At 69.3% G+C, this 54,857-nt stretch carries 53 protein-coding genes, 1 tRNA gene and 2 pseudogenes (2 of these 56 running past the window's edge); 28 read left to right on the top strand and 28 right to left on the bottom strand.

All coding sequences use genetic code 11. The annotated features are described in order from the left end of the window. On the bottom strand, positions 1 to 362 hold the 5' end (the start) of the coding sequence (locus U1T56_RS05920; RefSeq protein WP_418158517.1) for an aspartate carbamoyltransferase catalytic subunit. It extends 592 nt beyond the left edge of the window; only the first 362 of its 954 coding nucleotides appear in the window; the start codon lies at positions 360 to 362; its stop codon lies off the left edge, out of view. Between the two features lie 59 nt (positions 363 to 421). After that, positions 422 to 2,677, bottom strand: coding sequence for a fused MFS/spermidine synthase (locus U1T56_RS05915; RefSeq protein ID WP_418158516.1), 2,256 nt, complete (start codon positions 2,675 to 2,677; stop codon positions 422 to 424). A gap of 473 nt (positions 2,678 to 3,150) precedes the next feature. Between U1T56_RS05915 and U1T56_RS05910 the strand changes: the two genes are divergently transcribed. The 4 genes from U1T56_RS05910 (at position 3,151) to U1T56_RS05895 (ending at position 5,987) form a co-directional block, all read left to right on the top strand. Further along, positions 3,151 to 3,846, top strand: coding sequence for a YczE/YyaS/YitT family protein (locus tag U1T56_RS05910; protein WP_418158515.1), 696 nt, complete (start codon positions 3,151 to 3,153; stop codon positions 3,844 to 3,846). 99 nt (positions 3,847 to 3,945) lie between these two features. After that, positions 3,946 to 4,656 carry a helix-hairpin-helix domain-containing protein gene (locus tag U1T56_RS05905; protein ID WP_418158514.1) on the top strand — a complete coding sequence of 237 codons (711 nt, stop codon included), beginning with the start codon at positions 3,946 to 3,948 and terminating at the stop codon, positions 4,654 to 4,656. A 147-nt stretch (positions 4,657 to 4,803) separates the two neighbouring features. Next, positions 4,804 to 5,361, top strand: coding sequence for a holo-ACP synthase (locus U1T56_RS05900; protein WP_418158513.1), 558 nt, complete (start codon positions 4,804 to 4,806; stop codon positions 5,359 to 5,361). Continuing rightward, positions 5,343 to 5,987, top strand: a complete 645-nt coding sequence (locus tag U1T56_RS05895) for a helix-hairpin-helix domain-containing protein (protein ID WP_418158512.1) — start codon at positions 5,343 to 5,345, stop codon at positions 5,985 to 5,987. Before U1T56_RS05900 ends, U1T56_RS05895 begins: the two co-directional genes overlap by 19 nt. Positions 5,988 to 6,033: 46 nt before the next feature. Here U1T56_RS05895 and U1T56_RS05890 read toward each other — a convergent pair whose 3' ends face one another. The 6 genes from U1T56_RS05890 to U1T56_RS05865 are packed head-to-tail and all read right to left on the bottom strand — an operon-like array spanning position 6,034 to position 11,826. Then, complete coding sequence (locus U1T56_RS05890; protein WP_418158511.1) at positions 6,034 to 6,453, bottom strand: SUF system Fe-S cluster assembly protein; 420 nt, start codon at positions 6,451 to 6,453, stop codon at positions 6,034 to 6,036. Then, a complete protein-coding gene (locus U1T56_RS05885) occupies positions 6,450 to 7,697 on the bottom strand; it encodes an aminotransferase class V-fold PLP-dependent enzyme (protein ID WP_418158600.1) in 1,248 nt (415 codons plus the stop codon). The genes U1T56_RS05890 and U1T56_RS05885 overlap by 4 nt, the downstream gene beginning before the upstream one ends. Before the next feature lie 2 nt (positions 7,698 to 7,699). Then, positions 7,700 to 9,043 carry a Fe-S cluster assembly protein SufD gene (gene sufD / locus U1T56_RS05880; RefSeq protein WP_418158510.1) on the bottom strand — a complete coding sequence of 448 codons (1,344 nt, stop codon included), beginning with the start codon at positions 9,041 to 9,043 and terminating at the stop codon, positions 7,700 to 7,702. A gap of 2 nt (positions 9,044 to 9,045) precedes the next feature. After that, a complete protein-coding gene (gene sufC, locus U1T56_RS05875; RefSeq protein WP_418158509.1) occupies positions 9,046 to 9,825 on the bottom strand; it encodes a Fe-S cluster assembly ATPase SufC in 780 nt (259 codons plus the stop codon). A 36-nt stretch (positions 9,826 to 9,861) separates the two neighbouring features. Continuing rightward, the gene (gene sufB / locus U1T56_RS05870) at positions 9,862 to 11,307 is read right to left on the bottom strand and encodes a Fe-S cluster assembly protein SufB (RefSeq protein ID WP_418158508.1); all 1,446 of its coding nucleotides are present in this window, start codon (positions 11,305 to 11,307) and stop codon (positions 9,862 to 9,864) included. 60 nt (positions 11,308 to 11,367) lie between these two features. Beyond that, positions 11,368 to 11,826, bottom strand: coding sequence for an SUF system Fe-S cluster assembly regulator (locus U1T56_RS05865; RefSeq protein ID WP_418158507.1), 459 nt, complete (start codon positions 11,824 to 11,826; stop codon positions 11,368 to 11,370). 223 nt (positions 11,827 to 12,049) lie between these two features. On the opposite strand from U1T56_RS05865, the gene U1T56_RS05860 reads away from it, so the two are divergent. Beyond that, positions 12,050 to 13,276, top strand: coding sequence for a CaiB/BaiF CoA transferase family protein (locus tag U1T56_RS05860; RefSeq protein ID WP_418158506.1), 1,227 nt, complete (start codon positions 12,050 to 12,052; stop codon positions 13,274 to 13,276). A 51-nt stretch (positions 13,277 to 13,327) separates the two neighbouring features. On the opposite strand, the gene U1T56_RS05855 is transcribed toward U1T56_RS05860, so the two are convergent. The 3 genes and pseudogenes from U1T56_RS05855 to U1T56_RS05845 all read right to left on the bottom strand — a co-directional run. After that, positions 13,328 to 13,759: a nucleoside deaminase gene (locus U1T56_RS05855; RefSeq protein WP_418158599.1), complete on the bottom strand. Its 432-nt coding sequence runs from the start codon at positions 13,757 to 13,759 to the stop codon at positions 13,328 to 13,330. Positions 13,760 to 13,782: 23 nt separating this feature from the next. Continuing rightward, positions 13,783 to 14,232 carry a DUF3426 domain-containing protein gene (locus tag U1T56_RS05850; protein ID WP_418158598.1) on the bottom strand — a complete coding sequence of 150 codons (450 nt, stop codon included), beginning with the start codon at positions 14,230 to 14,232 and terminating at the stop codon, positions 13,783 to 13,785. Positions 14,233 to 14,376: 144 nt separating this feature from the next. Continuing rightward, a pseudogene (locus U1T56_RS05845) lies at positions 14,377 to 14,472 on the bottom strand (zinc-ribbon domain-containing protein); the annotation flags it as partial. 116 nt (positions 14,473 to 14,588) lie between these two features. Between U1T56_RS05845 and U1T56_RS05840 the strand changes: the two are divergent. The 6 genes from U1T56_RS05840 to U1T56_RS05815 all read left to right on the top strand — a co-directional run bounded on the left by U1T56_RS05840 (position 14,589) and on the right by U1T56_RS05815 (position 21,244). Further along, entirely contained in the window at positions 14,589 to 15,290 is a 702-nt protein-coding gene (locus tag U1T56_RS05840; protein WP_418158505.1) for a cell division ATP-binding protein FtsE, read from the top strand. Between the two features lie 8 nt (positions 15,291 to 15,298). Continuing rightward, positions 15,299 to 16,177, top strand: a complete 879-nt coding sequence (locus U1T56_RS05835) for a cell division protein FtsX (RefSeq protein WP_418158504.1) — start codon at positions 15,299 to 15,301, stop codon at positions 16,175 to 16,177. Between the two features lie 158 nt (positions 16,178 to 16,335). Next, positions 16,336 to 19,803, top strand: a complete 3,468-nt coding sequence (locus U1T56_RS05830) for an adenylate/guanylate cyclase domain-containing protein (RefSeq protein ID WP_418158503.1) — start codon at positions 16,336 to 16,338, stop codon at positions 19,801 to 19,803. An 83-nt stretch (positions 19,804 to 19,886) separates the two neighbouring features. Further along, complete coding sequence (locus U1T56_RS05825; protein ID WP_418158502.1) at positions 19,887 to 20,630, top strand: lysophospholipid acyltransferase family protein; 744 nt, start codon at positions 19,887 to 19,889, stop codon at positions 20,628 to 20,630. Between the two features lie 73 nt (positions 20,631 to 20,703). Then, positions 20,704 to 20,779 (top strand) — tRNA-Phe (locus U1T56_RS05820). Between the two features lie 264 nt (positions 20,780 to 21,043). After that, positions 21,044 to 21,244, top strand: a complete 201-nt coding sequence (locus U1T56_RS05815) for a hypothetical protein (RefSeq protein ID WP_418158501.1) — start codon at positions 21,044 to 21,046, stop codon at positions 21,242 to 21,244. A gap of 42 nt (positions 21,245 to 21,286) precedes the next feature. Here the strand turns inward: U1T56_RS05815 and U1T56_RS05810 are convergent, their stop codons facing one another. Next, the gene (locus U1T56_RS05810; RefSeq protein ID WP_418158500.1) at positions 21,287 to 23,356 is read right to left on the bottom strand and encodes a DNA phosphorothioation-associated putative methyltransferase; all 2,070 of its coding nucleotides are present in this window, start codon (positions 23,354 to 23,356) and stop codon (positions 21,287 to 21,289) included. A gap of 440 nt (positions 23,357 to 23,796) precedes the next feature. On the opposite strand from U1T56_RS05810, the gene U1T56_RS05805 reads away from it, so the two are divergent. Next, positions 23,797 to 25,581: a hypothetical protein gene (locus U1T56_RS05805; RefSeq protein WP_418158499.1), complete on the top strand. Its 1,785-nt coding sequence runs from the start codon at positions 23,797 to 23,799 to the stop codon at positions 25,579 to 25,581. 378 nt (positions 25,582 to 25,959) lie between these two features. Beyond that, positions 25,960 to 26,654: pseudogene (locus U1T56_RS05800) on the top strand (IS1 family transposase). Here the strand turns inward: U1T56_RS05800 and U1T56_RS05795 are convergent. The 3 genes from U1T56_RS05795 to U1T56_RS05785 are packed head-to-tail and all read right to left on the bottom strand — an operon-like array spanning position 26,649 to position 27,269. After that, the gene (locus U1T56_RS05795) at positions 26,649 to 26,816 is read right to left on the bottom strand and encodes an AAA family ATPase (RefSeq protein WP_418158498.1); all 168 of its coding nucleotides are present in this window, start codon (positions 26,814 to 26,816) and stop codon (positions 26,649 to 26,651) included. The pseudogene U1T56_RS05800 and the gene U1T56_RS05795 sit on opposite strands and share 6 nt — an antisense overlap. Continuing rightward, positions 26,797 to 27,015, bottom strand: a complete 219-nt coding sequence (locus U1T56_RS05790) for a hypothetical protein (RefSeq protein ID WP_418158497.1) — start codon at positions 27,013 to 27,015, stop codon at positions 26,797 to 26,799. Before U1T56_RS05790 ends, U1T56_RS05795 begins: the two co-directional genes overlap by 20 nt. A 2-nt stretch (positions 27,016 to 27,017) precedes the next feature. Further along, complete coding sequence (locus U1T56_RS05785; RefSeq protein WP_418158496.1) at positions 27,018 to 27,269, bottom strand: hypothetical protein; 252 nt, start codon at positions 27,267 to 27,269, stop codon at positions 27,018 to 27,020. 254 nt (positions 27,270 to 27,523) lie between these two features. Between U1T56_RS05785 and U1T56_RS05780 the strand changes: the two genes are divergently transcribed. From U1T56_RS05780 to U1T56_RS05770, 3 genes are all read left to right on the top strand, one after another. Then, a complete protein-coding gene (locus tag U1T56_RS05780; protein ID WP_418158495.1) occupies positions 27,524 to 28,816 on the top strand; it encodes an HNH endonuclease domain-containing protein in 1,293 nt (430 codons plus the stop codon). Between the two features lie 384 nt (positions 28,817 to 29,200). Beyond that, entirely contained in the window at positions 29,201 to 30,445 is a 1,245-nt protein-coding gene (gene hutI / locus U1T56_RS05775) for an imidazolonepropionase (RefSeq protein WP_418158494.1), read from the top strand. 159 nt (positions 30,446 to 30,604) lie between these two features. Further along, on the top strand, positions 30,605 to 31,285 hold the full coding sequence (locus U1T56_RS05770; protein WP_418158493.1) for an NnrU family protein: 681 nt from the start codon (positions 30,605 to 30,607) through the stop codon (positions 31,283 to 31,285). A gap of 16 nt (positions 31,286 to 31,301) precedes the next feature. Here U1T56_RS05770 and U1T56_RS05765 read toward each other — a convergent pair whose 3' ends face one another. Further along, the gene (locus U1T56_RS05765; RefSeq protein WP_418158492.1) at positions 31,302 to 31,475 is read right to left on the bottom strand and encodes a hypothetical protein; all 174 of its coding nucleotides are present in this window, start codon (positions 31,473 to 31,475) and stop codon (positions 31,302 to 31,304) included. A gap of 256 nt (positions 31,476 to 31,731) precedes the next feature. On the opposite strand from U1T56_RS05765, the gene U1T56_RS05760 reads away from it, so the two are divergent. Next, on the top strand, positions 31,732 to 32,793 hold the full coding sequence (locus U1T56_RS05760; RefSeq protein WP_418158491.1) for a DMT family transporter: 1,062 nt from the start codon (positions 31,732 to 31,734) through the stop codon (positions 32,791 to 32,793). Between the two features lie 5 nt (positions 32,794 to 32,798). Here U1T56_RS05760 and U1T56_RS05755 read toward each other — a convergent pair whose 3' ends face one another. Both U1T56_RS05755 and U1T56_RS05750 read right to left on the bottom strand, forming a co-directional pair. Beyond that, complete coding sequence (locus U1T56_RS05755; protein WP_418158490.1) at positions 32,799 to 33,032, bottom strand: hypothetical protein; 234 nt, start codon at positions 33,030 to 33,032, stop codon at positions 32,799 to 32,801. Further along, positions 33,029 to 33,973: a TIM barrel protein gene (locus U1T56_RS05750; RefSeq protein ID WP_418158489.1), complete on the bottom strand. Its 945-nt coding sequence runs from the start codon at positions 33,971 to 33,973 to the stop codon at positions 33,029 to 33,031. Before U1T56_RS05750 ends, U1T56_RS05755 begins: the two co-directional genes overlap by 4 nt. Positions 33,974 to 34,483: 510 nt before the next feature. Between U1T56_RS05750 and U1T56_RS05745 the strand changes: the two genes are divergently transcribed. Together U1T56_RS05745 and U1T56_RS05740 are read left to right on the top strand one after the other, a co-directional pair. After that, positions 34,484 to 35,275 carry an HpcH/HpaI aldolase family protein gene (locus tag U1T56_RS05745; RefSeq protein ID WP_418158488.1) on the top strand — a complete coding sequence of 264 codons (792 nt, stop codon included), beginning with the start codon at positions 34,484 to 34,486 and terminating at the stop codon, positions 35,273 to 35,275. A gap of 27 nt (positions 35,276 to 35,302) precedes the next feature. Then, positions 35,303 to 36,274, top strand: coding sequence for a hydroxyacid dehydrogenase (locus U1T56_RS05740; RefSeq protein ID WP_418158487.1), 972 nt, complete (start codon positions 35,303 to 35,305; stop codon positions 36,272 to 36,274). Between the two features lie 21 nt (positions 36,275 to 36,295). On the opposite strand, the gene U1T56_RS05735 is transcribed toward U1T56_RS05740, so the two are convergent. After that, the gene (locus U1T56_RS05735; protein WP_418158486.1) at positions 36,296 to 37,180 is read right to left on the bottom strand and encodes a zf-HC2 domain-containing protein; all 885 of its coding nucleotides are present in this window, start codon (positions 37,178 to 37,180) and stop codon (positions 36,296 to 36,298) included. A 319-nt stretch (positions 37,181 to 37,499) separates the two neighbouring features. Between U1T56_RS05735 and U1T56_RS05730 the strand changes: the two genes are divergently transcribed. The 5 genes from U1T56_RS05730 to U1T56_RS05710 all read left to right on the top strand — a co-directional run bounded on the left by U1T56_RS05730 (position 37,500) and on the right by U1T56_RS05710 (position 42,313). Continuing rightward, the gene (locus U1T56_RS05730) at positions 37,500 to 39,527 is read left to right on the top strand and encodes an elongation factor G (protein ID WP_418158485.1); all 2,028 of its coding nucleotides are present in this window, start codon (positions 37,500 to 37,502) and stop codon (positions 39,525 to 39,527) included. A gap of 109 nt (positions 39,528 to 39,636) precedes the next feature. Continuing rightward, positions 39,637 to 39,903, top strand: a complete 267-nt coding sequence (locus U1T56_RS05725) for a hypothetical protein (protein WP_418158484.1) — start codon at positions 39,637 to 39,639, stop codon at positions 39,901 to 39,903. A gap of 295 nt (positions 39,904 to 40,198) precedes the next feature. After that, entirely contained in the window at positions 40,199 to 40,885 is a 687-nt protein-coding gene (gene mtgA / locus U1T56_RS05720) for a monofunctional biosynthetic peptidoglycan transglycosylase (RefSeq protein ID WP_418158483.1), read from the top strand. A 62-nt stretch (positions 40,886 to 40,947) separates the two neighbouring features. After that, complete coding sequence (gene cobW / locus U1T56_RS05715) at positions 40,948 to 41,985, top strand: cobalamin biosynthesis protein CobW (protein WP_418158482.1); 1,038 nt, start codon at positions 40,948 to 40,950, stop codon at positions 41,983 to 41,985. Between the two features lie 100 nt (positions 41,986 to 42,085). After that, positions 42,086 to 42,313 (top strand): hypothetical protein, encoded by a 228-nt coding sequence (locus U1T56_RS05710; RefSeq protein ID WP_418158481.1) that lies wholly within the window; start codon positions 42,086 to 42,088, stop codon positions 42,311 to 42,313. Between the two features lie 9 nt (positions 42,314 to 42,322). Here U1T56_RS05710 and panC read toward each other — a convergent pair whose 3' ends face one another. The 3 genes from panC to U1T56_RS05695 all read right to left on the bottom strand — a co-directional run bounded on the left by panC (position 42,323) and on the right by U1T56_RS05695 (position 45,059). After that, positions 42,323 to 43,189, bottom strand: coding sequence for a pantoate--beta-alanine ligase (gene panC / locus U1T56_RS05705; RefSeq protein ID WP_418158480.1), 867 nt, complete (start codon positions 43,187 to 43,189; stop codon positions 42,323 to 42,325). Next, positions 43,186 to 44,040, bottom strand: coding sequence for a 3-methyl-2-oxobutanoate hydroxymethyltransferase (gene panB / locus U1T56_RS05700; protein ID WP_418158479.1), 855 nt, complete (start codon positions 44,038 to 44,040; stop codon positions 43,186 to 43,188). The genes panC and panB overlap by 4 nt, the downstream gene beginning before the upstream one ends. A 74-nt stretch (positions 44,041 to 44,114) precedes the next feature. Then, on the bottom strand, positions 44,115 to 45,059 hold the full coding sequence (locus tag U1T56_RS05695) for a dihydrodipicolinate synthase family protein (RefSeq protein WP_418158478.1): 945 nt from the start codon (positions 45,057 to 45,059) through the stop codon (positions 44,115 to 44,117). 205 nt (positions 45,060 to 45,264) lie between these two features. Here U1T56_RS05695 and U1T56_RS05690 point away from each other — a divergent pair, with 205 nt between their 5' ends. Next, a complete protein-coding gene (locus U1T56_RS05690) occupies positions 45,265 to 48,954 on the top strand; it encodes a bifunctional diguanylate cyclase/phosphodiesterase (RefSeq protein ID WP_418158597.1) in 3,690 nt (1,229 codons plus the stop codon). Here U1T56_RS05690 and U1T56_RS05685 read toward each other — a convergent pair. Then, positions 48,930 to 49,157 carry a hypothetical protein gene (locus tag U1T56_RS05685; protein ID WP_418158477.1) on the bottom strand — a complete coding sequence of 76 codons (228 nt, stop codon included), beginning with the start codon at positions 49,155 to 49,157 and terminating at the stop codon, positions 48,930 to 48,932. The genes U1T56_RS05690 and U1T56_RS05685 overlap by 25 nt on opposite strands. A 122-nt stretch (positions 49,158 to 49,279) precedes the next feature. Between U1T56_RS05685 and gcvA the strand changes: the two genes are divergently transcribed. Next, positions 49,280 to 50,212, top strand: coding sequence for a transcriptional regulator GcvA (gene gcvA / locus U1T56_RS05680; RefSeq protein WP_418158476.1), 933 nt, complete (start codon positions 49,280 to 49,282; stop codon positions 50,210 to 50,212). 51 nt (positions 50,213 to 50,263) lie between these two features. After that, positions 50,264 to 50,872 (top strand): YqgE/AlgH family protein, encoded by a 609-nt coding sequence (locus U1T56_RS05675; RefSeq protein ID WP_418158475.1) that lies wholly within the window; start codon positions 50,264 to 50,266, stop codon positions 50,870 to 50,872. Here the strand turns inward: U1T56_RS05675 and U1T56_RS05670 are convergent. After that, positions 50,869 to 51,159, bottom strand: a complete 291-nt coding sequence (locus U1T56_RS05670; protein WP_418158474.1) for a Dabb family protein — start codon at positions 51,157 to 51,159, stop codon at positions 50,869 to 50,871. The genes U1T56_RS05675 and U1T56_RS05670 overlap by 4 nt on opposite strands. Continuing rightward, on the bottom strand, positions 51,156 to 51,452 hold the full coding sequence (locus U1T56_RS05665; RefSeq protein ID WP_418158473.1) for a hypothetical protein: 297 nt from the start codon (positions 51,450 to 51,452) through the stop codon (positions 51,156 to 51,158). Before U1T56_RS05665 ends, U1T56_RS05670 begins: the two co-directional genes overlap by 4 nt. A 213-nt stretch (positions 51,453 to 51,665) precedes the next feature. On the opposite strand from U1T56_RS05665, the gene U1T56_RS05660 reads away from it, so the two are divergent. After that, positions 51,666 to 52,103, top strand: a complete 438-nt coding sequence (locus tag U1T56_RS05660; RefSeq protein ID WP_418158472.1) for a CBS domain-containing protein — start codon at positions 51,666 to 51,668, stop codon at positions 52,101 to 52,103. A gap of 34 nt (positions 52,104 to 52,137) precedes the next feature. Here the strand turns inward: U1T56_RS05660 and pip are convergent, their stop codons facing one another. The 3 genes from pip to U1T56_RS05645 form a co-directional block, all read right to left on the bottom strand. Beyond that, positions 52,138 to 53,091, bottom strand: a complete 954-nt coding sequence (pip, locus tag U1T56_RS05655; protein ID WP_418158471.1) for a prolyl aminopeptidase — start codon at positions 53,089 to 53,091, stop codon at positions 52,138 to 52,140. Between the two features lie 7 nt (positions 53,092 to 53,098). Then, complete coding sequence (locus tag U1T56_RS05650; protein WP_418158470.1) at positions 53,099 to 54,625, bottom strand: trimethylamine methyltransferase family protein; 1,527 nt, start codon at positions 54,623 to 54,625, stop codon at positions 53,099 to 53,101. 204 nt (positions 54,626 to 54,829) lie between these two features. After that, a protein-coding gene (locus U1T56_RS05645; protein ID WP_418158596.1) for a potassium transporter Kup crosses the window boundary here: on the bottom strand, positions 54,830 to 54,857 show its 3' end. It continues 1,907 nt past the right edge of the window; the window shows 28 of its 1,935 coding nt (coding positions 1,908–1,935); the start codon falls outside the window, past its right edge; its stop codon occupies positions 54,830 to 54,832.

The following is a 54,857-nucleotide window of genomic DNA, read 5'->3' as shown; positions in this document are numbered from 1 at the left end:
GCCACCGCCCCGCTGTCCTGATGGCGCACCACCAGGACGTCGGGGTGCATGGCGTTGAGGGTCATCGCCGTGTCGATCAGCGTCTCGCCCTTCTTCATGGACGAGCTCGCCACCGACATGTTGACGACGTCGGCCCCGAGCCGCTTGCCGGCCAGCTCGAAGCTCGTCTGGGTTCGGGTCGAGCTCTCGAAGAACAGGTTGATCTGAGTCAGGCCTTTCAGGAGCTGCAGCTTCTTGTCGGCCCGGCGGTTGAGGTCCACGAAGCCGTCGGCCCGATCCAGGAGGTCTCGGATCTCGAACGGCTGCAGGCCCTCGATCCCGAGAAGGTGCTTGTGGCGGAAGCCCAGGGGTTCGCTCGACATGGCGCCGGACTTATGCAGCGCCCGGCCGTCGCCCGCAAGGGCGACGGCACCGTGACGCGTCAGGAGGGGGACGCGGGATTGTTGAGGAAGTACTCGTCCTTGGGGAACAGGTCGGTGTTGATGTCGTGGGCCTTGGGCGGCGGATTCTCCGGGCTCCAGCTCTCGACCGGCCGCGAGGACAGCCAGGCGACGAGCTCCTCGGGGTCCCAGCCGCCTTCGTTCAGATGCTCGCGGGTGGGGCTCGCGCGGAGCCTGGCGGCGACCTCGTCGAGCGAGAACGGGAAGGGCTGGTTGCTGCCGATCAGAGCGCCGCCGACACGCACGCCATAAGGGAAGACCTGACGGAACGTGTCGACCACGCGCCCGGTCGCTGCCCATTCGACGGCGATGCCGCCCGGCTTCAGCCGGCTGCGCACCTGCTCGAAGAACTCCCGCGAGAACAGCGCCCCGCTGTGCGCCGCCTTGGGCACGATCGCCTCGGCCAGGATCACGTCGTACAGCTCGGGATCGGTCAGGAGCTTGTGGCGGCCGTCGCCGATCGAGACGCGCACGCGCGGATCGTGGAACAGCCGCGGCACGACCCCGTCGTGAAGCTCGCCGTAGGCGCGCATGACCGAGACCACGGGCCGGACGATTTCGACCACCTCGATCCGCTTCAGCAGCGGGTTGCCCATGCTGGCCCAGAGCGCCCCGCCGCCGCCGTAGCCGATCAGCAGCACCTTCTCGGGGTCGGGATGGACGAGCGAGGCGAGGGTGCCCATGGCACCTTGAACCGAAGCGTAAGGGTTCATCTGGCTCTGCCAGCGCCCGCCGACATAGAGCACCCAGGCATCCCGAGGGACGGTGCCGTCGGCGCGAGCGCCCGGAGCGATGCCTTCGGGCCGGCTGCGGACGACCGCGGTGCCGGTCCGGTCCTCGCCGACGAGCGCCGCCTCGGGAGCGGTACCGTGGATGCGGGCCCACAGGGGGGCGTTGCCGGGAAGGACGGCGATGACGAGCGCCAGAGCGGCGGCGAGCGCCATGGTCGCGTTCCCCGGCAGCTCGCGCAGGAGGAGGAAGGCGAAGACGAGCCCGGCGATCCCGATTACGTGGAGCGTGCCGGACGTGCCGACGAGATGCAGGAGGACGAGGCCGGTGACGAGGGCGCCGGCGGTGTTGCCGAGGATGTTCGCGAGCTGGATCAGGCCGACACGGCGGCCGACCTGGCCGAGATCGTTCTGGACCGCCTTCTGCACGATCGGGAACGACATGCCGAGCAGGAACGCGGGCGGGAACACCAGGATCAGCGTGAGCACGATCCAGGCCAGCGTGCGAACCTCGCCCGCGAGCTTGCCGAAGCTCTTGTAGGCGGTATCGAGGACGAACGCCTGCGGCAGGTCGAGCCAGCTGTTGGCGGCATGAAGCAGCACGATCGCGCCCAGGGCCAGAAGGGCCATCAGTGCCTGCTGTGCCATGAACAGCCGGCGCGGCTCACCCACGCGGGCCACGACCTTGGCGCCCCAGACGATGCCGACGGCATCGGCCAGAAGGAAGATCGCGAGCACGAGTGCGAAGGCGTAGGGGCTCGACTGCATCATGGTGCCGAGCAGCCGGAACCATACGATCTCGAGCGAAATGATGAGGAAGCCCGAGACGAAGACGGCGAGGCTCCAGCCCACGAGCTGCGCGCTGTCGCTCCGGTCCGCTGCCGGCCGGTCCAGCTTCGGCACCGCCACTCCTCCCGGCAGGCGGCCGGATACGACCAGCGCTATGGCGCCCACGCCGAGGCTGATCAGGGCCCCGACCTCGACGGCGCCGTCGAAGCCGAGATTGCCGATCAGGAGGAAGCCCGCGAGCAAGGCGCCCGCGGCCGCCCCCAGCGTGTTGACGCCGTAGAGCCAGCCGATGCGGGCGGATGCGGTCTCGATCCGGTCCACGGCGGCGCGCGCCAGGAAGGGCAGGGACATTCCCATGAGGAGTGTCGGCAGGAACAGGGTCGCCAGCACGACGCAGGCGACCGTGGCGCTCGAGGGATGGAGCGGCACCACGTAGCGGAACAGCACGTCCTCGAGCACGAAGCCGCTCAGGAGCGCGCAGGCGCCGATCCCGACCTCGCACAGGCCGAAGGCTCTGACGGCGCCACGTGCGGAGAGCCGGTCGGCGATCATGGCGCCCACGAGGCTGCCGATGCCGAGGCCGAACAGGAACGAGCCCACCACGAGCGTCGCCGCCACCGCGTCGGAGCCGGCGAAGAGCCCGAGCATCCGCTGCCAGGACGTCTGGTAGACGAGCGCGCTGAAGCCGGAGAGGAAGAAGGCGCCGTGGAGCGGGGCCAACGTCCCGTTCCGGCTGGCGGTCTCCGTGGCCGTTTCTGGCCAGTAAGCGAGACCGCGGGACGACCTGGTGTCGATCATGGGGTCCAGTCGCGTGCATGGTGCCGAAATGAGGCTTGCTACTTTTGCCAGAATTTCGAAATCCCGTCATCCACCTGTGCGGTAATCTGCCCGGTCACAAGGTCGCGCTCATAAGTAGATACTGCTCTGGCGGCGGAGCAGCCATAAGGCGTGTGGAGAAGGCCCGCTCCGACCTGCCTGCGGACGGTTCAGCCGTGCCTCCGGCGACCCTTCGCCACGTGTCCGCCATACTGCAGTACAGCTTGAAGGTGACCGACATGGAAGCTAAGATCGATCTGCGGCTGGCTTCGAAATAAGCCGATCCTCGATCTGCTCCGAGCGGCATGCGCCGGTGCTGCTCCGGGCCGCTCACCGGAACGAAGCCCCCATCTTGGGCACCACCTTCGGAGTTCGCGATGCCGTCTCTCCTCGAGCGCTGGCTCCCCGAGGCCAGACGTTGGACCGCGCTGCAGCTCGGCCTCTATCTGGTCGGTTGCCTCCTGTTCTCGCTCGGCGTCAAGATGTTCATCGACGCCGATCTCGGCACCGATCCCCTGCACGCCATGATCATCGGCATCGTCGATACGGTGCGCCTGCCGTTCATCAAGATCGGCTTCGTCGAAAGCGCCGTCACGATCGGCTTCCTCGTCCTCTGGTCGGTCTGGAACCGGCGCTTCCCGCCGCTGATGACCTTCGTCACCATGGCACTGGTCGGCTACCTGATCGACTTCTGGAACGTGATCGGGCTCGAGCACTGGACGACCGCCTGGCTGGCGCCGATGCCGCTCATGCTCCTCGCCCTGGTCATCGACGCCTATGCCTCGGCTCTCATCATCATGAGCGGCATCGGCATCCGGGTGATGGATCTGGTCGCGATCACCTTCGTCAGGAAGCTGGGCTGGAAGTTCCTGTGGGCGAAGCTCCTGTTCGAGGTCGGCTTCGTCCTGACGGCCTATCTGTTCAACGGGCCGGTCGGCATGGGTACCTTGGGCTTCCTCGCCATCGTCGGCACGCTCATCCCACCCATGATGTGGGCCAGCGAGCGTTATATCGGCCTGCCGAACTACGGCCTCGGCCGCAACACGCACAAGGCCGGCTACGCCGCGGCCTGAGCCGCGGCATCTCCTTGCGACAAACGGCTTGCTGCGTTGCAGCATAGCTTTGTAGGCTGAGCGGGAGGCCGGCATCGGCCGTAGCTGCAGGGGGATATCATGGCTCGGAACGGCAGGATCGACGTCAATACCGCAACCCGAGAGGAGCTCGTCCGGAAGGCCGGGCTCCGGCCGGCGCTCGCCGAGGCGATCCTGAAGCACCGCGAAGCGAAAGGCCCGTTCGCCGGCGTCGACGCGCTGATCGAGGTGCCGGGCATCGGCGCTGCCAAGCTGGAACAGCTCAAGAGCGTGCTCACCGCGGGTGCGGCAGCCCAGGCGGCGCCCGTCGAGCCGATCCCGGAGACGGCGGTGACGGAACCGGCCACGGCTCCGGCCGGAATCGTGGCCGAGGCAGCACCGCTCGAGTCCGTCGTCGCGGACACGATCCAGTCGCTGACGACCACGGCCGCGACAGCGGCCGAGATCGCTGCAGCACCCGTCCTTGCGGCCGCACAGCCGCAGCCGGCTGCAGAACCTGCCACCGAGGTGATGGAAAAGAAGGCCGCGGAGGTGCCGGCGCCGGAGACCAGGGACGACCTCGCGAGTCTCTGGATGCGCTTCGCCGCCGACGAGCTGAACCACGGTGTGGCGGCCTGGAAGAGGCTCACGGTGGCGAAGTCCTGGCAAGAAGCGGTCCGGGTGCAGGCCGATTACTGGCTGGGCAGCCTCGATCGCCTGCTCGACGGCTCGCAGCGCTGCACGCAGCTCGTCGGCAGAATCGCGCGCAGCCTGACGAGCATCGGCGGCACCGGCACCGGGAAGGCTGCCTGATCCGGAAGCCCAACCTCGGGGCCAGAAGTTGACCGGTTGCTCTCGCCTCACGAGCGAGACCGGCCGGCTCCGATCCATCGCTAGGCAGAAGCGGCCGGCTCGCTTAGGATGAGCGACCTGCTCGTTTCGGCTCGGATGATGGAGGTCATGGCTCCGAGGGTGCTCGTGCGTGCGACGGTCGGTGATCACGGAGAGTTCCGCGCCTATCGCCTCGTCGAGCGTGACGAGCTGCTCCTCGAGGTGCTGCGCGAGGCGGACGGGCGAGCCTGGCAGCTCCGGGTGCCGATCGCAGAGCGGGCGTTCGTGATACGGCTGATCGACGAAATCGAGCCCCGGCTCGCCAACCCGAAGCTCCTGGCTTTCGACGCCGACGGCACGGCGATGCTGGGTCAGGCCCCTCTCGGCCCGCACGATCAGCTCGCGGCCGTGGTGCTGGCCGAAGGAGACGAGCGGGTGCTGGCGCTCTGGCGGCGCGAGCGGCTCCGCTCCGGCTGGAGCTGGACCATCGACGTCGCCATCGTGCCGTTCGATCTGGGCCACGAGCTCTGCAGCCTCGTCCGCCAGTCGTTCGCGACTCTCGACGAGGATCCGGAGGGGAACCTCGCCGACAATCGCATGTTGCAGCGCGGTATGGACGATACGGCGCTGCAACATGCGGTGGCCGACAGCCGAGAGGGAGACCAGCCATGGCCAGAGTCGACGTGAACACGGCAAGCCGCGAGCAGCTCATCGAGCAGGTCGGTGTGAGGCCGGAGGTTGCCGACGAGATCCTGAAGCTCCGCGAGAAGCAGGGCAGGATCGCCGACATCGAGGCGCTCAGGGACGTGAAGGGCATCGGCCCTGCCACCCTCGAGCAACTGAGGAGCGCCTTGGCATTCGGCGAGACGGCGGCGAAGAAAGCGGCCAGCGAGGCCGCGGATGTCGCCGCCACTACCGTGCGGGCCGGAGCGGAGACCGCGCGTAGCGCTGCCGATGCGGGTGCGCGCGTGACCTCGATCGGCGTCCGCGACAGCCTGCAGACGGCGCAGAGGGCAATGGAGGCGGCGGGCGAGCTCGAGCGGCGGACCGCACGCGCCGCAACCGACAGCGCCGCCTCGTTCGGCCGGTCGTTCGCCGACCTCGCGAGCGAGCAGATGAACGAGAACCTGCGCGTCGCGATCGAGCTGACGCGAGCCCGGAACCTCGGCCAAGTGGTGGAGATTCAGAGCCGCTACCTGCGCGAGACGCTGGAGCGGCTGATGCGGCTCGGTAGCTGCTATACCGAGATGTACCAGAAGCTGCTCTCGCCGGCCGCTTTCGTGACCCGGAGCCGGGCCGACCGCGCCGCCTGAGCTGCTGCCTCGGTCACGGGGGCGCCGCGGCGCCCCCGTTCCGCCGTCAGTAGATCAGCCCGAGCTCGAGCTGGGCCTCCTCGGTCATCATCGAGGGATGCCAGGGCGGGTCCCAGACGATCTTGACCTCGCAGCCGGTCACACCCTCGACCGCCGATACCTTGTGCTCGACTTCGCCCGGCAGGCTCTCGGCCACCGGGCAGTTGGGCGAGGTCAGGGTCATCTCGATCAGGACCTTGTTGTCGTCCTCGACCTCGATCTTGTAGACGAGCCCGAGCTCGTAGATGTTGACCGGGATCTCGGGGTCGTAGACCGTCTTGAGCGCGTCCACGATCTTGACGCCGAGCGCGTCGACCTCGGCTTCCCGATCGCGGCGTGCCGTCGTCGCCGGATCGTCGGCCAGGATCGCTGCGGCGCGGTTCAGGGCCGCCGTGTCGCCGGCGTTGGAGCTGGCACTATCCATCATCGAAACATCTCCGCGACGCGGTGGAGGCTCCTGACGAAGGCGTCGATGTCCTCCTGCGTGGTGTAAAGGCCGATCGAGGCACGGGCGCTCGCCGCGAGCCCGAACCGCTCGTGCAGCGGCATGGCGCAGTGATGGCCGGTGCGCACGGCGATTCCGTCGAGGTCCAGCATGGTGGCGATGTCCTGGGGGTGAACGCCGTCCATGGCGAAGGTGAGCACGCTGCACTTCTCGGGCGCGGTGCCGATCACCCGCACACCCGGAACCTGGTTGATCGCCCGGGTGGCATAGGCCAGCATCTCGGCTTCGTGCGCGGCAATAGCGTCGAGCCCGAGTCCTTCGACGTAGTCGATCGCGGCCCCCAGCGCCACGATGCCGGCGATGTCGGGCGTGCCGGCCTCGAACTTGAAGGGGATCTCGTTCCAGGTGGAGCCCTTGAAGCTCACGGTCTCGATCATGTCGCCACCGCCCTGGTAGGGCGGCATGGCCTCGAGGTGCTTCGCCTTGGCGTGGAGCACGCCGACACCCGAAGGCCCGTAGAGCTTGTGGCCCGAGAAGACGAGGAAGTCCGCATCCAGCGCCTGCACGTCGACCGGAATGTGCTGCACGGCCTGGGCGGCGTCGATCAGGATCGGCACGCCGCGCCCGTGCGCGATGCGAACGAGCTCGTGAACCGGGTTCACCGTGCCCAGGACGTTCGAGACCCAGACCACGCCGATCATCTTCGTGCGCGGACCGATCCGCTCGATGAACGATTCGAGGATCAGCTCGCCCGCATCGGTGATCGGCGCCGGCACGATCCTGGCGCCGGTCTCGGCCGCCACGAGCTGCCAGGGCACGATGTTGGCGTGGTGCTCCATCTCGGTGACGAGGATCTCGTCGCCGGGCTCGAGCCGGCCGCGTGCGAAGGAGGCTGCCACGAGGTTGATCGCCTCGGTGGCGTTGCGCGTGAAGACGATCTCGCGCCAGTCGGCCGCGTTCAGGAAGCGCTGCACCTTCCGGCGCGCCTCGTCGTGGGCGGATGTCGCGCGCTGGCTGAGGTCGTACACGCCGCGATGGATGTTGGCGTAGTCCTCTTCGTAGAAGCGCTTCAGGGTCTCGATCACCACCCGCGGCTTCTGGGCGCTCGCGGCAGTATCGAGATAGACCAGCGGCCGGCCGTTCATGCGGGTTCCGAGGATCGGGAAATCCCCACGCACCCGCATCACGTCGTAGGCCGGAGCATCCCTGGAGCGCAGAGCCGCCATGGTCACGCGAGGTCTCCCAGCGCCGCGCCGCCCGGCAGGCGCGACAACGCCACGCGCCGGACCTGCCGGCGCACCGTCTCGTCCGAGAAGCGCTCGATCACCTCGGCGGCGAAGGCGAAGGTGAGCAGGCTTTCGGCCGTCTCACGCTCGAGTCCGCGCGAGCGCAGATAGAACAGCGCCACGGGGTCGAGATTGCCCGAGGTGGCGCCGTGGCTGCACTTCACGTCGTCGGCGTAGATCTCGAGCTCGGGCTTGGTGTCGATCTCGGCATCGTCCGAGAGCAGCAGATTGTCGTTCTTCTGGTAGCCGTTCGTCTTCTGCGCGTCCTTGTGGACGATGATCTTGCCGGCGAAGGCGGCGTGCGCCCGATCGGCGATCACACCTTTGTAGAACTGGTCCGAGTGGCTCGCGGGCTTCTCGTGATGGACCCGGATCAGGTTGTCGACGTGCTCCTTGCCGCAGGCGAGATAGAGGCCGTTGAGGAGGCACTCGATGTTGCTGCCGTCGAGCCTCGCTTCCGTCTCGTTGCGGACGAGCCCGCCGCCCAGCGTAGCCACGGTCTGGACCAGCCGCGCCCGGTCGGCGAGACGCACATAGGCCTTGCCGATGTGGCTGGCGCCATCGTTCAGGAGCTCGACCCGGTCCTGCTCGAGCGCCGAATCCGGGCCGAGCTCGATCTGGGTCACGAGGTTGGTGAGGCTCTGCCCTTCGCCCGAGCCGGCATGGGTCTCGATCAGCCGGAGCTTCGCCCCCTTGCCGAGGCGAACCACGTTGCGCGGGTGGGTCATGAAAGGCTCGGGCCGGCCGACGGTCAGGAAGAGAAGCTGCAGAGGCTCCACGACCTCGACCCCGTCGTCGACCTCGATCCATGCCCCGCTCCCGGCGAAGGCGGCATTCAGCGCCGTGAACGAGCGATCGTCCTCGGCGGTCGCGCGCAGGATGGCCGTCACCTTCTCGGGCTCGGCTTCGAGCACCTTGCCGAGGCTCGTGATTCGCAGGCCCGCGGGTAGGCTCTCGATGTGGCAGAGCTCCGGCACGACATGGCCGTTGACGAAGATCATCCGCCGCGCCTTGGGGCCGCCGGCGAGGTAGGGGGCGAGGTCGTCGAGGCGCACCTGGACCTTGGGGGCGAGCCCCATCGGCACGTTCACGACCCGCGCCACGTTGGTGTACTTCCAGGCCTCGACCCGGTTCGTCGGGATGCCCTGCTCCCTGAAGCGGGCGAAGCTCGCCTGCCGCCAGTCGGCGAGGGCGGGGAGCTTCGCCCCCGGCAGGCGCTCGCGGGCTTGCGCGAACGCCGCCTCGAAGGCCGGAACGGGCTCGATCGTGCGACGTGCCACGGCCATGGTTAGGCGGCCCCCGCCGAAGCGCTCTCGTGCGCGAACTCGGGACCGAGGAGCGCACCGTAGCCGCCCTCCTCGAGCTCGAGCGCCAGCTCCTTGCTGCCCGAGCGCTGGATGGCGCCGCGCGCCAGCACGTGCACCCGGTCGGGCACGATGTAGTCGAGGAGCCGCTGGTAGTGGGTGATGACGATCATGCCGCGCGAGGGATCGCGCAGCGCATTGACGCCGTCCGCCACGGTCCGGAGCGCATCGATGTCGAGCCCGGAATCGGTCTCGTCCAGGATGCACAGGCGCGGCTCGAGCATCGCCATCTGCAGGATCTCGTTGCGCTTCTTCTCGCCGCCGGAAAAACCGAAATTGAGGTCGCGCTTCAGGAGCTCGTCCTTCACTCCCATGAGCCGGGCCTTCTCGCGCAGCTTCTTCATGAACTCGGCGGCGCCGATCTCGGGCTGCCCCCTCGCCTTGCGCACGGCGTTCATGGCCTGGCGCAGGAAGTACATGTTGGCCACCCCCGGGATCTCGACCGGGTACTGCATGGCGAGGAACACGCCGGCAGCAGCGCGCTCCTCGGGCTCCATCTCGAGGAGGTCCTGGCCGTCGAAGGTGATGCTGCCCTTCGTCACCTCGTAGCCCTCGCGGCCGGCGAGCACGTAGGCGAGCGTGCTCTTGCCGGAGCCGTTCGGGCCCATGATGGCATGAACCTCGCCCGCACCCACCTCGAGCGAGAGGCCGTTGATGATCTTCTTGCCGTCGACTTCGACGTGCAGATCCTTGATCTCGAGCATATCGATCCGCTTTCCGATCCGAATTCGCTTACGGCCTCAGCCCACGCTGCCCTCGAGCGAGATGCCGAGGAGCTTCCTGGCCTCGACGGCGAACTCCATCGGCAGCTCCTCCATCACCTCGCGGCAGAACCCGTTGACGATCAGCGCCACGGCGTCCTCCTCGGGAATGCCGCGACTCCGGCAGTAGAAGAGCTGGTCGTCGCTGATCTTGCTGGTCGTGGCCTCGTGCTCGCACTTGGCGGTGCGGTTCCTGACCTCGATGTAGGGCACGGTATGCGCCCCGCACCTGTCGCCGATCAGGAGGCTGTCGCACTGCGTGTAGTTGCGCGCCCCCTCGGCGCCACGCATGACCCTGACGAGGCCGCGATAGGTGCTGTCGGAGAGCCCGGCCGAGATGGTCTTGGCGACGATCCGCGAGCGCGTGTTCTTGCCGATGTGGATCATCTTGGTGCCGGTGTCGGCCTGCTGGTGACCATTGGTCACCGCGACCGAGTAGAACTCGCCCACCGAGTCGTCACCCTGGAGGATGCAGGACGGGTACTTCCAGGTGATGGCCGAGCCGGTTTCGACCTGGGTCCAGCTTATCTTCGACTTCCGCCCGCGGCAGGCGCCGCGCTTGGTCACGAAGTTGTAGACGCCGCCCTTGCCCTCCTTGTCGCCGGGATACCAGTTCTGGACGGTCGAGTACTTGATCTCGGCCTCGTCGAGCGCCACGAGTTCGACCACGGCGGCGTGGAGCTGGTTCTCGTCGCGCTGCGGTGCCGTGCAGCCCTCGAGGTAGCTGACGTAAGCGCCCTCGTCGGCGATGATCAGCGTGCGCTCGAACTGGCCGGTACCCGCGGCGTTGATGCGGAAGTAGGTGCTGAGCTCCATCGGACAGCGCACGCCCTTCGGCACGTAGACGAAGCTGCCGTCCGAGAACACGGCCGAATTCAGCGCGGCGAAGAAGTTGTCGCCCTGCGGCACCACCGAGCCGAGATAGCGGCGCACGAGCTCGGGGTGTTCCTGGATCGCCTCCGAGATCGAGCAGAAGATGATCCCGAGCTCCTCCAGCTTCTTCCGGAAGGTGGTCGCGACCGAGACGCTGTCGAACACGTAGTCGACGGCGACACCGGCCAGAATCTCCTGCTCCCGGATCGGAATCCCGAGCTTGTCGTAGGTCTTCCTGATTTCGGGGTCGATCTCGTCGAGCGACTTCGGGCGCTCCTTTTGCACAGGAGCCGCGTAGTAGCTGATCGCCTGATAGTCGATCGGCGGATATTTCGGCTTCTGCCAGGTCGGCTCCTCCATGGTGAGCCAGCGCCGGTAGGCCTCGAGCCGCCACTCGGTCATCCATTCGGGCTCGTTCTTCTTGGCCGAGATCTGACGGACGATGTCCTCGTTCAGGCCTTGGGGGACGCGGTCCTCCTCGACCTCGGTGACGAAGCCGTACTTGTACTCGTTGCCGGTGAACTCGCGGACCTGGTCTAGGGCCGACGCCATGGGCTGAACTCCGTCACGTTCCGTAAGAGGGCCGGGCGATCGTCAAGGCACCGGTCCCCGTCAAAGCCGCGCATCGAGAAGCTGCCGTTCCTCCGGCAGCAGGAAAGCGGCAGGGATGCTGTGCGCCATCTCGGCCAGCGTGACGCCGCTCAGCGCCTCGCGGATGGCGGCGTTGATCCGCTGCCAGTTGGCCCGCGCCGGGCACAAGGAGAGGATGCCGCAATCGTGCTGGCTCGGCTCCATGCAGGAGGTGATCGCGATCGGCCCGTCGAGAGCCTCGATCACCTCGGCCACCGTGATCGCCTCGGCCGGCCGGCTGAGCCCGTAGCCGCCGCGCACGCCGCGATGCGAGACCAGGATCTCGCCGCGGGTGAGCAGCTTCAGGATCTTGCTGGTCATGGGTGCCGGCACGCTCGTGGCCGCCGCCACCTCCGGGGCGGTCTGCTGCCGATCCGGATGGCGCGCGAGATGCGTCGCGATGACGATGCCGTAATCGGCGAGCTTGCTGAGCCTGATCACCGTCTGCCCGATCGCCTGGAAAAAGGACCACTACGGTCCTGATTGCTCACCTTAGATGTCGCCCCACCCAGAGATGTCAAGGCGGCAGATGAAGGAAGAAGGGTTGCATTCGCGCTCGCGCGGATGGCACGGCTTGCCGCCCCTGTGGCGGAGCGCTAAGCATCGTTCCCGGTCTTCCCGGCCGCTTTCGGCGCGGCCGTCGTCTTGCTGGCCGGAGAGCGGCATGATCGGCGCACAGGCCCTGAGCGGCGTTCGGGTTCTGGACCTCACGCGCATCCTGGCCGGGCCCACCTGTACCCAGATCCTGGGCGACCTGGGTGCGGACATCATCAAGATCGAGCGGCCAGGGGTCGGCGACGATACCCGGAAATGGGGTCCGCCCTACGTGGTCGGCAAGGACGGCGAGCCCACGGCCGAGAGCGCCTATTACCTGTGCGCGAACCGTAACAAGCGCTCGGTTGCGATCGACTTCGCACGGCCCGAAGGTCAGGCGCTGGTACGCCGGCTGCTGGCACGGTGCGACGTCCTGGTCGAGAACTTCAAGGTGGGCGACCTCGCCCGCTACGATCTGGGTTACGAGCAGCTCCGGGACGGGTTTCCCGGCCTCGTCTACTGCTCGATCACCGGCTTCGGCCAGACCGGACCTTACGCGCTGCGCGCGGGCTACGACTATCTGGCCCAGGGGCTGGGTGGTATCATGAGCATCACCGGCGAGCCCGATGGCGAGCCCATGAAGGTGGGTGTCGGCATCGCCGACGTGATGTGCGGGATGTACGCGACCGTGGCGATCCTGGCGGCCCTGCGGCATCGGGATGCCACCGGCGAGGGGCAGCATATCGACCTCGCCCTTCTCGACACGCAGGTGGCGTGGCTGATCAACGAGGGGACGAACTACCTGCTCTCCGGGAAGGTGCCGCGCCGGCTCGGCAACGAGCATCCCAACATCGTGCCCTACAAGGTGTTCGAGAGCCGGGACGGCTACGTCATTCTCGCGGTCGGCAACGACGGCCAGTTCCAGAAATGGTGCCGCTTCGCCGGTGCCGAGGATCTCGCCGCCGACCCGCGCTTCGCCACGAACAGCCTGCGCGTCGAGCACCGCCACGAGCTCTATGCGCTGATGCCGACCTATATGCGGGCGAAGACGACACAGGAATGGGTTGACGGGCTCGCGGCACTCGGCGTTCCCTGCAGCCCGGTCAACACCATCGACCAGGTGTTCGAGAACCCGCAGGTCCGGGCGCGCGGCATGCGGGTCGACGTGCCGCACGCTTCGGCCGCTTCCGGCAGCGTGCCCTTGATCGCCAGCCCGATCCGCATGAGCCGCACGCCGCCTGCCTACAGACGGAGCCCGCCGACGTTGGGCGAGCACACCGACGAGGTGCTCGAGGAGCTTCTCGAGCTTTCGGATGTGGAGCGGCAGCGGCTGCGCGCGGCGGGTGTCATCGGCTGAGCCGCCTTCGCCCCCGGCGGGCGGCAGGCTCGGCGCGGGCCGGAACGGCCGTCAGCGCCGTTCCTTGAAGAAGCCGCGCAAGAGCACTGCCGCCTTCCGCTCGCCGATGCCGCCATAGACCTCGGGACGGTGATGGCAGGACGAGCTCGCGAAGATGCGAGGGCCATGATCCACGCCCCCGCCTTTGGGGTCCTCGGCGCCGTAATAGACCCGCCGCAGGCGGGCGAGGCTCGCGGCGAACGCGCACATCGGGCAGGGCTCGAGCGTCACGTAGAGATCGCAGCCGACGAGGCGCGGCGTGCCCATGAGCGCCGCTGCGGCCCGGATCGCCAGGATCTCGGCATGGGCGGTGGGATCGCGCCGCTCCTCGATCCGGTTGCGATCGCGGGCGAGCACCGCCCCGTCGGGTCCGACCACGACGGCACCCACCGGCACCTCGCCGACGGCGGCCGCGGCCTCCGCCTCGGCCAGAGCGAGCGCCATCGGCGTCGGGAGACGGGCGATGGTCAAGAACGGTCCCCGAACGAGACGGTGAAGCTCTCCGCCGCCTGCGGCGGCTCGTCGATCGTGACCTCGAAAGGGGTGGCCGCACCAGGCTCGAGGGTGGTCCGGGGCGGATCGAACCGTGCCGAGCCGATCTCGCGCCGCTCGCCGTCGAGGAGCCCGACGCGGATCGGCGGCACCTCGCTCGGCCGGTCCGCGACGTTCGCGATCTCGCCGCTCACGACGAGCTGCCGCCGGCCCTCCTGGAGCCGTTGCACCGAGCTCAGGTTGCGGAACTCGACCCCGAGCGGCGGCCGAACGGGTATGCCCAAGTGTTGGTAGAACGGCAACGTCGCCGGGAAACGGGCCACGATCTCGTTGCGCCCGATCAGAAGCGCTGCCGCCAGTAGCACGACGAGGGTGAGGACGAGCCAGCCCAGGAACGAGCGCCGCCGTGGCGCCGGTGTGCTCATGGGGGCAGCCGGCAAGGGGGGCGTGCCCGTCGCTTCCCATGAGGAAGCAGGCGGCGGGGCCGCGCTCGGCATTTTCGGTGGGGGGACGCTCGGGGAAGGCGGTGTGGATGCCGATTCGGCTCGAGGGGCTACGAACCAGCGCTGGCCGCAGTTCGAGCAGCGCACCATCCGTCCCTTCTCACCCAGCGACTCGGGCGCGAGCTGGTAGCTGGTCTGGCACCTGGGGCAGGTCACGATCATGGGTGAGGTCGGGTCCTGGCGGCACGGATCATCGCGGCCGAGTTGAACGGGGCTGGACGTAATTTCATGAAAGTGTAGAGTACGACGGGCAGGCAAGGCAGCAGGGGCGCAGTGTCTTGGAGCAGAGCGGTGCGACGATCCTGCAGCTCGAGGGTGTGGGAATGCGCTACGGCGCCACGCCGGCGCTGCACGACATCGACCTTCGCTTGACGGCAGGCAGCTTCCATTTCGTGGTCGGCCCGAGTGGCGCCGGCAAGACCTCCTTGCTCCGCCTCCTCAGCCTGTCGCACCCGCCGGCCGAGGGCAAGCTCGTGCTGTTCGGCCGCGACGTCGCGAAACTCGACCAGGAGGAGCTGGCGGCGGTGCGCCGCCGCATCGGCGTGGTGTTCCAGGACTTGCGGCTCCTCGATCATCTGAGCGCGTTCGACAACGTGGCGCTGCCGTTGCGCATCAACGGTGCGAGCGACGAGCAGATCTCGACCTCGGTTTCGCAGATGCTGACCTGGCTGGGGCTGGGCGACGTGCTGGAGCGGCGGCCGGCCGAGCTCTCCATGGGGCAGCGGCAGCTCGTCGCGGTCGGCCGTGCCGTCATGTGCCGCCCGAGCCTGCTTTTGGCCGACGAGCCGACCAGCAGCATCGACCAGGCGAAGGCGCAGCGCCTGATGCACCTGTTCCTGTCCTTGAGCCGGCTGGGCACGGCCGTCCTGTTCGTGACCCATGCCGAGCAGCTCGTCCGGCGCTACCCGTTCCCCGTGCTCAGCATGAAGGACGGGCGCTTGCGTCCGCCCGTGCCGTCCGTGCTTCCCATGAGCGCTTGAGGCCGGCCATGGTGCGCCTCGTCGATCTCGACCTGCCCATCCAGGACACGCCGGTGAGCCGCTTCCTCGCCTGGATCGCGGGCGGGCTCGTCTTCCTGGCGGTGATCGCCGTCGCCGTGGCCATCGCCGCGGACGGCACGGCACGGCGCCTGGCGCTGGCACCGCAGCTCCTCACGGTGGTGCTGCCGCCCGCGACCGAAGCGACCCCGGCGGACGAGGTGGAGCGGGTCGTCGCGGCCGCGAAGCAGGCGGACGGTGTCGCCTTCGCCCGGGCGGTGCCGGCGGAGGAGCTGAGCGACCTCGTCCGGCCCTGGCTCGGCCCGGATGCCGTCGCTTCCGGCCTGCCGATGCCGCGTCTGGTCGACGTCGCCTTCAATCCGGGCCGCGAGCCCGACCGGAAAGCGCTCGCGAGCAGGCTCGAGGCGTTGGCGTCCGGAGCGACGGTCGAGAATCTGCGCCCCGCGCACGGCGAAGAGCGCGCGCGGGCGCGGACGACGGCCGAGCTCGCGCTCGGCGCCGGCCTGATCGCGGGCGCGGCACTTCTGATCGTGATCGCGGTCGTCACCCGCATGGGCCTCGATCTCCACGAGGAGACGATCGACCTGCTCCGCCTCATGGGCGCACCCGACCGCTACGTCGCCCGGCAGTTCGAGCAGCATGCGCTCGGCAGCGTGCTCCGCGGAGGGCTGCTCGGCTTTGGGGCGGCCGTGCTGACGCTGCTCGGCTGCGAGATCACGCCGGCGGTCCTGCCCGCGCGTCCGCTGCCGACGCTCGGCCTCGCCCCGCTTCACTGGCTCCTGCTCGGCTGCGCGCCGGTGACGGTTGCCCTTCTCGGCGCCCTGGTGGCGCGGGCGACGGCGCGCTGGAGGCTCGCGCGCCTACGTTAGCGTCCATGCTGCTCGCCTGAGATCAGCAGGTAGCGGCGTGCGATGGCGCAGGTCCGTGATGCGGCGCGCGGGTGCCCAGCGATGCCCGATCGGCGCTCGATTTCAGCCGGCGTACGGCTCTGGCGAGGCGTGATTTGGCATGCCTGCTCTCGGGATTCATGGCAAACTTCCGCCCTGAGGCGGTGACGGAGCGCCCGAACGAGGAGGGCAAGGTGGACATCGCGGCCTGGCTTCGAGGTCTCGGCCTGGAGCGCTACGAGCCGGTGTTCCGCGACAACGAGATCGACGCCGCGGTCCTGCCGGAACTCACCGATGAGCACCTCAGGGAGCTGGGCTTGCCGCTCGGCCCGCGGCTCAAGCTCCTGAAGGCAGTGACCGCCCTGCGCGCCGACGCCCGAAGCGATACCGGCACGCCATCCCCGACCGGGGCCGAGCGAGCCGTTGTCGAGGGCAAAGGTCGGAATCCCCCGATTGTCGCCCCACCCGGTGCCGAGCGGCGGCAACTGACGGTGCTGTTCTGCGATCTGGTCGGCTCGACGGAGCTCGCGGGGCGTCTCGACCCGGAGGACCTGCGCGAGGTCATCCGCGTCTATCAGGACGCCTGCGCCGGCGCTATCGTCCGCTTCGAGGGTCATGTCGCCAAGTTCATGGGCGACGGCGTGTTGGCCTATTTCGGCTGGCCCAGGGCGCACGAGGGTGAGGCCGAACGGGCGGTGTGCGCGGGCCTTCAGGCGGTGTGCGCCATCGGCGCCCTGACGCCGTGCGCCGGACCGCCGCTTCAGGCCCGGGTCGGTATCGCGACCGGTCTGGTCGTAGTCGGCGATCCGATCGGCGAAGGTGCGGCGCAGGAGCAGGCCGTGATCGGCGAGACCCCGAACCTCGCCGCCCGCCTGCAGGCGATCGCCGAGCCGGGTAGCGTGGTCGTCGACCCGACCACCCGGCGCCTGCTCGGCGACATGTTCGAGTATGCCGACCTCGGCGTTCATCGCCTGAAGGGCTTCACCGCACCCGTCCGGGCCTGGCGCGTGCTCGGCAGCAGCCGTGCTGAGGGCCGCTTCGAGGCCCGCCATACGGCGGGTTTGACGCCGCTGGTCGGACGCGAGCACGAGCTCGGCCTCCTGCTCGACCGCTGGCGGCAGGCCGAAGAGGGCGAGGGCCAGGTGGTGCTCTTGTGCGGCGAGCCCGGCGTCGGCAAATCGCGCCTTGTCCGAGCACTGCGCGAGCATCTGGCCGAGCGCTCCTACACCCCGCTCAGCCATTTCTGCTCCCCCTACCACCAGGGCAGCGCCCTCCACCCGGTCATTGGCCTCTTGGAACGGGGAGCGGGGCTCGCACGCGGCGACCCGCCGGAGCGGCAGCTCGACAAGCTCGAGGCCCTGATCGCGCTCGCGACCGACGACGTCCGGGCGGTCGCGCCACTGCTCGCGGACCTGCTCGCGATCCCGAGCGGCGGTCGCTACCCGCTGCTGTCGCTGAGCCCGCAGCGGCGCAAGGAGAGGGCCTTCGCCGCGCTGCTCACCCAGCTCGAAGGGCTCGCGGCGCGGCAGCCGGTGCTGGCGCTGTACGAGGACGTGCACTGGAGCGATCCGACCACCCTCGAGCTGCTCGATCTGGTCATCGACCGTATCCCAGGCTCGCGGGTGCTGGTGCTGATCACGTTCCGGCCCGAGTTCCGGCCACCCTGGACCGGCTTCGCCCATGTCAGCCTGCTCACGCTCAACCGTTTGAACCAGCGCCAGGTTACGGCCATGGCCGAGCGGGTAGCGGGTGGCAAGATGCTGCCGCCCGAGGTGCTGGAGCAGATCGCGGCCAAGACGGATGGGGTGCCGCTGTTCGTCGAGGAGCTGACCAAGGTCGTGCTCGAGTCCGGCCTGCTCCAGGAGGAAGGCGACCGCTACACCCTGGCCGGGCCGTTGCCGAGGCTGGCAATCCCGGCGACGCTCTACGACTCGCTCATGGCCCGGCTGGACCGGCTGGCGCCGGTGAGAGAGGTGGCCCAGATCGGGGCGGTGATCGGGCGCGAGTTCAGCCACGAGCTGCTCGCCGCCGTTGCTCCGATGTCCGGCGACGAGCTCGCCCACGCCCTGACCGAGCTCGTCGACTCCGAGCTGGTGTTCCGTCGGGGTATCGCGCCGCACGCCACCTACACCTTCAAGCACGCTCTGGTGCAGGACGCTGCTTATACCAGCCTGCTGCGCGGCAAACGTCGGCAGATACACGCCCGCATCGCCCAGGTTCTGGAGGAGCGGTTCCCGGAAACGGCCGAGACGCAGCCGGAACTGCTGGCGCACCATCTGGCGGAGGCCGGTCTCGCGTCGCAGGCTGTGGCGTACCTGCAGAAGGCGGGCGATCGGGCCTCCGAGCGCTCGGCCTACGCGGAGGCGGTCGGCCACCTGACCCGTGGCCTGGAGCTGCTCCGCACCCTGCCGGATGGTCCCGAGCGGACCCTGCAGGAGCTGGATCTGCGGATCGCGCTCGGCGCTGCGCTGATGGCGACACGGGGCTATGCGGCCCCCGAGGTGGCGGAGACTTACCTGCGAGCACATGAGCTGTGCCGCTTGGTGGGCGACACCCCCAGGCTGTTCCCGGTGCTGCACGGCCTTTATCGCTTCCACCACGTCCGGGGGGAGCTGCGGGCAGCCCGCGAGGCCGGAGAGCAGCTCCTCCGTCTGGCCGAAGGGCTCGACGATCCGGCGTTGTTCGCCGAGGCCCATCGGGCGCTCGGGGTGCCGCTGTTCTGGCTCGGGGACATGACGGCAGCCCTTTCCCACCTGGAGAAGGGGGCATCGGCCTACGATGCGGACTGCTGCCGGTCCCATGCCTCGGCGTACGGGATCGATCCCGGGGTGGTCTGCCTCTCTTACTCGGCCTTGGCCCTGTGGCAGCTCGGCTTTCCCGGGCGAGCCCTGGAGCGGAGCCACGAGGCGCTCGGCTTGGCTCGGGATCTGTCCCATCCGCAGAGCCTCGCCCTCGCCCTCGTCTGGGCGGCCTGGCTCAGGCAGCTTCGTGGCGAGTGGCAGCCGGCCCGAGAGCACGCCGAGGCGGCCGTGACACTCTGCGCGGAGCAAGGGTTTCCGCTCTGGATGGCCATGGGTGTCGTCCTGCGAGGCTGGGCCTGGTTCGAGGAGGGGCGAGGGGAGGAAGGGATCGCGCAGATGCGTCAGGGCCTGGCCGACCTGCGGGCGACGGGCGCCGAGCTCTGGCGGGCGTCCTTCCTCGTCCTGCTGGCCGGAGCGTATGGCAGGACAGGAAGGACCGAGGACGGACTGGGTGTCCTGGATGAGGCACTGGCGATGGTCGCGAGGAACGACGAGCGCGCCCACGAGGCGGAGCTGCATCGCCTTCGAGGCGAGCTGCTGCGCGGGAGCGGAACGAAAAATGGAATGAAGGTGGTGGCCGCATTCCAAGAGGCGCTCGGAATCGCGCGCCGGCAGGAGGCAAGGTCCCTCGAACTCCGCGCTGCGGTGTCGCTGGCGCGCTTTTGGGCCGATTGTGACCGGCCCGGCGAGGCCCGTGAGCTGCTCGCCCGGGTCCACGACTGGTTCACCGAGGGCTTCGAGACCGCCGATCTGAGGGGTGCCGAGGCTCTTTTGCGAGAGCTGGACCAGCACTCGCTCGTCCGGTGAGCGATCCGAACCAGTGCCGGGCTTGCCAAACGTGGGCGGGGCCGGTTTTCTCCACGCGCCTCGAGCTCGGGAGCACTGCCGCCTTGCCCGCATCGCCGCTTCTGGGCCTGCGTGCCCTGCTGTTCAACGTGCTGTTCTATCTCTGGACGGCGGTGACGTGCCTCGTCGTCCTGCCCGCCTTTCCCCTCCTCTCGCCGGCCGGAATGCGACGGGTGGCGCGGTTCTGGGAGCGGGGCATCCTGGTCCTGCTCAAGGTGGTCGTCGGCCTCGACTACGAGGTCCGCGGCCGCGAGCACCTGCCGCGGGAGCCGGTCATCATCGCGAGCAAGCACCAGTCGGCGTGGGAGACCCTGGTCTTCCACGTGCTGGTGCCCGAGCTCGCGGTCGGCCTCAAGGAGGAGCTGACCCGGATTCCGGTGTTCGGCTGGTATCTGATGCGCGCGCAGAACATCCGCATCGACCGGGGTGCGGCGGCGAAGGCGATCCGCTCGCTGGTCGAGGGTGCGAAGGCCGCGACCGCGAACGGCCTCTCGGTCCTGATCTTCCCGGAAGGGACGCGCCGTGCCCCCGACGATCCGCCGGACTACAAGCCCGGTGTCGCGGCGCTCTACGCCGCACTGAAGCTGCCCGTGGTGCCGGTGGCGCTCAATTCCGGCCTGTTCTGGCGCCGGCGCGGTTTCCTGAAGTATCCCGGCCGGGTCGTCGTCGAGTTCCTGGAGCCGATCCCGCCGGGGCTCGACCGCAAGATCTTCATGCAGATCCTCGAGGAGCGGATCGAGACCGCGACCGCCCGTCTGGTCGCGGAAGGACGCCGATCCGGGACGTGAGGTCGTCTGCACGCGGCAGCGAGCACGGACTGGACAGCCTCCGCCGATGCCTCTATAAGGCCCCCACCCGCGAGCCCAGGTAGCTCAGTTGGTAGAGCAGCGGACTGAAAATCCGCGTGTCGGTGGTTCAAATCCGCCCCTGGGCACCATCCCTTCCGAGCATTTGGCGGCATTCGATCGTCCCCGTGATCCTTGTCGGCTAGCCACGCGTGCGTGCCGTCGGGCGTGAAGCCCGGCTCGGCTGCGGTTCGTCCCCGAAACTTGTCCGCCGCATCGCGGCACTCGTCCGAGCCGACGCTGACCTGCAGCGGCCGGTCGCGGCCGTAGTAGTAGAGACGGTCGAACGGCAGTTCCCGGGCGATGAAGGCGGCGACCCCGCTCGTCGGCACGCCGGGGGCCTCGAAGTCCACCGCTTGGCCGAGGCGGGCGCAGATCGGGGCGTCGTCGCGGCGCCGCTCGTGGCCGGCATGCTGGTCGAGCGGCGGGGAGATCCGGCCGGGTATGGCGCGCGTGAGCGCCGGACCCGCGTGGCCGTAAGCGAGGCGGATCGGGCCGAAGCGGTCTCGATCGCCGGGTCGGGCACGTCGCGGCACGGGCGCGCCATCGCGGCGTAGGTACCGGGGGTCGCGCGGGCGGTTGTCGGGGCGCAACCGCGCTCAGGTCTCCCCCGCCTCGACGAAGTCGCGGTAGCGCAGGTGCAGGCCGAAGGCGCCGAGATCGGGCAGCTCGCGGTCGCTCATACGGCGGCCTCGACGAGGGAGAAGCCGATGACGCGGCGGCCCGCCTGGCGGAGGAGCGCCTCGAGGGTCGCAGCGTTCGGGCCGTAGCCTTCGAGGTCGAACAGGCCGAGTGCTGCCAGCGCCGTGTCGAAGGCGGCCTGCTCGGCGTAGCCGGGCAGGTCGGGGGCGAGATAGCGCGACTTCATCAAGAGCACCTGCTCGCCCTCGGCATAGTCGAAGCGGTCGACCCGCTGCCGCCGCAGGTCGATTTTGATCCGTTCCCGCAGCTCGGGCAGCGGCCGGTCGGCGAAGCCATCGTAGGTGAGCAGCGTGAGCTTGCCCGAGCCGATGTGGATCCGGACGAGGTCGGCAAAGCCGATGTCGCCGAACAGACGCGCGGCACAGCCGACATAGCAGCGCCGCCGGCAGCCGCGAGACCAGTGCGGTCGTGAGCACGAGCGCGTGCTCGTCCTCCAGCCAGCCCAGGCCCGAATCGTAGGCCTGCTCGCAAGCCGCCTTGATGACCGCCGGCTCGCCGACCGAGAACAGGAGCGTGCGCGCCTCCTCCATCACCTGCGCATGGCTGCCGAAGAAGGCGCGTACGTCGCGCTGCAGCTCGGGCGGCAGCGCCGTGTAGCGCGTGCGGCCGTCGAAGAGGTTGAGGGCGAAATAGACGCGCAGATCGTCCTTCCTGGCCGCGGCCGCGCGTGTCAGCGCCTGCGGGTCGAACAGCGTGCCGCACAGGCGCTCGGCCCGACGCAGGCCGCCGGGCGCCCGGTGCAGTGCCTCGACGAGCTCCGGGTCGAGTTCGTTCGCGTCGGCCGGGCGGCCGAGCTCGAGCATCCGTCGCCACAGGCCTTCGAGCAATGGCCGCAGCGCCGCGAGATCGCGCTCGTCGGCGCTGGGTCGCTCGCGCGGCGGGCGAAGCTTCAGGGCGAGCCCCGCCGCAGGCTGGCGGCTCTGCCGGCCCAAAAGGAAGCGCTGCTCGAACAGCTTGTCGCGGAAGACCAGGAAGATGCCGGGACCGGTGGCGATGGCCTCCTCGCCCAGCATCTCCTCCACGAAGGCCTTGATCTCCTCCTGACGGAAATAGCGCTGGAAGGTGCCGCGGCGGGTGAGGAAGCCGTCGCGATAGGGCTGCAGGCCCGTGGTGTCGCTCTTGCCGGCGAGCATTACCGCCACGGAAAGGCACTGCCGAGCCAGCGCGAAGGCGCTGCGCAGAGCCTCGACGCGCTCCGCCGGCTCCTCGATGACGTTGAGGACGAAGCCGAGATTGACGATGTCCGCCGGCTCGCGCGGCGCATCGGGCGCGAAGTGCGGATCCCAGCCCGTGGCGGTGAAGCCGCCAGCCAGCAGTGCCCGGACATCGTCGCCCTGGCCGCAGCCATAGTCCAGCACGGTGCGTTCGGGCACGAGCAGCCCGTGGCGGGCCAGGGCCTGCATCGGTGCGGAGAGGCGATCGCGGGCGATCGCGGTCCTGTGGCGCTCGACCTGGGTATCACCCGGCGCCGCTGCGGGCGCCGTCAGCACCTCGACGAGGCGATGGCCCTCGATCCGCATCGCGGCGGCGGCGAGACGCGCCTCCCAGGCCTGCCGGAACCCGATCCGGCTGGCCCCGGCGAACAGGCCGAGCCGTTCCAGAGAGCGGGTCAGGGCGGCGTAGCGCTCCCGGTCCGGGTGGCCCTCCGGCAGGAGCAGCTCCTTGCGATGGAGGATCGGCGGGTTGGCCGAGCGCTGGAACGAGCGCCGTACCACCCGGCCGGCCCGGACGTCCACCGCGGCGCTGTCGAGGAGCGCCGGGAAGGGTACCGCGTCGAACGGCTCGTAGCGCAGCAGCCCCACCCGACCCGGACGCTCGGGGTCGAGCTTGACGACGTTCCACGCGAAGTCGCCGGCGAGCCGCCCGGCCTCGTGGACGAGCGCCTGCTCCTCTGCGCCGAGCGTCCCGAGGGCGTCCTGGTGGAGGTAGAGGGTGCCGTGGACGCGTTTGCCCACGGAGTGGGACATACGGACCATCATCTGTCCCGAAATGGCCGAGGCTTCTACAGGCACCGGCCTGACGGAAGCCCCCTCATTTGTCGCTCGCCGTCCATGCCTGGACCTTCATCGCGCGTTTCCGCCCCGCATCCGGGATACGCGTTACGCACACTCCGTCCGGCAACCCTGCAAGGTCGACCCTCTCGCCGAACACGCGCTGCAGCGACCCCGGCTTGGCATTGGTACGGAAGCTGAACAGGGTGCCAAGGCGATGCAGAAAGCGCTTGCGGCATCTGCGGGAGATGCGCCCACGGAGGCGCTGACATCCAGTGCCGCCAGGCGCAGCAAGGCGAAGGGCATCGGCCTCGGGGCCAGTGCCGACGATCTGCAGGCAACGCAGCCGGTCAAGGGGCCGCCGTCCTACAAGGGTGATCCACTGCCGCTGCGCAAGCTCTCGCAGGAGGAGGCGATTGCGCGCGCTGTCGGGGGAATTCCACGTGCTGAAGCCGGAGGGCGGCTTTTACGGCGGCCCGGCCAGCATCAAGGATTTCAAGGACTTGGAGGAGCGCCGCGCCCTGATCGATAAGATGGTCGAAGGTGGCGCAAAGAGCTGGGACTGGTACGAGCGCGCACGCGCGGGCATCCGCGAGGTGACGGGCGGCGACCCGGCCAAGATGGACTTGATGGCGGCCGAGAACGGGCTTTGGAGCCCGCTGGCCGATCCCGATCCCAATCTTGGCTTCGCCTTGCGCGCGCATAACAATTACGAGGTCGGCAATCCTCTGTTCAGCGTGCGCGACACGACCAAAGCGAGGATTTACAACGAAGCGCGCGACGCCGGAAAGGGCGGCTTGCAGATCCGTCTCGGGCGCAAGACACTGCCCTACAGACAGGCCATCAATCCCAACGAGCCGTTCCCGGTCACGGGCGTCAACGATACGCGCGAGGCGACGGTACAGGGATACAGCCGGGAGGAAATCGAAAAGGGCCTCCATGACGCGGAGCATCGCTTCATGGACGCCGAGATGATGTTGCGCGTCGACCGGCTCAACAAAAAGGCGGTCGGCGGCAAGACGGACTGGAACGCGCAGTCGGCGCAGGCGTCGCCGTGGGTCTACCAGAAAGCCCTCGACCTGCTGGCGAAGGGCCGCGCGAAGACGCTGGAAGAGGCGCTGGCCATTGCGCATGAAAGCCCGACGGAACACTTCCCGAAATACACGGCATACAGCACATACGAGTTGGTGCCGGGTGCTGGCACGGGCCACATGGATGAGCTTGTCAACCAGCCGTACGACGTGCGCGCGGCCTTCTCGAATGATCCGCGCTTGTCGTGGAACAGTCCGACCGGCAACGATATCCTTTACAATGCGCTTTGGATGTACAACCGCAACAGCATACCGATGACGGGTGCTGACACGGCTCCAGGCGGCGCTTTGGAAGTCAATCCAGGCCGCAGCACCAGACCTTTGGTCAGCTTCGAGCCTAATACCCTGTCATCGCCGGATATTGCCAAAGGCGAAAAGCTCGAGCCCAATCCTGCCGCCGACCCCGGCAAAGTGATCGATCAGGCCAGCCGCACCATGATGAATACGGCCGAGGCACTGCGGGCCTACATGGACATGCAAAATGCCGGTGCGTGGCACAAGCCGGTCGTGGGCAACAAGGCCAAGTACAGCGAGGGCATCACGATTGCCACGCCCGAGCCGTTGACCGAAGAGCAGATGCACCAGTTGCAGGAGATCGTGCGGAAGTACAATATCCCGGGTGCCGCGGATACCGGCGAGGGCGTCACGCTCTTCGGTGGTGCCAAGGAATTAGGCACGCCGAACAAGCCCGGCCCGCTGGCAGAGGATCTGAAACGGCCGTTCCCTGGCGCGCAGGCGAGCCGTGCGCACGTGCAGGGCGACTACATCGATTACAGCGCGGTTTCCGGCAAGGAGTTTGCCGGTCAGGGCAAGCGCACGGAGTTGCTGAGCAGCTACTTGCAGAACCCGAAGCTGCTGCAGAAGCTCGACAACGATCCTGCCGTCCGGCAGGCGGCTGCCAACAGGATCGAGGTGGCCAAGGAAATGCAGGCCAAGGGTTATTCGATCCGCGACGACCACATTCGTGCGCTCGAATATCTGCGCGACGGCGGTCCGAGCCTGCTCCTGCAGAAGTGGAAGGAAGGCGCGGTGCTGCCCGCCGTCGCGCTCGCCGTCATGCAGGGTCTCGGCGGTTTTGCTTCTCAGAATGAAGCAGGGTCAGGCTCTTAGCATTGCCGAGCCTGCGGTTGAACATATCCGCAGTATCGGGGTGCATGACGCCAGAGAAGCAGATGAAGCTCTCGCCGTATTTTACCCATTCGCCGGGCTTGCCGTTGTAGTCCTAATACTCTTGCCCCCGGCGGCGGGTCATGACGTCGCCGTTGCGCATGACGACGCGTTCGACAATCTCTTCGTCCATTGTCCGATCCTCCAGATGCAACTGACGTTGACAGATTACGGCCGCGCAACACGTTTGTCTGCAGCCGTCGGTGCCGCATGCTGACAGTGATCTTGTGGCTGTGTGGGGCAGAGAAAGTGGAGGGTTTTAGTCCAGCATAGATCGCCTATATCTCTGGCAAGAATGGGTGCAGTAGCCGGGGAGGGGCGATGGGGCTGCGGTGCAAGGCCTGCGGGAGCGAGGAGCACGTCAAGAACGGGTTCATGCGCGGCAAGCAGCGCTACCGTTGCAAGGCGTGCGGGCTGAACTTCACCGATACCCCGCTGCCCGGCAAGCCTCTGGCGATGAAGGTCACGGCGGTGCTGCTCTATGTCAGCGGGCTGTCGATGAACCGCACCGCCAAGCTGCTGGGCGTCTCGACCCCGACCGTCCAGGCCTGGATCGAGCAGTTCGCCAAGGTCTACGCCCAAAAGCCCACGCCGGAAGGCCGGGCGCTGGTGATCGAGTTGGACGAGATGTGGCACTATGTTAAAACTAGCTCTGGATCTGGAAGGCTTGGGATCGTGCTTCAGGGTGGCTGGTGGACTGGGAAGGCGGCGGTCGTGATGCTGCCACTGCCAAACGGCTGATCGCGCGCCTGAAGGGCTGGCGCACCCGGCTCTACTGCGCCGACGATTACGCGGTCTACGAAGTGCTCTTGCCTATCGGGCAGCTTTATGCCGGGAAGGACGAGACCCACGGCATCGAGCGCGACCATGCTCGGCAGCGGCACTGGCTGGCGCGGTTCCGCCGTCGCTCGATCGTGGTCTCCAAGGCCGAGCGCATGGTCGATGCCTCCATCGCCCTGTTCGCCCGCTTTGCTGGTAACGACCGGATCAACGACCTGTTATCTATGCTGTCATAAAACCCTCAGCCCGAGAACGATGGCCTCGAAAAGCGAGGTCTTGCCGTATCCGTTCTTCGCACCCACGAGGATGACGTTCCGCCCCTCCGTCGGCCGGGGCAGCTCGATCGATGCGCTGACGTAGGCTTTCCAATCCTTGAGCTCAATCTTTCTGAGATGCATCGCTCTCGATATCCATGCGATCCAAAATATCGTCGAATCTTTCCCAAAGGCCGGCCTTGCGCTGCTTGCCGACCTGCTCGAGCTCCGCCTCGACGAGCTCTTGCATGAGATGGATGTCGAAGCCGTTCTCGAGACAATGCTTGCGAACGAGCTTGCGCCCTTCCGGTTTCGCCAGAAGAACGACGATGTGATCCGGCAACTCTAGATCTCCACTGGCCGTATGCGGCAGCGCCCGGCGGCTCTTTCCGCATTTGTCGCAATGTCTTCAGCCCAAATCTGGCGGGGTGCCGTGATCTCGACGTCGAGCGGGAGTCGGAGCGCCGTGGCGGCCTCCCGAAACCGGGTCATGGTCGTCTTGATGTGCGCGACCACCAGGGGCGACTCGACGAGGGTGTCGTTGGCGACGATGTGAACCGGCCTGACCCGCTCGGAGCGGGGCAGCTCCGGCAGCATCTCGAACACCAGATGGGCGACGACGGTCGAGTCCTTCCCGCCGGAGTACCCGACGACCCAGGGATGGCGGTGCGGCTGGCCGTACTCGTCCCGCAGCTCGCGCCGAATAGGATCGAGCTTGCCCGCGATTCGGTGTCGTAGAGATCCAGCGCGGCAGCCAAGCTCACCCGAAGCCCTCCTCACAGCCGCTTTCTATTCTAGAGGGTCCGGAAGGCCGGCAAGGCCGTCCCTGGCCGCGACCGGGCGGCAGGCTGATGATGAGCCTGCGCCACGGGCCGGCGGACCTGGGCCGGGTGCTGCACCCGGTCGATGCGGCCGAGGTCGAGCGGCTGGCGGCCCAGCACGGCCTGCAGGTGCTGTGGGTGCGCGACGAGCCCGATCAGCTCGGCCGGCCGGGTGTGAGCTGGACCGTCGTCGTGCTGGCGTTGCCCGACGACAGCACGGGCGCTCTGCCCCTGCTGCGCGGGATCATCCTCAACGACCGCAAGTCGACGACGTACAAGCTGGCCCTGCTGCGCGTGCTGGCACGGATCGCGGATGGCTATGCCGGGATGGCCGAGATGGAGGGCGACGATTACGTGCGCATCCCGCTAGGGTTGGTCGCGCTGTTCTGGTTGCGTGCCTACAAGCCTTTGCTTGCACGCAGCCTGCCGCAGACGGGGATGAAAGGGCTCGGTTTCGTCGGGCCGGAGTTCCGTGCCCTCTCCCATGTGGCGCCCATGGAGTTCCGACCCGGCGCGGTCTTCGTAGGGGAGGATGCCGTCAACCTGCGTGGGGCGCTCGTCCGCGCTGCATCGGTCATCCAGACGATGCCCGCGACCTACACGACCTTTGCCGACGGGCGGCCAATCTTCCCGACGGAGCGGGCGACGCCCGCACGGTTGGAAAGCCGTCTGGAACTGGATGCCCCGACCTTGTGGAGCTTCGGTGTCGTGCGGGTCCCGATGCATCTCTGGCTGGCTTGGCGCCGGCTTTCGGTCTGGATCGAGCCCGTTCTGGTCAGCGAATGGCTCGCGATGATCCGAAGCTACGCCAGCAAGCAGCCTGCCCCCTTCGATACGGATGCCGCGCTCTCGGCCTTGTCGTGGGGCGATCCCGACCGCTCGACCAAGATGGCCCGTGATCTCGCTGTGGCACGCCTCGACCAGGGCAAGCCTGTCTATTGCGTCTGGTCGGGCCGCACCCTCGACGAGGGGACCCTCGACATCGACCATTGCCTGCCGTGGAGCTTGTGGCCCTGCGAGGGCTTGTGGAACCTGATGCCCGCCCATCGCGCGATCAACCAGCATCAGAAGAGGGACCTCCTCGTTTCCGCGGGCGCGCTCCGGCGCGCCGAGGACCGCATCATAGGCTGGTGGGATGAAACCTACGTTGCCGATACGGCCGTTCAGCGACGGTTCTGGACCGAGGCGCAGGCAACATTGCCTCTGATGGATAATGCTGGCGAAACGCCGAGCCTCGATGACGTGTTCGCCGCGGTCGACTTGCAGCGGATGCGGCTGCGGGCGGATCAGCAGCTCAAGGAGTGGGACGGCGTGCGGGCGTGAGGCTTCCCGGTCCGCTCGAGGATGCCCATGACCGCCCGCTTTCCGCTGCTGCCCGACGAGGACCCGGCCGAGTACGCCGAGTTCCGGCGCAGCATTCTCGCCTCCTTGCCCGCCCGCCGAACCGCCACGAGCGCCGCCGCCTCGTCGCGCTCGAGCAGAAGATGGTGTACGGGGCCGCCTGAGGGCGGCGCCAGCGACGAAAGTGTCGCCCGCTATGGATGGCGCGGCAGCGATAGACGCCATTCGTCGTCGGATGCATCGGAGGGGTAGGGCCTGCGGCTCATCCGACCTACAATGGCCCCGATCCGAGGTTCATAGCAGTCTCTGGCATCCCGAGGCGGCACGGCGGGATCGTCGTGCCGGCCATCGCCGAAGGAACGCGGCATGATCTGGGACCGGCTCTGGCTCAATGCCCATCTCGCCACCATGCGACCCGGCAGCATGGCTTATGGTGCCATCGAGAACGGTGCCATCGCGGTTCGCGGCGGGCGCATCGCCTGGCTCGGCCCGATGGCGGCGCTTCCGCACCGGAACGCCGTCCTGGTCGAGGATCTCGCCGGTGCCTGGGTGACGCCCGGCCTGATCGACTGCCACACCCATCTCGTCTTCGGCGGCAACCGGGCGAACGAGTTCGAGCTGCGCCTTCAGGGTGTCGCCTATGCGGAGATCGCCCGGCGCGGCGGCGGTATCCGTTCGACCGTGGCCGCGACCCGCGCGGCGAGCGAGGAGGAGCTTCTGGCTGCGGCAGCGCAGCGACTCGCAGCGCTGCAGAGAGGTGGCGTCACCACGGTCGAGATCAAGTCGGGCTACGGCCTCGAGCCCGAGACCGAGCTCAGGATGCTCAGGGTGGCGCGGACCCTGGGCCGCCGGCCCGACATCGACGTGGTCACGAGCTTTCTGGGGCTCCATGCCGTGCCGGCGGAATATGCCGGCGACAGCAGCGGCTATCTCGACCTCGTGAAGGGGCCGATGCTGCAGGCGGTCATCCGCGAGGGCCTCGCCGATGCGGTCGATGCTTTCTGCGAGACCATCGCCTTCTCGTCCGAGGAGGTGGCGGCGCTGTTCGCGGCCGCGAAGGCTCTGGGCCTGCCGGTCAAGCTCCATGCCGACCAGCTCGGCGATCTCGGCGGCGCCGCGCTCGCCGCCCGCTTCGGAGCGCTCTCGGCCGATCACCTCGAGCACACGAGCGAGGACGGGGTGCGGGCGATGGCCGAGGCCGGCACGGTGGCCGTGCTGCTCCCCGGCGCCTACTACATGCTGCGCGAGACCCGCCGGCCGCCGGTCGAGCTGCTCCGCGCGCACGGCGTGCCGATGGCGGTGGCGACCGACGCCAACCCCGGCACCTCGCCGCTGCTCTCGCCGCTGCTCGCCCTCAACATGGCCTGCGTGCTGTTCGGCCTGACACCCGAGGAGGCGCTCGCCGGCATGACCCGTGTGGCGGCCCGAGCGCTGGGGCTCGCGGATCGCGGCGTGCTCGAGGTGGGAGCGCTCGCCGACCTCGCGGTCTGGCGTATCGGCCAGCCGGCGGAACTCTGCTACTGGCTCGGGCTCGACCCGCTCGAGCGGCTCTTCAAGGCTGGCGCGCCGGTTGGAACGGTCGGGGCGGCAGCCACGGCGCCGCTGCCCTGATCCGTGCGGCCGCCGCCCTCTTTCGCGATCCCACCGATGTGTTGCCCGGCTGGACTTGCCGGTCGTGTCGAGCCTTGCTTCGTTATCATCTTGTGTATACGCCCGATGGCGCGCTGCAGATCACCCGTGCCGGCCGTGGCGAGACCGACGACGGAAGCCATGCTCAACCTGACCATCGCCGCGCTGTTCCTGATCGGCACGCATTTCGGCATCGCCAGCACGCCGCTGCGGGTGGAGCTGATCGGGCGCGTGGGCGAGCGAGGCTACCGGACACTCTATTCCCTCCTGGCGCTCGTCGCGCTGGCCTGGCTGATCGTGGCCTGGCGTGCGGCACCGCTCGTTCCGATGTGGCAGGCCGGGCCGGGATTGCGTCATCTCGTGGTGGCGTTGATGCCGCTGTCCTTCCTCCTCGTCGTCTGCGCCGTCACCGCCCCCAACCCGACCGTCGTCGGCCAGAAGCCCGATCCCGATGCCGGCGACCCGGCCACCGGCATCGTCCGGGTGACGCGGCATCCGTTCATGTGGGGCGTGGGCCTGTGGGCGCTCCTCCACCTGCTCGCCAATGGCGACGCGGCAGCGGTCGTGTTCTTCGGCACGTTCGCGGTCCTGGCGCTGGGCGGGACCGTCCTGATCGATGCGCGGCGCACGCGCGAGAACGCGCCGGGCTGGGGCGTCTTTCTGCAGGCGACCTCGAACCTGCCGTTCGCCGCCATCCTCCAGCATCGTCAGCGGCTCGTACCGGGCGAGATCGGGCTCTGGCGCGTGGCCACCGCACTCGCCCTCTACGTGCTCCTGCTGTGGCTGCATCCCCGGCTGTTCGGGGTGAGCCCGCTCGGCTGAGCCGAGCCAGCCGCCTTCAGCCCGCGAACCAGATCGCCGAGCGGATCAGCGCGAGCGCGATTCCGACCGCGACGAGGCCGAGAGCCGCGATCTCGGCCTGCCGCCGGCGCGGCTCCGGGACATAGGCGCGGCCCAGCCAGACCAGAAGCGCCACCATCGCGATGAGGCCGAAGAGCTGATCGTCGCGCATCGCATCCCGCCTGGCTGGTATCCGCTCGCGAGCTTACCCGGCCCGTCCCGTCACGGCGAGGGCACCTGCGCCGGGAGCAGCGGTTTTCGTCACCATACTTCGGCGAGGAATGCCGATGCGGCGGCGGGGCACGAGCGCAGCGGGCCGGGTGCCCTGAGGCCCGCCGTCTTCTCGGGTGTCGTCGGCGGCGCCATCGGGACGAGCCCGCTCTACACGCTGAAGGAGGCGTTTCGGGCTCGTGGAGGAGCGGGTGTGCGTGGCGCTCTCCGCGGGCGATCTCTCCGCCACGACCTATTTCCGCATCCCGCCGCGAGAGGTGGCCGAGCTGGTCGCGCAGGTCGAGATCCGAGGCGTGCAAAGGCGAGGCTGGTCGATGCGCCCGAGCGGCGTTATCGCTCGCCCGATGATGCGCCAAGCTTCCTCCCCTGCCACGGCCGGGCAGACCGACATCCGCCTCGGCCTCCTGCTCGGCCTCGCCGGCGTCCTCGTCTTCAGCCTCACTCTACCCGTCACCCGACGGGCGGTGCAGGAGCTCGCACCCGAGGTCGTGGGCCTCGGCCGCACCATCCCGGCGGCGCTGCTCGCCCTCGTCGTGGTCGCGGCCTATCGCCGCCTGCCGCGCGGGCGCGATCTACCGGCCGTCATGGTCTGCGCTTCGGGCGTGGTGTTCGGCTTCCCGCTGCTCTCGGCTCTCGCCATGCGCACGGTCGACGCCTCGCACGGTGCCGTGGTGCTGGCCGTCCTGCCGCTCCTGACCGCCGCGGCCGGCGCCGTTCTCGCCGGCGAGCGGCCGAGTGCGCGCTTCTGGCTCTGGGCGGTTCTCGGCAGCGCTTCCGTGCTCGGCTTCGCGCTGCTGCGGAGCCGGGGCGGGCTCGCCGCGGGCGATCTCTATCTCCTGGCCGCGTCGCTGCTGGCGGCCATCGGCTATGCGGTGGGCGGCCGGCTCGCGCGCGAAGCGCCCGGCCTCCTCGTGATCGCCTGGGCGCTCGTCGTCTCCCTGCCGGTGCTGCTCGTGATCGGCGTGGCCTTGTGGCCCGCGGTGAACACCGGGGCCAGCGCCACCGCCTGGGCCTGCTTCGCCTATGTCGCCGTGATGAGCCAGTTCCTGGGCTTCTATTTCTGGTATCGCGGCCTGGCGCTGGGCGGCATCGCCCGCGTCGGCCAGGTGCAGCTCTTCCAGACCTTCTTCACGCTCGCGGCGAGCGCTCTCCTCCTGGGCGAGCGGCTCGATGCGCTGACGCTGGGCTTCGCGCTCCTGACGTTTCTCTTCGTCTGGCTCGCACGCCGCGAGCGGATCGCCGCGGCCGCCCCGCGCTGACGGCCTCAAGCTTCCTCGAGCGCGAACACGATGTCGTCGCCGGGTCGGGTATGCTCCTCGAGCGTGGCGATCACGCTCTCGCGTGTCGCATCCTCGACGTCGACATAGCCGCACTCGCTGCAGTGCCAGGCCGGTACTTCGAGCCGGAACACCGTCCGGCCCGCCCGGCGCACGCTCACGGGCAGCATCATGGGCTCCGCCGGCGCGGCACAGATCGGGCAGGCGTGGGTCAGGGTCATGGCTCTCCTCTGGCCGGCTCGTGCTGCGACGGCGTCGAGGCGGCATCGGCGAACGCGTGCAGCGCCTCCATGGCCATCTCGGCATCCTCGAGCGGGTTGCGGGTCTCGGGCGCACGCTCGGCGGCGGCGACGATCCAGCCCTCGTAGCCCGCTCGTGCGAGGCCGGCCCCGAGCGCTGCGAGATCGAGCGTGCCGGCCGCGTCGCCCGGAACGGTGAAGGCACCCTCCCGCACGAGGCGGGGAAAGCTCCAGCGCTCCGCCCGTGCCCGCTCCGCCACCGGCTTGCGCGGCGCCTGAATCCGGACATGGCGCAGGCGGTCCTTGTGCCGGCCGACGAGAGCCGCGGGATCGGCGCCCTCGAACGCCGACACGCCGGTATCGAGCACGAAGCCCACCGTCACGTCGCTCGATTCGAGCAGCAGCCCGATCTCGACCTCGCTCGCGAGGAACGTGCCGAGCCGCGGCTGGTAGGCCAGCATAGCGCCCTCGGCTGCGAGCCAGTCGGCGAGTCTGGTCAGCTTCTCGCCGTAACGACGCACGTCGTCGCGGCGGAGCACGTAACGATCGGCGAGCGCGGTCGCCTCGTCCCGGCGCACGCTGAGGGTGAAGTCGGTGTAGGTCAGAAGCCGGCAGTCGCTGGCGAGCAGGAGGTCGAGGCTCGGGCCGATGCGGCGCTTCTCCTCGTCCAGCGTGAGCTCGAGGAGTCCGCCCACGAAAGGAGCCGCCGCGAGGACGAGGCCGTGATCGCTCAGGAGCAGACCGAGCGCGCGCGGGTCATCGGGCAGCGTGGGATGAAGCTCGATCCCGGCATAGCCGGCACGGGCGACCTCGGCCAGCCAATCGTAGGATACCGGAGTCCGGCTCCGGCCGCTCTCGGCCATGGGTCCCAGCCACAACTCGGGCGCCACGCCGAGCTTCGCGTTCCAGGAAAGCTTGTCCATCGCGCCGCGTCATCGATCCTGGCAGAAGGTCAGGCACATTCCCGCTCTGCAAGATCGGTACGCACGCGATCACCCTCAAGGGGATGCGCGGCTCCTCGATCGGGCCGTCAGTGGAGCAGCGTGTAGCCGAGCAGAGCGAGCCCCGCCCAGACCGGCGCGCTCAGGATGCAAGCGAGCGCGATGCCGAAACAGGCATTCCCTTCCTCGTCGTCCGCTTCCCGCACCGGAGCGCGAGTCGACCAAGCGGTCAGTGGTGACGCATGAGCCGAGGCGACCAAGCGCATGACCCACTCTACATATAGAGTTGATCCGGCCCGCTTAGGGCTAGCTTGCTGATTTATCATTATTACCTCATAGCGATTTATCCGGATTATTGCAATTCGACCTTTTCGCGTCGCTATACCATGGTAACAACAAGACCATCTGCCGCACCGTCGCTGGACAAGCCTCCGCGTCCCGCTTAGCGTCGCCCCGGTCGAAGCGATGCACGATTGGCGGAGTGGCAGGAGCATGCGGCAGAATGCCCTGAGGCAGGCCTGGGCAGAAGGAAGGCGGACGATCAATGGCTGGCTCTCGATGCCCTCGGGCTTCACCGCCGAGGTCATGGCGCATCAGGGCTGGGACAGCCTCACCATCGACCTGCAGCACGGGCTGATCGACTACCAGACCGCCGTCCACATGCTGCAGGCGATCTCGACCACGGACGTGGTGCCGATGACCAGGGTGCCCTGGCTCGATCCCGGCATCCTCATGAAGATGCTGGACGCCGGCGTCTACGGTGTGATCTGCCCGATGATCGAGAGCGCCGCCCAGGTCGAGGAGCTCGTGCGCGCCTGCCGCTACCCGCCACGTGGCATGCGCAGCATGGGGCCGATCCGGGCGCTGCTCTATGGCGGCGCCGACTATGCGCGCCACGCCAACGACACCGTTCTCGTCATCGCCATGATCGAGACGGCGCAGGCGCTGAGCGAACTCGAGGCGATCCTCGCGGTCGACGGGCTGGACGGGATCTATGTCGGCCCGTCGGACCTCTCGAACGCCTTGGGCTGTCCCCCTGTGCTCGACCCGGAGGAGCAGAAGATCGTGAGCGCGATCGAGCACGTCCTGCGCCGGGCCAAGGCGAAGGGCCTCGTTGCCGGCATCCACACCGCGACCCCGGCCTACGCCAGGCGGATGCACCAGCTCGGCTTCGACTTCGTGTCGGTCGCCTCGGATGCCCGCCTCCTCGCCCAGAAGAGCCAGGAGGTCCTGGCCGAGATCCGCGGCGGCGCCCCGGTCGCGACCACGCCCCGCACCTACTGAGCTCCGCACCTACTGACCGCAGCGCCCATGCCGCACGTTCTCGTCGTCGGCCACATCCGTCAGGAAGGGCTCGACCTCCTGCGGGCGGTTCCCGATGTCACCGTCGAGGTGCTGGACAACCCGAACCCGGCCCGCATCCTGGCCGCCATGCCCCAGGCCGAGGCGGTGATCGTGCGCACCGCACCGATCGTGCGCGCCATGATCGAGGCCGCACCCCGGCTCAGGATCGTCTCGCGCCACGGTGTCGGCTACGACAATGTCGACCTCGTGGCCCTCAACGAGCGGCGCATCCCGCTCGCGGTCGCGGCCACGGCCAACATGATCGCGGTGGCCGAGCACGCCTTCTTCATGATGCTCGAGCTCGCCAAGCTCGGCCGCGCGCACGACCGAGCCGTGCGCGCGGGCGATTGGGACTTCCGCAACCGCTTCGCGGCGATCGAGCTTTGCGGCAAGCGGCTCCTGGTCGTGGGCTTCGGCCGCATCGGCCGCGAGCTCGCGCGCCGGGCCAAGGCGTTCGGGATGACGGTGGCGGCTTTCGATCCCAAGCTCGACCCGGCCGTCGTCGACGCGGAAGGTGTCGAGCCCGAGCCGGCGCTTCTGCGCGGCCTCGCCCGCGCCGACGTGGTGAGCCTGCATCTGCCGCTCGGCCCGGACACGCGCGGGCTCATCGGTCGCGAGCAGCTTCGGGCGATGCGGCCGAACGCCATTCTGATCAACACGGCGCGCGGCGGACTCGTCGACGAGACGGCGCTCGCGGAGGCGGTGCGGGAGGGCTGGATCCGGGGCGCCGGCCTCGACGTGTTCGAGACCGAGCCGCCCCGCCCGGACAGCCCGCTTCTGGCCGAGCGCCGGGTGCTGCTCAGCCCGCACTGCGCCGGGGTCACCGGCGAGGCCGCCGTGCGCATGGCGCAAGAGTCGGCGCGCAACGCACTCGCCGCCTTCAGCGGCAGCCTCGATCCCGCGGTCCTGGTCAATCCCGAGGTGCTGACGGGCCGATAGGACCGGTGATCCGGCGGCGCCTCACGGCACGAACCGACGCAGTTCCTCCTCGGGCGTCCCCCGGCCGATCACCGTATAGCGGAAGCTGCCCGTCTCCCAGGTGAGCTCGCGCAGATCGCCCGCATCGTGCAGCGCCGCGACGCCGGACGGCTTCGGAGCCGGCGCTCTCGCCTCGGCCGGCAGCGGCTGGACGAAGAGCGCCACGGGCGTTTCCGCATCGGCCGCCGTCTCCGAGCGGCCATAGATCAGAACACCTGCCTCCCCGGTCGCGAGTTCGGCCCGATCGGCGCCGACCGGGCGAAAGCCTTCGGGGATCGGCAGAGGCGGTACGGGGCGCTCGAGCTCCTGCGACAGCCAGGCCTGGAGGCGCTCCGCATCGTCGCTGCGGAGCGCCAGCACGTGATCGCCCCGGATCAGCTGACTGTAGGCCTGCACCGTGGGATCGATCCCGTCATCGGTCCGAAGAGAGGTTCGGGCGAGCTGGTAGACCGTCCCCAGCGCCATCGCGATCAGCACGACCCCGACGAGGCCGGAGGCCCGGCCGCGTGCCGTAACCCGTGACACCAGCAGCGGGCGGTGGCGGTTCGGACCCGGCGTCGGCGGCGTCTCGGTGGCGGCGCTGCTGCGCGGCGGCGGCAGGACGCGGGGCAACGGCAGGAGATGATGCGCAGCACCGCTGCGGCTGCTCGCGACCAGGTCGAGCTCGAGGCCCTGCCAGACCGAGCCCACCTGTTCCATCGAGCGGAAGCGCCGTTGCATCTCGCGCTCGAACTGCCGGAGCCGCTCGACACGCGCCCGACAGCCGCCGCAGATGGCGAGATGGCGGCGGAGGATGGCGCTGCGGCTTCGCCCCAGCCGCCCGTCCAGGAACGCCTCGAGGTACCGTTCGAGGTCACCGCACTGCATGACGACCTCCCACGAAGGCCGGTCGTTGTGATCGCGCTGCCGGCATCGTCGGTCGTCGGGCACGAGAACGCTTCGACGACGTCGTGGTAACATTCCCTCAACCCGGCCTCGTGCGCAACGGCGATCGTGATGGTTCGGCGCCGGGCCACACCGGAATGGCGGCGAGGACGCCGAGCGGACCGTCACGATCTTGTCGTTTTCCAGTTGCCAAGCCGACGATCCGCTTCGAACATGCATGGTCCGGACAGCCGATCGCTGCGGCACGACCCGGACCTCGCCGGCCCGCGGCGTGTCGCCTTCTTGGGAGGGAGGCTCCGTCATGGGGTCAAGAACGACGACGAGGAACGTAGCGCTGGTGGGCCCTAGCGGCTCCGGCAAGACGACGCTGCTCGAAAGCATGCTGTTCGTCGCCGGAGCGATCGGGCGCAAGGGCAGCGTGGCCGAGGGCAACACGGTCGCCGACAGCAGTGCGGAGGCTCGAGCGCGGCGGATGAGCACCGAGGTGAGCGCCGCCTCGTTCCGCTGCCACGATCTCGACTTCACGATCCTCGACTGCCCCGGCTCGGTCGAGTTCGTCCAGGAGACCTATGGCGCCGTCCTGGGCTGCGACCTCGCCGTGGTCGTGGTCGAGCCCGTGCTCGAGCGGCTGATCGCCGTGGCGCCGCTCCTGCAGTTCCTCGATACCAACGCGATCCCGCATCTGATCTTCATCAACAAGATGGACCGCTCGGACGTCCGCTACCGCGATCTCCTGCAGACGCTGCGCCAGCTCAGCGCCCGGCCGGTGGTCCCGCACCAGTACGCGATCGGCCGCGGCGAGGAGCTCGTGGGCTATATCGACCTCGTGAGCGAGGAGGCGCACGCCTTCCGCAAAGGGACCGCTTCGGATGTCATCCCGTTGCCCGAGGAGTATCGCGAGCGCGAGCAGACGGCCCGACGCGAGATGCTGGAGATCCTCGCCGATTTCGACGACGACCTGCTCGAGAAGCTGCTCGAGGATCAGGAGCCGCCGCAGGAGCAGATCCTGCGCGACCTGCAGAAGACCCTGGGCGCCGACCAGGTCGTTCCCGTCTTCATGGGGGTGGCCGAGCAGGACATGGGGGTGAGGCGCCTTCTCGCGGCCCTGGCCAAGGAGGCGCCCGACCCGAGCGTGCGCGCCGCCCAGCTCGGCCTCGAGAACGACGGCGCCGCGATCGTGCAGGTGCTCAAGAACTACTACTTCCCGCACACCGGCAAGCTGTCCCTGGTCCGGGTCTGGCGCGGCTCGGTCAAGGACGGCACGATGCTGGGCGACATGCGCGTCGGCGGGGTCTACCGCCTGTTCGGCGGCCAGCAGCAGAGCGTGGGCTCGGCCGAGGCCGGCGAGATCGTGGCGCTGGGGCGGCTCGACAACGCCCGCACGGGTACGTTGCTCACGACCGGGTCGGGGCCCGCGGACGGGATGGTGCCGCAGCCGCCGGCACCGAAGCCGATGTATGCCTTCGCGATTACGGCGAAGAACAAGAACGACGAGGTCAAGCTGTCCGGCGCTCTTGCCAAGCTCACCGACGAGGACCCGTCGCTTCTGGTCGATTACGACCGCGACACGCACCAGACCGTGCTCTGGGGCCAGGGCGAGATCCATCTGCGCGTGGCGCTCGACCGGCTGAAGCAGAAGTACAATGTCGAGGTCGAAGGGCACGCGCCCCGCACCCCCTATCGCGAGACGATCCGCAAAGGTGCCCACGCGCACGGCCGCCACAAGAAGCAGAGCGGTGGCCACGGCCAGTTCGGTGACGTCAAGATCGAGATCCGGCCGCTCCCGCGTGGCGAGGGCTTCCAGTTCGAGAACAAGATCGTGGGTGGGGCCGTGCCCAAGCAGTTCATCCCGGCGGTCGAGGCCGGCGCGCGCGAGCATCTGCAGAAAGGCCCCTTGGGCTTCCCGGTGGTCGACGTGGCGGTGACGCTCCACGACGGCCAGTTCCACAGCGTCGACAGCAACGAGCTCTCGTTCAAGCTCGCGACCGCGCTGGCGCTGAAGGAGGGGCTGCCGCAGTGCGAGCCCGTACTGCTCGAGCCCATTCTCAGCGTCACGATCTCGGTGCCGAGCGACTACACCTCCAAGGTCCTCCAGCTCGTCACCGGCCGGCGCGGCCAGATTCTGGGCTACGAGGCCAAGGACGGCTGGAGTGGCTGGGACGAGATCAAGGCGCAGATCCCCCAGGGCGAGATGCACGACCTGATCGTCACCTTACGCTCCTTGAGCCAGGGCACCGGCTTCTTCGAGTGGAGCTACGATCATCTGCAGGAGGTGCCGGACCGCATCGCGCACGCGATCGTCGAGAAGCACCGCGAGGCTGCGGCATGATCGGCTTTTGACGTAGATGCGCGGAAGCGCCTTGATCTGGATCAAGTCGCTTCCGGACATCCTCGGCGACAATCGCCCGACAGCGAAGCGATCGATGGGAGGTCGAGCCATGCTGACGTTCGAGGACTGTCTCGGCGTTGCGAATCTGACGAGAGAGGAGGTGGACGCCATCGCCGAGCACGAGCATCTGCCGGAAATAGTGGCTCTGGAGCTCGGTCGCTATCTCTGCGAGACCCCCGAGGGTGAGCGGCGCCTCTCCCGGATGATCCTGGACGACATCGAGGCCGCGCGCCGCAAGGGCGATCTCGCCGGCGCGGCCCGCCTGCGCATGGTCCTGCGTCACTTCGTGCAGAATCGTCAGATCCGCGCCGCCTGACCGGCACGGGGCTCGCGCCCGTCCGTGCTCCCGCGCAGGGTGGACAGGTGCGGCGGAGCGCGCTTAATCGGCTCGGGCGAGGCCACGATCTCGGCCTCTAGAAGCTGACGGGCCGAGGATGAGCGAGGGCGTGTGGAGCAGGATGCCGGCTTGCCGCTTCCGGAAGCATCGGAGAAGGAGCTGGTCGGCGCCGCCGCGGGCCGCTCGCCTCGGGCTCGTCTAGGCCGTGGTGACCGGCCCGGCGCCGCTTCGCAAGCCTGCTCGCAAGCCGCCCGCCGGCGGCACGGCTGCCTCCGTGCTGCGCCGCCGGCATGCCGGCCGGGGCTGGCGCCGGCTCGGCCGGATCGCGCTCGTCCTCCTTCTGCTGCCGACCTTCCTGATCCTCCTCTTCCGCTTCGTACCGCCGCCGGTGACGCCGCTCATGCTCTGGCGCCTCGTGGAAGGCGAAGGGCTCGACAAGGACTGGACGGCGTTCGCGGCGATTTCGCCCCACTTGGCCCGTGCCGTGATCGCCGCCGAAGACAACCGCTTCTGCGAGCATCACGGCATCGACTGGCCGGCGCTGCGCCACGAGATCGGTCGGGCCTGGGCCGGCGAGCACGCGCGGGGAGCGAGCACGATCAGCATGCAGACCACGAAGAACGTGCTGCTCTGGCCCGGCCGCGATCCCGTCCGCAAGGTGCTGGAGGCGGCGCTCACCCCACAGCTCGAGCTCTTGTGGGGCAAGCGGCGCATCATGGAGGTCTACCTCAACGTCGCCGAGACCGGCCCCGGCATCTACGGCGCGGAGGCTGCGGCGCGACGCTTCTTCAAGAAGCCGGCCGCCAGGCTCACTCGCCACGAGGCGGCGCTGATCGCGGCCGTGCTCCCGAATCCGCGCCGCTGGTCGCCGCAGCGCCCGACCCGCTACATCGCGCAGCGCGCCAGGATGATCGAGCGGCGCATGGAGCAGCTCGGGCCGCTGCTCGACTGCGTGCGCTGAAGCGGGCATAAGCGCCTGCGACCACGAGCCAACGCGAGCAGCGAGGGAGACAGCCTACCGCCATGCGTGCCTCCAAGATTCCGGCCACCATCGTCACGGGCTTTCTCGGCGCCGGCAAGACCAGCCTGATCCGCCATCTCCTGAACGAGAGCCGCGGGCGGAGGATCGCGCTCGTCATCAACGAGTTCGGCGATCTCGGCGTCGACCGCGACCTGCTTTTGGGCTGCGGGATCGAGGGCTGCGGCGAGGACGACGTGATCGAGCTCGCCAATGGCTGCATCTGCTGCACCGTCGCCGACGACTTCCTGCCGACCATGCGGCGCCTGCTCGCCCGCGCCGAGCCGCCCGATCACATCGTGATCGAGACCTCGGGCCTGGCCCTGCCGAAGCCGCTCGTGAAGGCGTTCACCTGGCCCGAGGTCCGCACCCGGGTGACGGTGGACGGTGTCGTCGCGGTGGTGGACGCCGAGGCCGTCGCCGCCGGGCGCTTCGCCACCGATCCGGCGGCGCTCGAGGCGGCGCGCCGGGCCGATCTCAACCTCGACCACGAGAGCCCGCTCGAGGAGCTGTTCGAGGAGCAGATCCTGTGTGCCGACATGGTGGTGCTGAACAAGCTCGACCGGGTCGACGCGGCGGCGCGCGCCCGGGCCGAGGCCGCGATCGCCGAGCACGCCCGGCCGGCGGTGAAGACGGTAGCGGCACGCTTCGGCGCGGTCGATCCCGCGGTGCTGCTCGGGCTCGGGGCCGGGGCCGAGGACGATCTGGCATCCCGACCCTCGCACCACGATGCCGAGGGCGGCGAGCACGACCACGACGATTTCGAGAGCTTCGTCGTCGAGCTCGACGCGGTGGCGGAGCCCGAGCATCTGCTCGACCGCATCCGCACGGTCGCCCGCGCGCACGACATCCTCAGAATCAAGGGCTTCGCCGCCGTCGACGGCCGGCCGCTGCGCCACGCGGTGCAGGCGGTGGGCGAGCGCGTCCAGGGCTATTACGACCGCCCCTGGCAGCCCCACGAGCGCCGCGCCACGCGGCTCGTCGTGATCGGCCAGCGCGGCCTCGACCGCCCGGCCATCGAGGCGGGCCTGCGCGGCTCATAAGCCGGGAAGTCCGCCCCGCTGCCGTCCTCCTGGCGCGCCGTCTGAAGCTCCTTTCGGCGGGGAGCGCACGTGGGCGACGGCGGCCACGGGCTTCCTCAAAATGACCGTCTACGCGGTGATCGTCGCGGCCATGTACCTGAACACGGCGCTCGGGCTCGTCGTCGGCAGCGCCGTGGGCGTGCTGATGTTCCGGCTGCTGCGGCCTCTGGGCGTGGGCTGGACCGTCCGCCGCCTCGCCGTCGGGCCGCTGCCGGACGGGATGCGGCTCACCTCCGGTATGACCGGCACGGTCGTCGTCGAGCCGAAGGAGGAGCGCAAAGGCGCCTGACCGGCCTCATCAGCGCGCGGCCGGACCAACGGGCACGTTGTCGATCAGCCGGACCTTGCCCAGGAAGACGGCGGCGAGCAGGCGCGCCGGGCGGTCGGCCACGTGGTCCAAAGGCGCCAGGGTCTCGGCGTCGCGCAGCTCGAGATAGTCCACCTCGGTGAAGCCTTCGACCAGCAACCGCTGGCGCGCCGCCTCGAGCCGCGGCCCGGCCGGGGAGCCGTCGGCCAGCGCATCGGCGAGATCGCTCAAGACCCGGTAGAGGCCGGCGGCGGTGCGCCGCTCCTCGGGGCCGAGATAGAGGTTGCGCGAGGACATGGCGAGGCCGTCGGGCTCGCGCACGGTGGGGCCGCTTCCGATCGCGGTCGGAATGTCGAGATCGCGCGCGAGCCGCTTGATCACCTGGAGCTGCTGGTAGTCCTTCTCGCCGAACACGGCGAGGTCGGCCTGAACCTGGTTCAGAAGCTTGGTCACGACCGTGGCGACACCGCGGAAATGGTGCGGGCGGGTGACGGCGCACAGGCCCTCGCTGACCCCCTGGACCTCGACCCAGGTCGAGAAGCCCGCCGGGTACATCTCGGCGACGTCGGGCATGAAGACGAGATGCGCCCCTATGCGGGCGAGCTTCGCGAGATCGCCCGCCTCGTCGCGCGGGTAGCGCGAGAGGTCTTCGGCCGGGCCGAACTGGGTCGGGTTCACGAAGATCGAGACCACGACGCGGTCGGTGCGGTCGAGCGCCAGGCGCACGAGCGAGAGATGGCCCTCGTGCAGCGCGCCCATGGTCGGCACGAGGCCGATCGTGAGCCCCTGGCGACGCCAGGTCCGGGTCTGGACACGCAGGGCCGCGATGCTGCGCACGACCTCGATCGGGGCACTCATGCCGGTGCTCCACCTTGCGGAGCCGCGGGTGCCGCGGCCGGCTGGTAGACGTGCTCTTTCCCCGGGAAGCGGCGTGCCCGCACCTCCTCGGCGTAAGCCTTGGCCGCAGCATCGATGACGCTCGCGAGATCGGCGAAGCGCTTGACGAAGCGCGGGGTGAAATCGGCGAAGATGCCGAACGCATCGTCGCTGACCAAGATCTGACCGTCGCAGGCGGCCGACGCGCCGATGCCGATCGTGGGAATCGGCACGGCGTCGGTGATGCGCTGCGCCAGGGGCTCGACCACGCCCTCGACCACCACGGCGAAGGCGCCGGCTTCCGCGACCGCGCGCGCGTCGGCGAGGATCCGCTCGGCCTCGTCCTCCACCTTGCCGCGCGCCCCGTAGCCGCCATAGGTGTTCACGGACTGCGGCTGCAGGCCGATATGGGCCAGGACCGGCACGCCGCGGGTGACGAGGAAGGCGATGGTCTCGGCCATGACCGCCCCGCCTTCGAGCTTGACGGCGGCGCAGCCGGTCTCGGCCATCAGCCGGGCAGCGTTCCTGAAGGCCTGGGCCGGGCTCTCCTGGTAGGAGCCGAAGGGCATGTCGACCACGACCAGGGCGCTCGCGGCGCCACGGACGACGGCGGCGCCGTGGGCGATCATCATCTCGAGCGTGACCGGCACGGTCGAGGGCAGGCCGTAGATCACCATGCCCAGGGAGTCGCCCACCAGCAGCATGTCGCAGTGCGGATCGAGCAGCCGCGCCATGGGCGTGGTGTAGGCCGTGAGGCAGACGAGCGGCGAGCCCCCCTTGCGGCGGCCGAACGCGGCTACGGTCATGCCGCGGGTACGAGCGACCTGGCTCATCGCGTTCATCCATACCGACGGACGGAGTGGGGCCGGTTAAAGGCGATGCAGGGCCAGGCGGTCAAGGGCGGCCTTCAGCCGGCGGCGACGCTGTAGAGGTCGGGATCGTAGCCGCAGCCCGCCGCCTCCAGCTTGTGCACGAGCTCCTGGCCGCTCGGGCCGTCGAGCGCCACGAGCGGTGCGCGCACGTGGCGCCACTCGTCGTCCTTCTGGCCGTCGGCGATGACGTACTTCACCGCCGGTACCAGCGGGGAATAGACCTCGAGCGCCTCGCGCACGAACCGGACCTGGCGCATCCGCGCCTCGGCCTTGGCGCGGTCGCCCGTCACGAAGGCGTCGAATACCTCGCGGCTCGTGGCGCTGTTGATGTTGGCCGCGGCCGAGATCGTGCCCGCACCGCCGGCCTCCAGCACCGGCAGGAGCTCCTTGTCGGAGCCGGCGAACACGGCGAGCTCGGGGAAGCTCCGGATCAGATCGAGCAGGTGCGCGAGGCTCGCCGAGCTGTCCTTGATGCCCTTGATTGTCGCGGGGTAGGCCCGGAGCAGGCGCTCGATCACCGCCTTCGTGATGGGCGTGCCGGTGATCTGCGGGTGGTGGTAGAGGAAGAGCTCGAGCCGGTCGTCGGCGAGCGCGTCCAGGACCTCGGCATAGGCGCGGTAGAGGCCTTCGTCGAGCACGCGGCGGAAGAAGAAGGGTGGCAGCATGGCCAGACGGCGGCAGCCGAGCCCGAGCGCATGGCGGGCGAGGGCCACCGTGTCGGCGCGCGCGCAGGTGCCGACACCGACCATCAGGAACTCGGCCGGGATGCCGGCACCGACCAGGGCCTCGAGAGCAGCCTGCCGCTCCGCGACCGAGAACGAGGCCGCCTCGCCCGTGACCGCGAACACGCCGAGCCCGTGGCAGCCGTGGCGCAGGAGCCATTGGGCATGGCGCGCGAACCGCTCGACGCTGATGGTGCCCGAATAGTCGACCGGGGTCACGATCGCGGCATGGATGCCGCTCACCTGATTCTTGCTCATGATGCGTTCCCTTACGGCGGCACGACAAGCCTAATGCGCTTCGACGTCGACGCCCATGCGGTCATCCGCACGCCTGCCCTGCCCGATCGGAGAATCTTGCATCCTCGGCGTCGAGGCGATACAGCGAACGTATTCCATCAACTTGGAGGCGACCGCTAACGGGCGGGCTGCTGCCTCGAGGCGGGAGGAGCGCACCTTGTCAGGGATGGTGCGTGGCGATGCAGGTCCGGCCGAGAAGCCGGTCCCGGGCTGCGCCGAGGTGCTCGACCCTCCGGCTCGGCGGCGACGCCGGCGCCCGTGGCCGCCGGTGGTGCCGCGGAGCGTTCCGGGCCGCCTGCGTCTCGTTGTCGTTCTGGCGCTGTTGCCGGTGCTCGCTCTTCTCGTCCGCAGCGAGCACGAGGAATGGGCGCTCCGTGTGCAGCAGGCGCAGGAGCAGGCGCTCGCCGATGCCCGGCTCGTCGCCGGCGAAATGGAGCGCATCATCGAGGGGGTGCGTCATCTGCTGATCGCGGTGGCAGAGCTGCCCCCGCTCACCGGAAGCGACGGGCCCGCCTGCAGCGCGATCCTGGCCGGTCTGGCCCGTCGCTTCGCGCATCTGCGGGACATCGAGGTGATGGATGCGCACGGCCGGGTCTTCTGCGCCGCCCTGCCGGAGCGCGTCGGCGCCGTCCACGACGTGGCACCGGATCTGCTGCGCGCGACCGCCGAGGAGGGACTGCATGTCGGGGCCTTGCACGTTTCGTCCTCCGGCGAGCCCGTCCTGCCCCTTCTGCTGATCCTCTCCCGGCCCGAAGGCCGGCCGGCGGTCATCGCCTCGGCGGAGCTCCGCCTGTCCTGGCTCGCGGAGCATCTGTCGCACCGAGCGCTGCCGCCACAGGCCTCGATCATGGCCCTTGCCGCCGATGGCGGCATGCTCGTCCAGCTTCCGGCTCACGTGCCGGCCTCAGGAAAGGTTCCGGAGCCCTATGTGCTGGCATCGCGGGCGGAGGAGCCCGGCGTCGTTCGCTCCGTGGCCGCCGCGGAGCCCGACGGTGTGGCGCGCATCATCGGCTATGTGCGGCTGTCGGGGGTTCGCGAGCGTGTCACGGTCACGGTCGGGCTGCCGGAGGCGCGGGCGTTCGCCGGCATGCGGCGGGCGATCGTCCTGGATCTCGCCGCCATGGGCGGCGGCGCCCTGCTCGTGTTGTTCCTGGTCGTGCTGGGGAGCCGGCATCTCGTCAGCCGGCCCGTTGCCGCCCTGGCCGCCGCCGCCCGGCGATGGCGCGCCGGCGACCTGACGGCACGCGCCCCGATCCGGCATCCCGAATCCGAGCTGGGGCGCCTCGCCGCGCTCTGCAACGACATGGCCGCGACGCTGCAGGAGCGGCAGGAGCGGCTCGCGGCCCGCGCGGCCGAGCTCGACACCATCATGGCGGTCGTGCCGGCGTCGATCATGCTGGCCCACGATCCAGAAGCGCGCCGGATCACCGGCAGCCGGCGTGCGGCCGAGCGCCTGCGGCAGCCCTACGGCGGCAATCTCTCGTCCACCGCTCCCGACCGGGAGGGGCCGTGCAACTTTCGGATCTTCAAGGATGGCCGGGAGGTGCCGAGCGAGCAGCTTCCGGTCCAGCGGGCAGCGCGCGGCGAGATCGTGCTGAACGAGGAGCTGCATATCGTCTTCGCCGACGGTACGTTCGTGGACGAGATCATGAACGCCATGCCGGTGCGCGACGCGCAAGGCACCGTCATCGGCGCGGTCGGCGCCGCCATCGACGTGACGGCGCTCAAGGAGGCGGAGCGCCGGCTCAAGGAGAGCGAGGCCCGTCTCAGGCAGGAGCACCGTCAGCTCCTGCTGGCGCTGGAAGCCGGCGGGCAGATCGCCTGGAGCTACGACGTGGGTGCCGGACGGGCGTCCATCCAGGCGGGGGCCGCGCCATGGCTGGGCTGGACGTCGCAGGAGCTCGACTGGGACACGCAGCGCTGGCTGGAGCTCGTGCACCCGCTCGATCGAGAGTGCGTCGAGGTGGCCTACGCTACCTTCCTCGCGGGCGGCGCCCCTTCGCTCGAGCACGAGTATCGGCTGCGTCGCAGGGACGGCGGCCATAGCTGGGTGGTCGATCATGCGGTGGTCGAGGAGCGCGACGATGCCGGAAGACCCTTGCGGGTCATCGGCACCACGACCGACATCGACGAGCGCAAGCGTGCCGAGCTGGCGCTGGCGGAGAGCGCCGGACGTCTGCGCCTGGCGCTCGAGGCCGGCAGGATCGGCATCTGGGAAGCCGATCTCGCGACGGGAGTCATCCATCTGCAAGAGGGCTGGCGCGATGGGATGCCCGAGGCGAGATCGCTCGCCGAGGCGACGTTCCTGGCGCGCCTGCATCCCGATGACGCGCCGGCCATGCGGGAGCGTGTGGCGCGACTGCGTGCCGGCGAGCTCGATGCGTTCACCAGCCAGCAGCGCGTCCGGAGCAGGAACGGCTATCGCTGGATCGAGACGATCGGCCGGGTGGTGCAGCGGGACGATCGGGGCCGCGGGCTCCGGATCATCGGCACGGTCAGCGACGTCACGGCGTACCGGGAGGCCGAGGCGCGGGCCTACCGGCTCGCCCACCACGACCCGCTCACGGGCCTGCCCAACCGGCTGCTGTTCCAGGACATGCTGCGGCGGGCCTGCGCTCGGGCCGAGCGGGAGGACGGCCGCTTCGCGCTCATGCTGCTCGACCTCGATCATTTCAAGCACGTCAACGACACGCTCGGCCACAGCGCGGGCGACGCGCTCTTGAGCCAGGTGGCAGAACGCCTGCAGGCCACCTTGCGCAGGAGCGACCTGGTCGCCCGCCTCGGCGGCGACGAGTTCGCCCTCCTGGCCGGGCCGGCCGAGGAGCCCGCAAGCTTCGCGCTCCTGGCCGAGCGTCTCGTCACGGCGCTGGGCGAGCCCTATCGCGTGCACGAGCACGACGTGCATACGGGTGTGAGCGTCGGGGTGGCCGTGCTGCCGCGCGAGCGGGCCGAGCCGGAGAGCCTGCTCGCCAACGCCGATCTGGCGCTCTATGCCGCCAAGGAGGCCGGGCGCAGCGGGTGGCGGTTCTTCGATCCGACGTTGCAGGAGCAGGCGCATCGGCGCAGCCGGCTCGAGCATGACCTGCACCGGGCGCTGGCCCAGCAGGAGCTCACCCTGCACTATCAGCCCATCTTGAGCGCCGCCGACCTCGCGGTGGTGGAGCTCGAGGCGCTCCTGCGCTGGCACCATCCCGCGCGGGGCCTGATCCTGCCCGGCGAGTACCTGCCCTTCGCCGAGCGCAGCCGGCTGATCCTGCCCTTGACCCGCTGGGTGATCGGCGAGGTCATGGAGCAGGCCGCACGCTGGCAGGCGGCAGGGCTCCCGGATCTGCGCATCGCCGTGAACGTCCCGGTCGCGGCGCTCGCGGAGAGTGGGCTGGTCGGGCACGTGACGGCCCGGCTCGAGGCCCACGGACTGCCGCCCGGGATGTTTACGATCGAGGTCACCGAAGGGGCCATGGACGATCAGGGCAAGGCCATGGCCACGCTCGGCGCCCTGCGCGGACTCGGCATGCAGGTGGCGGTGGACGACTTCGGGACGGGCTGCTCCTCGATGGTCCGTCTCGGCAGCCTGCCGCTCGACCGGCTCAAGCTCGACGGCACGCTCCTCGCCGCCGCGGGGCGGCAGGCCGATCAGGAGGCTTTCCTGCGAGCGATCGTTGCGCTCGGCGCCAGCCTGGGCCTGCCGGTCGTGGCCGAAGGCGTCGAGACGAGCCGGCAGTTCGAGATCCTGCGCCGAGTCGGCTGTGCCCAGGTGCAGGGTTTCCTGTTCGCGCGGCCGATGCCGGCGAGCGAGCTGCCGGGCTGGCTGGAACGCTGGGCCGAGGAGCGTCAGCGTCGGTGCGCAGCGCTCTGACGGCCGGGATCGATGCGGCCGGCGGGCGAGGCCGGATCGTCCCACAAGCCGATGTCCTTGAGCAGATGCGGCGACAGTTCGCCCGGGTCCAAGGCCCTGGGCCGTGCCGGCCGGGTCCGCAGCGCTCGCCAGCGCCGCATGAGCCAGCCTTTGCCGAAGAGCGGCGCGCGAGAGGCTCTCGCCGTGACGGGAGCAGGGGACATGATTCGCCTCTTGGGTTGTCGGCGCTGCACGAAAGCGCCGGCCGACAGGACCAGACTGCCCTGGACAGGGACGGCCGACCAGCCGAAGCTCGGCGGGTATCCATAAAGAGAGCTTATGCAGGATGCGTCGTCATCTGCCGCCTCTCGCCGCGGTGCGCGCCTTCGAGGCGGCCGCGCGGCTCGGCAGCTTCACCAAGGCCGGGGAGGAGCTCGGCGCGACCCAGGCCGCGATCAGCTACCAGATCAAGCTGCTCGAGGAGCGGGTCGGCACGCCCCTGTTCCTGCGCCTGCCGCGCCAGGTGGTGCCGACCGAGGCCGGCCGACGGCTTGCGGCCGCGGTCAGCGAGGCATTCGACCTGCTGCAGGCGGCGTTCGCGAGCTTTCGCCAGGAGACCGAGAGCGTGCTCGCCATCAGCTCGGTCCCGTCCTTCGCCGTCCGCTGGCTCGCCCCGCGCCTGGGCGCCTTCCAGCTCGCCCATCCGAGTCTCGCCGTGCGGCTCACGACCGCGAACCGGCTGGTCGATTTCGCCCGCGAGGAGGTGGACGCCGCGATCCGCTCGGGCCGGGGCGATTGGCCAGGCCTCGAGGCGCATCCTCTGCTCCGCGTCACCTTCACGCCGATGTGCAGCCCCGACTTCCTGCAGCGGACGGGTTCCGTCGACTCCCCTGCCGCCCTCTTGCGTCTGCCGCTCTTGAGCCCGACCGACCGCTGGTGGCGCCGTTGGTTCGCGCTGGCCGGGGTCGAGGCGCCCGTGCTCGACGGACGTGGCGCCATCGGGCTCGATTCGCAGCCGCTCGAAGGCAGCGCCGCGCTGGCGGGTCAGGGCGTCGCGATGCTCACCCCCGAGCTGTGGCGGGACGAGCTCCGCGCCGGGCGGCTCGTCCAGCTCTTCGATCTGGTCGGCGACGAAGGGCACCATTACTGGCTGGTCTATCCGAAGGTGCTCCGGCGCCTGCCCAAGATCCGGGCGTTGCGCGACTGGCTCCTGGTCGAGGCCGAGCGCTACGCCGCCGAGCTGTCGGGTGCCATGGCGTCGGCTCCTCCGAAGGAATAGCATGGAGGATCGGCGCGAGCCGCATGACCGCCAAGGAGGCGAGAGATGTGCGTGGCGAGGTGGATCGGCTGCCTTCTCGTGCTGCTCGTGAACGGGGCCCAGGCCGCCGCCCCGCCTGCGGACCGGGACGAGCCGGCTGCGAGCCTGGCCGGACGGCTGCTCGTGGCGGACCCCGGCCTCGCCGACCCCAACTTCGACCATACGGTCGTGCTGATCCTGCGCGACGGCTCGGAAGGAACGCTGGGCCTCGTCCTGAACCGGCCCTATGGCAAGATGCCGACGGCGGAGCTGTTGCGCCGCCTGGGCCTCGACGGGAAAGGCGTCACGGGTGAGACCGAGCTCTTCTATGGCGGTCCGGTTCAGCCCGAGATCGGCATGGTGGTGCACAGCCCCGACTACGAAGGACCGCACACGCTGCGCATAGCACCGGGACTCGCCGTGACCGGCGATCCCGAGGTGCTGGCCGACCTCGCCGCCGGCAAAGGCCCGCGCCAGGCGATTCCGGTGCTGGGTTATGCCGGCTGGGCGCCGGGCCAGCTCGCGGGCGAGATCGCTGCAGGGGCGTGGTTCTCGATCCCGGCCGACCCGACGCTGGTGTTCGCGCCCGATGCCGGGAGCATGTGGAAGCGGGCCATGGCGCGACGCGGAATCGAGCTCTAGCCCGGCACCTCGTAGTCCGCGGCGATCCTGAGATCGCGGCGCGGGCGGACCACGGCGATGGCCTCCTGGTAGAGCGGATGCGCCTTCCAGCGCTCGAGCTGCTCGAGATCGTCGAACTCGCCGTAGACCACGACGTCGATCTCCTGCGAGAGGCGATCGTGCTTTTCGTTCAGCGCCACCTCGAGGCGGCGCGCATGCGGGATCTCCTGCAGCCTGGCGAGGCCGGCGCGGATCATCGGCACCTCGGCAGGATCCTTGGCGCTGAACAGGACGATGTGGCGGATCACCCCGGCCGGCCCTCCTGCCCGTCACGGCCGGGAAGAGCCCGACCGGCGAGCCCCCAGAAGGCGAACGGGTTCGCGAGCGACAGCCACGGGTTGAAGCTCGCCCAGGCGGCGAAGAGGCGGCCGGGATCGGCCAGCCGGAACGGGTCGAGGAAGGCGGCCACGCTGTCGAGGTCGGGGCTCGCCTTGAGGCTGATCGACAGATATTCCGCCCCTTCCTCGGGGACCTTTCTGTGTCGGATCTCGATGTCGACGTGCGGCAGCTTCGCTACCGCGCGGGTCTCGTCCACGGGCATGGCCCCATGTCTCCCTTTCCTTCTGTTGCGATGCAGCATAACTTGCCGACCCCGTCGCGTCCAGGGAGCGACCGGGCCGGTCGCCGCCGGCCGGGGATCGTGGTAGGGTCGACGGCACGGGTGGATTCAGCGTGGTCGAGAGAGCGGCCGGCCGCGGGTCGGCGACGGTTCGCGGCGATGAGCTCTCGAGCAACAGCCGAGGAGAGGTGCGGGATGCACATCCAGACGATCCTGGCGCGCAAGGGCAACGAGGTCCGGACCATCGGGCCCGAGACGACCGTGGGCGAGGCGGTCCGGCGCATGCGCGAGGAGCGGGTCGGCTGTCTCGTCGTCTCGAGCGACGGTGCCAAGATCCAGGGCATCATCTCCGAGCGCGGCATCATGCACGCCATCGCCGACCGCGGTGTCGGCGTCCTGAACGAGCCGGTCCGGAGCATCATGACCGAGCGCGTGTTCACCTGCACGCCCGAGGACCGCATCGGCACCCTCATGGCGATGATGACGGAGCGGCGCATCCGCCACATCCCGGTGGTCGACGGTGACGGGCGGTTGTGCGGCCTCGTCAGCATCGGCGACGTGGTGAAGCATCGTCTGGACGAGATCCAGAGCGAGGCCGAGGCGATGCGGGAATACATCGCCGGGATGCACTGAGCCGCTCGCGGAGCGGGCGGCGGAGACCGCGGTCTCAGCCGCCGTCCGCGAACCGATCGGTCGCTTCCAGAAGATGATGGCGGATGCCGGGTTCGGAGACGGCGTGGCCGGCATCCTCGACCATCACGAATTCCGCCTCGGGCCAGGCACGGTGCAGTTCCCAGGCGGTCTGCGGCGGCGTAGCGATGTCGTAGCGGCCCTGGACGATGACGCCCGGGATCGACCGCAGCCGCCCGGCATCGCGTAAGAGCTGGCCTTCCTCGAGCCAGCCGCCGTGGACGAAGTAATGATTCTCGATCCGGGCGAAGGCGAGCGCATACTCGTCCTCGCCGTGCTGGCGGCTGTAGTCGGGGTTGGGTAGGAGCGTGATGGTCTCGCCCTCCCACAAGCTCCAAGCCCGGGCGGCCTCGAGCTGAATCGTCCGATCGGAATCGGTGAGGCGGCGCCGGTAGGCCGTGATCAGGTCGTGGCGCTCCTCCGGCGGGATGGGGGCGAGGAAGCGCTCCCACTTGTCGGGGAACAACAGCGAGGCGCCGTGCTGGTAGTACCAGAGCAGCTCCCAGCGCCGGAGCGTGAAGATCCCGCGCAGGATCAGGCCCGTGACCCGCTCGGGATGGGTCTCGGCATAGGCCAGCGCCAGGGTGCTGCCCCACGAGCCGCCGAACACGAGCCAGCGCTCGAGCCCGAGCATGGTGCGCAGGCGCTCGATATCGGCGACGAGATGCCAGGTCGTGTTGGCCGCGAGCGAGGCGTGCGGCGTGCTGCGGCCGCAGCCGCGCTGGTCGAACAGGAGCACGTTCCAGCGCTCGGGATCGAACAGGCGGCGATGGTCGGGGCTGCACCCGGCACCCGGCCCGCCGTGCAGGAACAGGGCGGGCTTGCCTTGCGGGTTGCCGCACAGCTCCCAGTAGAGCTCGTGGCCGTCGCCCACATCGAGCCTGCCGGTCCGGTAGGGCTCGATCGGCGGATAAAGGTCGCGCAGGCGCAAGGCCAGCTCAGCTCTGCTCGTCGGGCAGCTCGGCCTCGCGGCGGCGGATGAAGTCCAGGAGCGCCTCGTCGACACCGGGGTCGATCGGCGGGGCGACATAGGCGTCGAGCGCCTTGCGCGCGGCCTCGAGGCCGCGGGTGGCGGCATCCTTCTCGCCATCGGCCAGCCACTGCTCGAAGCTGTTGTTGTCGAACAGCTCCGCCATGAAGAAGGCGTCCTGGAAATGGGCCTGGGTGTGCGCGGTGCCGAGGAAGTGGCCGCCGGGGCCGACCTCGCCAACGGTGGCGATCGCCTCGTCGAAGTCCTCGAACCGGGGACCCTGGCCGAACTTCCAGAGCATCTCCATCTGCTCGGCATCGAGCATGAACTTGGCATAGGAAGCGGTGAGGCCGGCCTCGGTCCAGCCGGCGCAGTGCATGACGTAGTTGGCGCCGGCCAGCATGATCGGGAACATGTTGAAGGCGCTCTCGTAGCCGGCCTGCGCGTCCGTGATCTTGGAGCCGGTCAGCATGCCCGAGGAGCGCCAGGGCAGCCTGTACTTCCGGGCCATCTGGCCGATCATGAGGTTCATGAGGCCGAGCTCGCCGGTGCCCGCCATGGGGGCCCCCGATTTCATCGAGACGGCGGCGAGGAACGAGCCCAGGATCATCTTGGCGCCGGGACGCTCGAGCTGGGCATAGGCGATGGCGGAGAGGGCCTCGGCGATCAGCTCGGCCACGGTGGCGGTGGCCGAAGCCGGGGTGTTGGCGCCGGCGAGGGTGAAGGGGGCCACGACCATGGCCTGGCCGGAGCAGGCATAGACCCGCAGCGCCCCGATCATGGTGGCGTCCCACACCAAGGGCGAGTTGCCGTTGATCAGGCCCACCATGACGGCGTTGTCGTGGACGAACTCCCTGCCGAACACGATCTCGCACATCCGGACCGCGTCCTCGGCCCGGCTCGGATGCGTCACCGGCCCCATGAAGCTCTTGTCGCTGTGCCTTATCGCCGAATAGGTGATGTGCAGATGGCGCTTGGGGATCGGCACGTCCACGGGCTCACAGATCACCGAGCCCGTGTTCTGGAGCGCAGGCGCCATGTAGGCGAGCTTGTGGAGGTTGTTCAGGTCCGCAATCGTGCCGTAGCGGCGCTCACCGTCGAAGCCGCGGACGAAGGGCGAGCCGTAGGTCGGGCCGAACACCATCGTGTTGCCGCCGATCTCGGCCGAGCGCTCGGGATTGCGCGCGTGCAGCGTGAAGCGCTCCGGCGCCTTGGCGACGAGCTCCATCAGGAGCTCGCGCGGGATGCGCACGCGCTGATCGTGCACCTGCGCACCGGCCTTCTTCCACTTGGCGAGCGCCTCGTCCTCGCGGAACTCGATGCCGACCGTCTCGAGCAGCCGCATCGCGGTGTCGTGGATCCGCTCGACCTGCTCCTCGCTCAGCACCTCGTAAAGCGGCAGCTTCCGTTTCAGCGCCGGGAGCGAACGCACCGCAACCGAGGTCCGTGCCGCCCGTCGCGCTTCGCGACCACCGCGCCTGCCTTCTCCCGACATGCCGAGCCTCCAAGAGTCGCCATCACCGGCAGCCCTTTAACAGGCGGGCAGGCCAGCGACTAGCGTGGGTGCGCCCCGGAGATTCACGGAGCCGACATCCCGAGCGGGCCGGGACCACGGCGCAGGGTCATCGGGCCGGCCGGCACCGGCGCGGCGGCAGCGGCGAGCACCGGGAGGTACATGAGATCGGGCCTTCGCTGCGGCTCAGATCTCGACCTGCGTGCCGAGCTCG

Source organism: Benzoatithermus flavus (genome assembly GCF_037908215.1).
Taxonomy (GTDB): domain Bacteria; phylum Pseudomonadota; class Alphaproteobacteria; order Geminicoccales; family Geminicoccaceae; genus Benzoatithermus; species Benzoatithermus flavus.
Note: the sequence above shows the minus strand (reverse complement) of the source record. Positions and strands in the feature narration are given on the sequence as shown.

Excerpts from the sequence above, each read along its gene's own strand:
- U1T56_RS05910 (WP_418158515.1), top strand. The coding sequence starts at position 3,151 with ATGCCGTCTCTCCTCGAGCGCTGGCTCCCCGAGGCCAGACGTTGGACC.
- U1T56_RS05905 (WP_418158514.1), top strand. The coding sequence starts at position 3,946 with ATGGCTCGGAACGGCAGGATCGACGTCAATACCGCAACCCGAGAGGAG.
- U1T56_RS05900 (WP_418158513.1), top strand. The coding sequence starts at position 4,804 with ATGGCTCCGAGGGTGCTCGTGCGTGCGACGGTCGGTGATCACGGAGAG.
- U1T56_RS05895 (WP_418158512.1), top strand. The coding sequence starts at position 5,343 with ATGGCCAGAGTCGACGTGAACACGGCAAGCCGCGAGCAGCTCATCGAG.
- U1T56_RS05890 (WP_418158511.1), bottom strand. The coding sequence starts at position 6,453 with ATGATGGATAGTGCCAGCTCCAACGCCGGCGACACGGCGGCCCTGAAC.
- U1T56_RS05885 (WP_418158600.1), bottom strand. The coding sequence starts at position 7,697 with ATGGCGGCTCTGCGCTCCAGGGATGCTCCGGCCTACGACGTGATGCGG.
- sufD (WP_418158510.1), bottom strand. The coding sequence starts at position 9,043 with ATGGCCGTGGCACGTCGCACGATCGAGCCCGTTCCGGCCTTCGAGGCG.
- sufC (WP_418158509.1), bottom strand. The coding sequence starts at position 9,825 with ATGCTCGAGATCAAGGATCTGCACGTCGAAGTCGACGGCAAGAAGATC.
- sufB (WP_418158508.1), bottom strand. The coding sequence starts at position 11,307 with ATGGCGTCGGCCCTAGACCAGGTCCGCGAGTTCACCGGCAACGAGTAC.
- U1T56_RS05860 (WP_418158506.1), top strand. The coding sequence starts at position 12,050 with ATGATCGGCGCACAGGCCCTGAGCGGCGTTCGGGTTCTGGACCTCACG.
- U1T56_RS05855 (WP_418158599.1), bottom strand. The coding sequence starts at position 13,759 with ATGGCGCTCGCTCTGGCCGAGGCGGAGGCCGCGGCCGCCGTCGGCGAG.
- U1T56_RS05850 (WP_418158598.1), bottom strand. The coding sequence starts at position 14,232 with ATGAGCACACCGGCGCCACGGCGGCGCTCGTTCCTGGGCTGGCTCGTC.
- U1T56_RS05835 (WP_418158504.1), top strand. The coding sequence starts at position 15,299 with ATGGTGCGCCTCGTCGATCTCGACCTGCCCATCCAGGACACGCCGGTG.
- U1T56_RS05830 (WP_418158503.1), top strand. The coding sequence starts at position 16,336 with ATGGCAAACTTCCGCCCTGAGGCGGTGACGGAGCGCCCGAACGAGGAG.
- U1T56_RS05810 (WP_418158500.1), bottom strand. The coding sequence starts at position 23,356 with ATGTCCCACTCCGTGGGCAAACGCGTCCACGGCACCCTCTACCTCCAC.
- U1T56_RS05795 (WP_418158498.1), bottom strand. The coding sequence starts at position 26,816 with ATGCATCTCAGAAAGATTGAGCTCAAGGATTGGAAAGCCTACGTCAGC.
- U1T56_RS05785 (WP_418158496.1), bottom strand. The coding sequence starts at position 27,269 with ATGCTGCCGGAGCTGCCCCGCTCCGAGCGGGTCAGGCCGGTTCACATC.
- U1T56_RS05780 (WP_418158495.1), top strand. The coding sequence starts at position 27,524 with ATGATGAGCCTGCGCCACGGGCCGGCGGACCTGGGCCGGGTGCTGCAC.
- hutI (WP_418158494.1), top strand. The coding sequence starts at position 29,201 with ATGATCTGGGACCGGCTCTGGCTCAATGCCCATCTCGCCACCATGCGA.
- U1T56_RS05770 (WP_418158493.1), top strand. The coding sequence starts at position 30,605 with ATGCTCAACCTGACCATCGCCGCGCTGTTCCTGATCGGCACGCATTTC.
- U1T56_RS05765 (WP_418158492.1), bottom strand. The coding sequence starts at position 31,475 with ATGCGCGACGATCAGCTCTTCGGCCTCATCGCGATGGTGGCGCTTCTG.
- U1T56_RS05755 (WP_418158490.1), bottom strand. The coding sequence starts at position 33,032 with ATGACCCTGACCCACGCCTGCCCGATCTGTGCCGCGCCGGCGGAGCCC.
- U1T56_RS05750 (WP_418158489.1), bottom strand. The coding sequence starts at position 33,973 with ATGGACAAGCTTTCCTGGAACGCGAAGCTCGGCGTGGCGCCCGAGTTG.
- U1T56_RS05745 (WP_418158488.1), top strand. The coding sequence starts at position 34,484 with ATGCGGCAGAATGCCCTGAGGCAGGCCTGGGCAGAAGGAAGGCGGACG.
- U1T56_RS05740 (WP_418158487.1), top strand. The coding sequence starts at position 35,303 with ATGCCGCACGTTCTCGTCGTCGGCCACATCCGTCAGGAAGGGCTCGAC.
- U1T56_RS05735 (WP_418158486.1), bottom strand. The coding sequence starts at position 37,180 with ATGCAGTGCGGTGACCTCGAACGGTACCTCGAGGCGTTCCTGGACGGG.
- U1T56_RS05730 (WP_418158485.1), top strand. The coding sequence starts at position 37,500 with ATGGGGTCAAGAACGACGACGAGGAACGTAGCGCTGGTGGGCCCTAGC.
- U1T56_RS05725 (WP_418158484.1), top strand. The coding sequence starts at position 39,637 with ATGCTGACGTTCGAGGACTGTCTCGGCGTTGCGAATCTGACGAGAGAG.
- cobW (WP_418158482.1), top strand. The coding sequence starts at position 40,948 with ATGCGTGCCTCCAAGATTCCGGCCACCATCGTCACGGGCTTTCTCGGC.
- U1T56_RS05710 (WP_418158481.1), top strand. The coding sequence starts at position 42,086 with ATGACCGTCTACGCGGTGATCGTCGCGGCCATGTACCTGAACACGGCG.
- panC (WP_418158480.1), bottom strand. The coding sequence starts at position 43,189 with ATGAGTGCCCCGATCGAGGTCGTGCGCAGCATCGCGGCCCTGCGTGTC.
- panB (WP_418158479.1), bottom strand. The coding sequence starts at position 44,040 with ATGAGCCAGGTCGCTCGTACCCGCGGCATGACCGTAGCCGCGTTCGGC.
- U1T56_RS05695 (WP_418158478.1), bottom strand. The coding sequence starts at position 45,059 with ATGAGCAAGAATCAGGTGAGCGGCATCCATGCCGCGATCGTGACCCCG.
- U1T56_RS05690 (WP_418158597.1), top strand. The coding sequence starts at position 45,265 with ATGGTGCGTGGCGATGCAGGTCCGGCCGAGAAGCCGGTCCCGGGCTGC.
- U1T56_RS05685 (WP_418158477.1), bottom strand. The coding sequence starts at position 49,157 with ATGTCCCCTGCTCCCGTCACGGCGAGAGCCTCTCGCGCGCCGCTCTTC.
- gcvA (WP_418158476.1), top strand. The coding sequence starts at position 49,280 with ATGCGTCGTCATCTGCCGCCTCTCGCCGCGGTGCGCGCCTTCGAGGCG.
- U1T56_RS05665 (WP_418158473.1), bottom strand. The coding sequence starts at position 51,452 with ATGCCCGTGGACGAGACCCGCGCGGTAGCGAAGCTGCCGCACGTCGAC.
- U1T56_RS05660 (WP_418158472.1), top strand. The coding sequence starts at position 51,666 with ATGCACATCCAGACGATCCTGGCGCGCAAGGGCAACGAGGTCCGGACC.
- U1T56_RS05650 (WP_418158470.1), bottom strand. The coding sequence starts at position 54,625 with ATGTCGGGAGAAGGCAGGCGCGGTGGTCGCGAAGCGCGACGGGCGGCA.